Here is a 57,671-nt window from a genome sequence, read left to right on the forward strand (position 1 = left end):
GCTCCCTTTGGCCACTCGGGAACCCCTCCAAATTTTTAATCCATTCTTACTACAAATAGCTTCAAGTAACATGAAACAGGAAAGAATGGTGCCGACTACCGGAATCGAACTGGTGACCTACTGATTACAAGTCAGTTGCTCTACCTACTGAGCTAAGTCGGCATAAGTGGTGCGCATTCTATTGAATGATATTCGTGCTTGCAATAGTAAATTTAAAAAAAGTCATTTTTTTTGCCTGATTGGAATCATTTGATGTTTTTTCATGCAAAGTCCGTCTTTCTACTGCGTTCTTTCTTATTATTATTTGCATTGTTTGGTGCTTGTTGTATGTTCGCCATTCTATTTCGTTATTTCATGGTGAGTGAGCACTTATGAGTCCTTATCTATCTTTTGAGCGTGCCACATGGGCAGAGCTACGTAACTCTGTTCCAATGACACTCTCAGAATCTGATATCCAAGAGCTCCTCGGGGTAAATGAACGGTTATCAATGGAAGAAGCCGTTGATATTTACCTCCCTCTGAGTCGCCTGCTCAATTTGTACATTGAGGCTCGCCAAAGTAGAAACTCGGTATTGCATCAGTTCCTCGACAGTACCGAAAGTTCGCCGCCTTTTATCATAGGTATTGCGGGCAGTGTTGCCGTCGGAAAAAGCACCACAGCTCGTATCATTCGGACCTTGCTGTCTCGTTGGGAAAATCACCCCAAAGTTGAATTGGTCACGACCGATGGTTTTTTATTTTCGAAAAGCGAACTCGATAGACGAGGGATTATGCATCGAAAAGGGTTTCCCGAATCCTATGATACAAAGGCTTTAGTAGAGTTTTTGTCTGATGTAAAAGCAGGGGAAACCAACCTGCAAGTTCCTGTGTACTCTCACATAACCTACGACATAACAAACGAGGTGAAGAGAATAGAAAAGCCTGATGTGATCATTATTGAGGGCTTAAATGTTCTACAGAGTGGTCTTGACTACCCTAATAGTTCGATCAGTACCTTTATTTCCGATTTTCTCGACTTTTCAATCTACGTTGATGCCGACAGTGATGTCATCGAGAAGTGGTATATCGAAAGGTTTTTAGAATTTAGACAGGGCGCGTTTAAAAAGCCAGGATCTTACTTTAACCACTACACGCAGCTTAATGAATCACAGGCGATTGAAAAAGCCAAAGAGATATGGCAATCAATTAATGGGCTTAATCTCGCTGAAAACATCCTACCGACAAAACACCGAGCGCAACTAATTTTAAAAAAAGGCCCATCTCATGCAGTCGAGAAAGTGTTATTGCGGAAATGATTTAATTTAGGGTAGTTTGGAGGCCTGAGCTGACTACTTTGAAATCAGTGAAGGCTCGACCATAACCTCGAGCCTCTCTACCCATTCGTATGAGTTCTGTTATTTCAACTCAGGACCATATTGATTGGCCTTATCTTCACCCTTTAAAAAGCCGCACTCCACTAGAATCCAAGTTCCACAGATCAACGCTACCACAGAGCTTAGCATCTCTATATTTGTTGTTTGCGCGACGCCACTTGGATCACCGATAGGAACGGCCATCCGACCAAACACCAAAGGAACGTTGAGCATTAGCCACCAACTGGATTTACCTCTGTCATGCCAGCGTTTAGACGTAATCGCCAAATCTGGAATGAGAATGACCAATAAAAACACAGGCAATATGATATGGGCCATAGCCGGAAACAACGCATTCGATCCTATAGCAAAGCCCATAATGACCGCGTAGTAAAATACATTCCATATCCAATACGTTTTTCGACCCACTCTCCCTTCAAATGAGAACAGTAGCTGCTTTATCGACATCTTATTTACCCTTGAAATAATAAAAATTCAACGCCTAATCTATCATATTTCATCGGTTTATCGTCTTTTGAAAACACGCTTTATCCATATCACGGATATTCACCGTTAAGCTCCTTACTTGGCTTGCTTGCTGCTGAAGTACCGTCATCAACTGCCGGGAAAGCTCTCGTTTTTGCTCTTCAGTTCGCCCATCAAGCAGCTCAAAACCTACATGGATAAAATCAACGCTATCCCCTTCCTCACCAATCAGCCAATGATGGCAGCGCAATGCCCGAGATTTAACCGAATCAGGATCGAATAAGCTACTTTTTAGTGCGACATCATGAAGATCTTCTAGGAGCCCTTGAACATTGACACGTTGATCGATTGAATTTGAATATTCCATAACAAGATTTGGCATTGTCTTTCCTTTTCTGACAAAAGATCTTAAGTGATTATTTATCGCTGTGAATTCTCAACACTAATACCAATTAACTCTGCAAATTCCGAGGAAATCACTATCATTCTGTTTACTGGATCACTTAAGAAGAAGTCTTACCATTAAATAAACTCATGACCCGAATCATGATTTGATGGTATTAATCTGTTATATTCTTACGTAATCGCGTTTATTTTTTACATCAATTAGCTTTTTACATTCAAAATAATGGAGATATTCTTATGCGTCATCCTGTAGTGATGGGTAACTGGAAACTAAACGGCAGCAAAGAAATGGTTGTTGACCTACTAAACGGTCTTAATGCTGAACTTGAAGGCGTATCAGGCGTAGACGTAGCAGTCGCTCCACCTGCACTTTTCGTTGATCTTGCTGAGCGTACACTTACTGAAGCGGGCAGCGCAATCATCCTAGGTGCTCAAAACTCTGACCTAAACAACAGCGGTGCATTCACTGGCGACATGTCTCCAGCTATGCTGAAAGAATTTGGTGCATCTCACATCATCATCGGTCACTCTGAGCGTCGTGAATACCACAACGAATCAGACGAGTTCGTTGCTAAGAAATTCGCATTCCTAAAAGAGAACGGCCTAACTCCAGTTCTTTGTATCGGTGAATCTGAAGCACAAAACGAAGCAGGCGAAACTGTTGCAGTATGTGCTCGTCAACTTGACGCTGTTATCAACACTCAAGGTGTTGAAGCTCTTGAAGGCGCGATCATCGCTTACGAACCAATCTGGGCTATCGGTACTGGTAAAGCAGCAACCGCTGAAGATGCGCAACGCATTCACGCTCAAATCCGTGCTCACATTGCTGAGAAATCAGAAGAAGTGGCTAAGAACGTTGTTATCCAATACGGCGGTTCTGTTAAACCAGAAAACGCAGCGGCTTACTTCGCACAACCAGACATCGATGGTGCTCTAGTTGGCGGTGCAGCGCTAGACGCGAAAAGCTTTGCCGCTATCGCTAAAGCAGCAGCTGAAGCAAAAAAAGCTTAATACGTTAGCACAACAACTTGTTGCTTAAGGCCTGCATTCGCGGGCCTTTTTTATCACAGTTACCTCACCTCTACGGGTTGTTCCTACTCGTTTCCAATGTTGTCTTTATCTTGTATCCTATCGTTTTAATGAAATAGCGTATGGACAATGCACGATAAACACGGCCTATTAACAGCGCCCATTCCTAATGTGCTGCGTCAAATGACCATTCCAATGACCTTTGGAATGATTGCTATCTTGATGTTTAATGTCGTCGATACGTTTTTTATTTCCCTTCTGGGTACCGATGCGTTAGCAGCGATCAGCTTTACGTTCCCCATCACCTTTGCCATAAACTGCATCACTATGGGTATCGGAATCGGATTGTCCACGAATATAGCTCGCCTACTCGGTAAAGGCCGCTCGAAACAAGCCGGTCGCTTTTCTACCCACGGTTTGGTTTTAGCGCTGCTGCTTGTTTCTGTCACCTCGTTCATTGGCTTACTGAGCATCCGACCTACCTTTGCATTATTAGGCGCACAACCACACCTTATCGATCTGATCAGTGAATACATGTCCATTTGGTATTTAACGATTCCGCTTCTGGTTATTCCTATGGCAGGAAACAGTGCGATAAGAGCGACAGGGGACACGAAAACCCCTGCTAAGATCATGATGCTGGCAGGGCTGATTAACGGAGTGCTGGACCCACTGCTGATTTTTGGTATTGGCCCATTTCCAGAGCTTGGTATTCAAGGCGCGGCCATTTCAAGCGCGTTGAGTTGGTTGGGTGCCTTGATAGGGTCACTTTACGTTTTAATTCGTCGGGAAAAAATGCTCGCATCGCCTGATTTCTCTCAAATCATCAATGACTGGCGACAAATCCTTAAGATTGGTACTCCTGCGGCGCTTTCCAATGCGATGGTGCCATTATCAGGCGCAATATTGATGATACTGCTGGCCTCGCATGGAACGGTGGCTGTGGCTGCTTTTGGAGCGGCTCAAAGAATTGAGTCACTGCTGATTTTAGTTCTTATGGCATTGACCTCCGCTTTGACCCCGTTTATGGCTCAAAATTTAGGAGCCAATAATACCGAGCGAAGCTTTTCTGCACTTTTTCTTAGTATGCGTTTTGCGATTGTATTTCAGTTGATTATTTTCATTATGATGGTGCCATTAAGCATTCCTTTAGCGCGTCTTTTCTCTCAAGAGCCGTCGGTTCGAGATCTACTTTGGCATTATTTATTGGTTGTTCCGTTCAGTTATGGCTTTCAAGGCGTCACCATGATGCTCGTCGCTGGACTCAATGCTCTGCATAAGCCGGTCCCTGCTTTCCAATGGAGCATTATTCGACTCTTTATTTTTACGTTACCTGCCGCTTGGATTGGTAATCAAATATACGGTGTTGAAGGGCTATTTATCGGTATCGCGGTAGGCAATGTTTTGTCTGGTGTTTCCAGTTATCTGTACGCGCTCAAATTACGTCAATCGTATCAATCATAGTTAATCTCTTTATTCATATCACTCACCTTTCGACATAACCAAGACAACCAATATACACCGCTTAACCCAGCGAAAATTGAGCACAAAAAAGCCGACACTATAACGTATCGGCTCCTTTATCTGTACTTAGGTCTAGGCTTGTTGATTATTCAACAATTTCTTCGTCTTCATCAATCTCAAGTTCAATATCCAATGGCTCTTGAGAGATAATGATTCCAGTATTATCTGCGTACAAATAATCTTCCGGCACAAATGTAACGCTACCAAAGTTGACCGCGACATCAGTCTCACCAACACCATTACCAACGGCACCCACAGGGATAGAAGCCAACGCTTGGATACCAACACTCATCTCTTCGAGTTCATCGACTTCACGAACGCAGCCGTAAACAACAATGCCTTCCCATTCATTATCTTCCGCCAACGCTGCCAATTCCGCATCGATAAGAGCACGACGCAAAGATCCACCGCCATCAATCAGTAATACTCGGCCTACCCCATCTTGCTCTAATATATCGCGAATAAGGCTATTATCTTCAAAGCATTTGATTGTCGTAACTTGACCTGCAAATGATGTACGCCCACCAAAATTGCTAAAAAGAGGTTCAACGACATCGACTTGATCTAAGTAAATATCGCACAGAGCTGAAGTATTGTATTCCATAGTATTTATCCATACTGATAGTCATCTCTATCGAGTATATCGAGTCACTAAGTCAATGCAATGATAAGACGCAATTAACTGACGAGAGTTTGAGCTATAACGATGCCGGTAAAAAGCACGTTTGAGAATAAGGCACACTTCACAACAATCGGCATCATAGGAGCGATTTGAGCCGGTTGAGTCGCCAGCCAAACCGCCCTGCCATGCTTATACACCACCACAAGGCTAAGAACGAAAGGCAAGCTGATCCAAAGTGGTGCAGGTTGAAGCAATAAATAACAGACAAATGTAGCTAATGCACTCGCCAGTAAAACAAGGTGGTATTGTTTGGATTTAGCCTGGCCAAGCCGAACGGCAACGGTTTTCTTACCACATGCCTTATCATTTTCAATATCACGCATATTATTGACATTCAACACAGCCACCGCGAATAGCCCACAGCCTATTGCTGGCAAAATGAGGGTTGCTTCCACAAAGCCAGTGTGAAGGAAGAAGGTTCCCGCGACACCTAATAACCCAAAAAAGATGAACACAGAAATATCTCCCAAGCCAACATAGCCATAGGGCTTATTACCGACGGTATATGCAATGGCCGCAACCATCGCCAACACACCTAAACCGATAAACGTCATGATACTTTGTAAGCTATTCAGTGCGTAAAAAATAAGAAACAGTCCAGACAACATCGTAAGCACAATGTTAATCACCATCGCTTGTTGCATGGTTTTTAAAGAAACCGCACCAGACTGAATTGCGCGTATTGGCCCAAGGCGCGCATCGTTGTCCGTTCCCTTGACTGCGTCGCCATAGTCATTAGCCAGATTGGATAAGATTTGCAGTAAAGTGGCAGTAATAAAGGCAAGCAACGCAATCGTGAAAGAGAATTGTCCAATAGAATACGCCAACACACTACCCGTGAGTATCGAGACAAGGGCAAGTGGCAGTGTTTTTGGTCGTGCGGCATCTAACCAGATTTGAATTGATTGCTTCATCGTTCTCTTTGTCTACATTCTATTTGTCTACGCACAATATGCGCTGATTGTGTCATAACCGATTCATTCACGCAAAAAACTAAAAAGGCCACCGAAGCGACCTTTTTGTATCATCCATACCGCAGCGGGTTGATGTGATTATTTCACTCGGCCTACATACTCGCCGTTACGAGTATCAACCTTGATCACTTCGCCAATCGAAATGAACAGCGGAACGCGCACAACAGCGCCGGTTGCTAGAGTTGCAGGCTTACCGCCAGTTCCTTGAGTATCACCCTTTAGACCAGGGTCAGTTTCAGTAACTTCAATCTCAACGAAGTTAGGTGGCGTAACGACGATCGGGTTACCGTTCCACAGCGTGATCATGCAAGTGTCGTTTTCTACTAGCCATTTCGCATTGTCGCCAACCGCTTTCACTTCAGCTGCAATTTGCTCGAAAGACTCACTGTTCATAAAGTGGTAGAATTCGCCATCGTTGTACAGGTAATCAAGATCGATATCCATAACGTCAGCAGTTTCAACCGACTCACCTGACTTAAAGGTTTTCTCTAACACTTTACCTGAAAGCAATTTACGGATTTTGACACGGTTGAATGCTTGACCTTTGCCCGGTTTCACTAACTCATTTTCGAGAATGACACACGGCTCTTTATCAAGCATAAGTTTGAGACCGCCTTTAAATTCATTGGTGCTAACAGTAGCCATTTTTTCCTCTTACCATATTTCGAGTTCAAATTAATGTCGCATATCATAACCCGAATTTCCCCAACTGTTGAGCAAAACTGGCTCAAACAACTAGCGAATGCGATCTCAGACCCTGCAAAACTGCTCGCACAACTAGAGATTGATGCTTCAGAGTGGGAGGTTGGCTTTGAGGCGAAAGCGTTATTTGCGCAGCGAGTTCCACTGAGTTTTGTCAATAGAATGGAAAAAGGCAACCCTCACGACCCGTTACTTCGTCAAGTATTACCACTTAATGAAGAGTTTAGTATCCATGACGGGTATTCCACGGATCCGTTGGAGGAACAGAACAACGCGATTCCCGGATTACTGCACAAGTATAGAAATCGTGCGTTATTCATCTTAAAAGGCGGATGTGCGATTAACTGTCGTTACTGTTTTAGACGCCACTTTCCCTATGAGGATAACAAAGGAAGCAAATCGGTTTGGCAACAAGGGCTCGATTACTTACACGCCCATTCAGAGATCAATGAAGTCATTTTATCTGGTGGCGATCCGCTGATGGCAAAAGATCATGAGCTTGAATGGTTGATTAAACACATTGAAGCCATTCCTCACATTACACGCCTGCGCATTCATACACGCCTGCCTGTCGTGATCCCGGCTCGTATCACTCAAGAACTGCTTAAATTGCTAGGGCATTCGCGATTGCAGGTCATCTTAGTGACTCACATTAATCACGCCAATGAAATCGACGCTGCACTGACAGAAGCGATGACACAACTCAAACGCCATCATGTCACGCTGCTCAACCAGAGCGTATTGCTAAAAGGGGTGAATGATTCCGTCGAAGCACAAGTTTCTCTAAGCAATCACCTCTTTGATGCCGGTATTTTGCCTTATTACCTGCATGTCTTGGATAAAGTCCAAGGTGCGGCGCACTTCTATGTCTCAGACGAACGGGCCAAAAAAATCATGGCCGCATTGATTGAACAAGTTTCTGGGTATCTGGTTCCGACTCTCACCCGAGAAATAGGTGGTCGACAAAGCAAAACACCATTGGATTTACATCTTGAGTAGTCCTTATCGTTAAGATAAAAAAATCGATTAGTTACAATAAAAGACTCTGGGCATAATACGATTTTTGCGAGGTATTTATGCTCAATCAATTACACCCCTTCTTCGATATCGCCCCTTTTTCATGGGTGGCATTAGGCTGTTGTGCGATCAATGGTCTCATGATTGGCATTGAAAGGCAGACTCGTGGCAAACCAGTGGGAATAAGAACCTCGATCTTAATCATTTCTGGTACCTACCTTTTTATCTCGATGGCTATCTCACTGTCACCAAATTCACTCGATCAAGCGAGGGTATTAGGGCAAATCATTACGGGTGTCGGCTTTTTAGGTGCAGGGGTCATGATGACGTTAGAAGGAAAAATTCATGGCGTCACTTCGGCGGCGATTATTTGGGTGCTTGCGGCCCTCGGGGTAATGATAGGGCTGGGTTACTACAGCCAATCACTTATTATCACCACGCTCACATTGAGTGTTCTATTGGGGGTTGATAAAGCCGAGCATCATTTCAAAGCTCTGCGGCGTGGTGTCCATGACCAATTGAAGAAACGAACCAAGAAAAAGCTGCCTAATGTATGACTCACTGGTCGCTCGAACGAGTTAAATTCACCAATGAGCTGAATATTCAAATAAGCTGAGTATTCCGATGAACTAGACCGCAGATGAGCGAGCTTATAAGTTAAGCGGTAGAAAAACAAAAAAGCCAGAAGAGCGAACTTCTGGCTTTTTAACACCGACAAACCATGCCAATGTAACGTCAATTTTTCATTGACTGAAAATTAAAACAACTCTTCTGCAACTTTGAATAGATCGTTGCGAACCGGACGTTTCATATTTTCAATCGCATCGATAATGTCGTGGTGTATCAGCTCTTCTTTCTGGATACCAACACAACGACCACCATGACCTTCCATCAGAAGGTGAACAGCGTAGTTGCCCATACGAGATGCAAGAACACGGTCAAATGCAGTAGGACGACCACCACGTTGAATATGGCCAAGTACCGTTGCACGAGTTTCTCGGCCGGTTGCTTCTTCAATTTGCTGAGCAAGATCGTTGGCATCCATCATAAGCTCAGTCAGTGCAATGATCGCGTGCTTCTTACCTTTCGCAATACCGTCTTTAATATTCGCGATCAACTGCTCTTTATTAAGGCCGGTTTCTGGTGTGATTATGTACTCACAGCCACCTGCAATTGCCGACATAAGAGTCAAGTCACCACAGTGACGACCCATGATTTCAACGATCGAAATACGTTGGTGAGAAGACGAGGTATCGCGAAGACGGTCAATCGCATCAATGACGGTATTCAATGCAGTTAGGTAACCAATTGTGTAGTCTGTACCTGCGATATCGTTATCAATCGTGCCTGGTAAACCGATGCATGGGTAGCCCATTTCAGTGAGCTTCTTAGCCCCCATATAAGAACCATCACCACCAACAACGACTAATGCTTCAATGCCGTGTTTCTTGAGGTTCTCAATGCCTTTTTGACGAACTTCTACATTCTTAAACTCAGGAAAGCGAGCAGAGCCTAGGAAAGTACCACCACGGTTGATAACATCTGAAACACTAGAGCGATCAAGTTTTTCAATACGATCTTCAACAAGACCTTGATAGCCATCGTAAATCCCGTACACCTCAATACCAGCCGACAATGCTGTACGCACTACGCCTCGCACGGCTGCGTTCATACCAGGTGCGTCTCCGCCACTTGTTAAAACACCGATCTTCTTAATCATGCTCACCCTCGAATATTTTGGGAATTAAACTTCAATTTAATACCGATGACGCAATACCGCCACCCGTGAAATCCTTTTAAACTGCGCTGTATGGTACCTTTACCAAAAAGTAATACTACTTTTATTTGTACCGATTTACGTAAGTTTACTACTTATGTAATAGTATTACAGTTTTCGCCAATCACTTTGTTGATTCATATCAGAATCAGACTTTTCTTTTATTGCTCAAAAGATAGCGAATAATTCTGAGCTTGTCTTGCTCATTTGATGAAAGTGATTTGCCTATTGCCTGGCTACCAATCGCTCTCTAATTGCGCTTTTTCACTATTGATGACGGCCGATAAAGGATCTTGGTGAATCAAGACATCCGCACCAGGGAATGCTTCGATCAATCGATCTTCCACTTTGTCTGCGATTCTATGAGCTTCAATTAGGATCATATTGTCATCAAGCTCTAGGTGCAGTTGAATAAAGCGCGTTGGACCGGCCATGCGCGTTCTTAACTGGTGCACACCCAGGACACCTTCAATCTCAAGACAATGGGCTCGTATCTGCTCGAGTTCTTCATCGGGTAATTTACGATCCAATAATGTTTGAATCGCCTCTGTTACCATCTTAAAGGCGCTATACAAAATGAAAATGCCAATTCCAATAGCGAATACCGCATCAGCTTGGGTCACTCCAAACCAACTGAGCCCAAGAGCGATCATAATCGCACCATTCATATACAGATCGGTTTGATAATGCAAAGAATCAGCGGCAATGGCTTGGCTACCCGTTTTTCTAACTACATGCTTTTGAAAAGCAACCAGAGCAAAAGTGACCACCATGGCAAAGAAACTGACGTAAACCCCCAGCTCGGGTGAATTTAACTCGTGTGGGCGGAAGAAACGATCGATGCCATTAAGAATGAGAAAACAGGCGGATCCCGAAATGAACATTGCCTGAGCCAAGGCCGCTAAAGATTCCGCCTTGCCATGCCCAAATGTATGCTCTTTATCTGCAGGTTGCAGTGCATAGCGAATCACCATCAAGTTAACGACAGACGCTGAAATATCCAATAATGAATCGATCAGCGACGCAAGCAAGCTCACCGATCCAGTTAACCACCAAGCAACGATTTTGACGATCATCAATAGTGTTGCCACAGCAGTTGCTGTCCATGCGGCCATGGTCACTAAACGAGCATATTCTTGTTTCATACAACATCAATGTTTTGAAAATTCTGTGTTCAGTATAACGTGTCATGCTGAAAAATATCAAAAAAAGGCAGCGATATCCGCTGCCTTTTGAGAATCAATAGATTGGATTGATTACGAGTTTTTCATTTTCTTTTGCATCTTGTCGCTGCATTTTTGCATACGCTCTTGCTGAAGTTCGACAAATTGCGATTTCTGTTCATCGGTTAACAGACTCAACATTTTGTGTTGATCTTTAAGCTTATTCACTCGGCGTTCCGTTTGTTTTTCAACCATCTCACTCGCTAATGCGTTAGCAGCATCTTCATCAAACGTGTCCGCTAAAACCAATGCCTGAACTTGCTTTTGATGCGCTTGCATTAATGCACGTTTTTCTTCTGAACCTGCTTGACGCTGTGCTTTTTTATCACCTTTCGTGGTTTCGCGTAGCGCTTGCATTTGCGACTTTTGCTCTTCAGTCAAATCCAACTGACGCATGATACCTCGGTCAAAACCACCAGAACATTTACCTTCTCCACCTTGATTGTGGGATTTACCGCCAAACGCATACGCACTCGCCGTAGCAAACATCAATGGGAAGACTGCCGCTGCCAATACTAATTTCTTTGTTGTGTTCATAATCGTACCCTCTGTCGTTATTAATGGACGCTGCGGTTATTCATGAATGCCATCAACACAGCGCATGAGTTTAGAATACGACACTGGATGTAAATCAACGTTTAGCCAGCGTAAAGGTTCGTAAAGAAGCAAAATTAAACTCTTCGTCGGTTCTATTTCGCAGTAGTATAAAGAAGAAGAATTATTTAAAGAGGAAACGCATTCATGGCACACATCCTACTGATTGACGATGACACTGAACTTACTGGCTTACTCAAGGAAGTATTAAGCTATGAGGGTTTTACGGTGACAGAAACCAACGACGGAGAATCAGGGCTTGCCGCCATTAATGATCAAATCGACCTCATTTTACTGGACGTGATGATGCCTAAGCTCAATGGCATGGACACATTGAAAAAGCTACGGGAACACTGGACGACGCCAGTGTTAATGCTGACGGCAAAAGGAGAAGAGATTGATCGCGTCATTGGCTTAGAACTTGGCGCGGATGACTATCTCCCTAAACCTTTTAGTGATCGCGAATTGCTCGCAAGAATGAAAGCTATTTTGCGTCGAACACAAACACAGGCACTAACCGCGCCCAAAGTCAGCGACTGCATCGAATATTGCGATATTAAAGTTTACCCTGGCAAGCAAGAAGCTTACTGCCAAGAACAACTTATCGACCTCACCACAACGGAATTTTCATTGCTCAGCCATTTTATTCAACATCCCGGTGTCACACTGACGAAGGAAATATTGAGCCTGGATGTCCTTGGCAAACGGCTTTCGCCATTCGATAGAGCCATTGATATGCACGTTTCCAATTTACGCAAAAAATTGCCAGAGACTCATTCTGGTAGACCTCGCATCAAAACCCTTAGAGGGCGGGGCTACTTAATGGTCGAGGAGGATTAATGCGTTTACCCAAAATCACCAGTTTATACGGTCGTATATTTGCCATTTTTTGGTTCACCATGTTGCTCGTGTTACTCGCAGTGCTCTCTTTGCCGCATCTTGATCCGCGCAAAGCCCGTGACATACCGCAAGATCATTTTAATAAACTGGAGCAAATAAAGCAGAACATCGAAACTCGGTATAAAAATGAGACCAATTTAAGCAAGATCCTTTTTAATCTTGACGATCAACGACGATCACCTCGTTTTTCGCAGCCGCGTATATTTATCTCTGATCTTGAAGGTAATGTGTTAACCACTAAAAATCATCATGACTCCAAAATCAGAGCATTAAGAAACTTTGTCACCAGTATTGATTCCGTCGAGACACCAAAACAAAAACTGTATGGCCAACATATGATCGCTGGACCTCTGCCTATCCGCTTAGCAAATCGTGACCTATTTCTTTATGTCGGTATTAAGTGGAATCAACCACCACCGTTCGTATTGCGTTTATTTGATAAACCCTTTCAACTGCTGTTTGCCGTCATGCTTGTCAGTACTCCCCTTTTGCTTTGGTTGGCATGGGCACTGAGTCAGCCCGCTCGAAAATTAGAAAGAGCAGCCAGACGTGTCGCCAATGGGGAGTTTGTTGTCGACCCTGATCTTGAAAAAGGCACCTCAGAGTTTCGCCAAGCGGGAGCAAGCTTTAATCAGATGGTCGAAGCGGTAAATAGCATGCTCTCAGGCCAGCAACGATTACTGTCTGACATATCGCACGAACTTCGTTCCCCTCTCACTCGATTGCGCATGGCCAATGCACTGGCGACAAGGAAACAAGGTGAGAGCTCAGAACTGAGTAGGATTGATACTGAAGCACAACGACTCGAGCAAATGATCGCCGAGCTTTTAGAACTGTCTCGCATGCAAGCGGATAGCCATTTAATACGAGAAGAGCAGCCCCTCAGTAGCCTGTGGGAAGAGCTTCTCAACGATGCACAGTTCGAAGCTGAACAAATGGGTAAATCCTTATCATTAGGGCCCATACCCAATCGAACCATTAGTGGAAACCCGAAACTACTAATGAGTGCGGTGGAAAATATCACCCGTAACGCCATTTATTACGGTAAAGACCATGCTCAAGTGTCCATGACGGCAAGCCGCGATTCGTTGAGCATTGTGGTGGAGGATAATGGGAATGGTGTCCCTGAAAATGAAATGAGTGAGATCTTTCGGCCATTTTACCGAGTATCTACAGCTCGAGACAGAAATTCTGGAGGAGCGGGCCTAGGCCTAGCTATTACTGAAAGTGCGATACGACAACACAGTGGAACCATCACCGCTAACCAAAGTGAACTAGGCGGTTTAAAAATTTGTATTCAATTGCCCCTCACTCAATAAGCACAGATACCATGGATAAAACGAAAAAGCGCTCAAACAAATGTGACTGGTCACGCTATCTGACTTGGCGTAGGCCAATCACCACCTTATACTCGATGGCTAAACTTCCAATACAGATACATTCAGCATGTTTGATATAGCGCTTTTTGAGCCAGAAATTGCCCCTAATACAGGGAACATCATCCGTTTAAGTGCAAACTGTGGTGCGAACTTACACCTCATTGAACCTCTCGGATTTGACCTCGATGAGAAAAAAGTTCGCCGAGCAGGGCTGGACTATCATGATCTTGCACGCGTCAAACGCCACAAAGACTACGATGCTTTTCTAGCCTATTTAGAAAGCGAACGTCACGGTCAGTACCGTATTTTTGCGTGTACGACAAAAACGACAGGCCACCATGTTGATGCTGCGTTTACTCAAGGTGATGTTTTACTCTTTGGACCTGAAACCCGCGGCCTTCCCGCCGAAGTCATCGAAAGCTTGCCGATGGAGCAGCGTCTTCGAATTCCAATGATGCCCGATGCGAGAAGTTTGAATCTATCAAATGCTGTGGCAATTATCGCGTTTGAAGCGTGGCGACAAATGGGCTTTGATGGCGCTGTATAATTTCTAACAGCACAAAGTAAAATTACTTACAAAAATCACAAAGGCAGCTCTTTAGCTGCCTTTGGTTATTGTTGAATATTAAAAACTACTAATTCAGTCTGTTTTTATCTTGATCATCTTTTTTTCATACTCACCCTCAAACGTACTGCCGTTCGAATCAGAGTTAAATGGATCGCGATGAAAAGGGTCTTGTTCGAATGGATTTTGCCCAAATGAGTGAGCACCAAAACCCGCCCCGCCAACGGATTTCACCACCATTTTACTCATCAGATACTTAGCAATGATACCTCTAGGTGCCGGTAGCAACACGAGCATACCAAAAGCGTCCGTCATGAATCCTGGCGTTAATAACAGTACGCCAGCAACCGCCAGCATAACACCTTCAAAAATTTCCTGAGCAGGTAACTCGCCTTGATTTAATCGGCCCTGTACCGTTCTTAATGTTTGTAAGCCCTGGCTACGTACCAGTGAGGCACCAACGAAAGCAGTAATGAGCACCAAACCGATAGTCGTCCATAAACCAAGCAAATCTCCGACTTGGATAAACAATGCAATCTCAATGATCGGCACAAAAATAAATAATAATAGTAAGATCGGAAACACACGCACTCCTTGGTTGAATTCAGTGTACGCGCAAAAGCCTCATTAGCTCAAATTAATCCTGTAAAAATCTGTTTTAATCCCTATTTACACTCCGACCGCACGTCATTCTATGTCCCGTTTATTTGCCCTAGATCATCAATCATTTGAATCATGATTATCACCATTCAAATATTCATAAAAAGGTGATCCAGTTACTATTTTTATGTATCTAGTTCAGTATGATGTGCTACAGATGTTAGGGAAGATTTCCTAACCCACAATTCTGAAGAAGGGATTCTTAATACGCAGAGTTGGGGAATATTTTATTACTCTCAATAATAATTCTCTAAGGATCCCGTTATGGCTACTCTACCTAGTACGTCAAAAGCCGTTAATCAAGCCACTCGAATCGAAGAAGATCTTTTAGGTCAGCGTCACGTCCCTGCTGATGCGTACTATGGCATTCACACTCTGCGCGCAATTGAAAATTTCAACATCTCAAATTCTACAATCTCCGATGTGCCTGAATTTATTCGCGGCATGGTCATGACGAAAAAAGCGGCGGCATTGGCCAACAACGAACTGGGCGTATTACCAAAAGATGTCGCTCGTCATATTATTCAAGCGTGTGACGTCATCCTAGACACTGGCAAGTGCATGGATCAGTTCCCATCGGATGTTTTTCAAGGCGGTGCAGGTACTTCGGTGAACATGAACACCAACGAAGTCATCGCGAATGTCGCATTAGAATTGATGGGCAAAGAAAAAGGCCAATACGAGTTCATTAACCCAAATGACCATGTGAATAAAAGCCAATCCACCAACTGCGCCTACCCAACGGGTTTCCGTATTTCGGTATTTAATAGCGTTCACAAACTGATTGATGCCATTGAATACTTAAAAGGTGCCTTTGATTTAAAAAGCAAAGAATTTGAAAGCATCTTGAAAATGGGTCGAACTCAACTTCAAGACGCGGTTCCAATGACCGTAGGGCAAGAATTCCACGCCTGGTCTGTGACCTTGAATGAAGAGATTCGTGCACTCGAATACACATCAAAACTATTACTTGAAGTGAACCTTGGCGCGACCGCTATAGGTACAGGCCTTAATGCTGTTGAAGGCTACCAAGAGCTTGCGGTTAAACATTTAGCCGCAGTAACAGGCCACGAATGCGTACAAGCGGAAGACTTGATTGAAGCCACGTCTGACTGTGGCGCTTATGTAATGACACACGGTGCGCTTAAGCGTCTTGCGGTAAAACTGTCTAAGATTTGTAATGACCTTCGCTTACTTTCCTCGGGCCCACGTACTGGCCTGAATGAATTAAACCTTCCAGAACTTCAGGCTGGCTCCTCCATCATGCCAGCCAAAGTGAACCCAGTGGTACCGGAAGTCGTCAACCAAGTCTGTTTTAAAGTGCTAGGTAACGACAACACCATCTCGTTTGCGGCAGAAGGCGGGCAACTACAATTGAATGTCATGGAACCGGTTATCGCCCAAAGCATGTTTGAGTCACTTGATATCCTAACCAATGCGTGTGTGAACCTTCGTGATAAGTGTATCGACGGCATCACAGTGAACAAAGAAGTGTGTGAAGGATACGTGTTTAACTCCATTGGTATCGTGACCTACTTAAACCCATACATTGGTCACCACGAAGGTGATATCGTCGGTAAAATTTGTGCCGAAACCGGTAAAAGTGTACGCGAAGTGGTTCTAGAGCGCGGGTTATTAACCGAAGAAGAGCTCGATGATATCTTCTCAACAGAAAACCTCATGCGACCTCAATATAAAGGTAAGCGATACGAGTAAACCAATGATGGCCCCAAACGGGGCCTTTTTGTCTTTTTATATAATGAGCTTTAACTCTTATACATTTGCTTTTACTTGATACAAAAAATATCCATTTGAGTGGCCTAGGCTTCAATACTGAACTATCGGCCACTGAACATAAAAATATAAAGAGGTCACATTATGATCGCGGTTGAACTATTCGTTGTTTTATTCTTTATCTTTATCGGGGCCCGAATCGGCGGGATCGGTATTGGTTTTGCGGGGGGGGCGGGTGTTATTGCACTCTCCTTGATATTAGGCGTACCAACCAGTCAGAGTTTTATACCCGTTGATGTTATTTTGATCATCATGTCGGTGATCACGGCCATTGCCGCGATGCAAGTAGCAGGGGGAATGGACTGGTTGGTTCAAATCGCTGAGAACTTTCTTAGAAAGCACCCAGAACGCATTACGTTTTACGCACCGATTGTGACGTTTTTTATGACACTACTAGCAGGAACAGGACACACGGCGTTCTCCACCTTACCTGTCATCGCTGAAGTGGCCAAAGGACAAGGCGTTCGTCCTTCACGACCACTGTCTATCGCTGTTGTTGCATCACAAATTGCGATTACCGCATCGCCAATTTCAGCAGCCGTTGTCGCCTTTGCCGCTATGTTGGCTCCATTTGGTGTCGATTATCTGACCCTGCTTGCTGTCTGTATCCCAACCACGTTCATTGCTTGTATGGTCGGCGCATTTGTTTCGAACTTCATGGGCTGTGAACTCAAAGATGATCCTATCTACCAAGAGCGTCTTGCAAAAGGACTAATTAAGCTATCAAACAACGAGAAACGAGAAATTTTACCCACAGCAAAACGTGCTACCTACATTTTCCTTGGAGCGATACTCTTTGTGGTTTGCTACGCGGCGGCCATTTCAAGCTCAATTGGCTTGATTGAAAACCCGGCTCTAGGCCGAAACGAAGCGATCATGAGTGTGATGCTTGCTGCTGCCGCTGCCATCGTGATGTTCACTAAAATTGACGCATCTAAGATCCCTGCTGCTGCCACGTTTCGTTCAGGTATGACTGCGTGTGTGTGCGTATTAGGTGTTGCATGGCTTGGATCAACGTTTGTTAATGCCCATGTTGACGGTATTAAAGATGTCGCAGGTGCGTTACTGGCCGATTACCCGTGGATGCTCGCACTGGTTTTATTCTTTGCTTCAATGCTGCTTTATTCTCAAGGTGCGACCACCGTGGCTCTTATGCCAGCAGCTCTTGCGATTGGTGTTGCACCACTGACCGCTGTCGCCTCTTTTGCCGCGGTGAGCGCTTTGTTTGTCCTGCCAACCTACCCAACCCTACTGGCTGCGGTTGAGATGGATGACACGGGATCGACACGAATTGGTAAGTACGTATTTAACCATCCGTTCTTTATCCCTGGTGTCGCGACCATTACAACGGCTGTGGCTCTCGGGTTTACACTGGGTGGTCTTCTTATCTAACTGAGGCTTATTGCTCAGCGTTTATTTAAACCAACAATAATGAAAGGGGGCATCGGCTCCCTTTTCTATTTTCCAAAGATGATAAATTGACCACAGTCAATTTATCTTTCAATAATTAATTCACTCCCTATTTTAAAACTCTGAATAAATTTCCGTCACGGATAACCTTAATTAATGACGCCCTTACCTTGCCAACCCTGTAAGGAAAATCATCGAATATTAATCCGAAATTAATAAAGAAATACCCTCATTTAGTCCCCACTTATATCTTGACTATTTACCAGCCCTTTGTTTTTGTGAACAAACACAAAGTTAATGAATAAATCCAAGCATAGAATAATGAAAGATATCGATATAAATAATCCAGAACAATAGGGTCAACTCCAAAAAGTTGAATATAGATAAATATATAATCATTCATTTTATCTGTGTGATTGTACTCTGTACTGGTCACCATTACTTATTAGTCGCTGATTCACATCTATTTTATTCCAATAGATGTAAGGAGATTGCTATGACAACTCAAACTTTGCCAACAGAAAGAAAAAAGGGTAACTTCTTTGCTAATTTTAAGTTCCCCTCTGCTTACACCATTCTATTCATTCTAATTGCCCTCGTCGCCCTATTAACTTGGATTGTTCCTGCCGGTCAATATGATCGAGTAATGAACGATGATTTAGGGCGGGAAGTCCCCGTAACAGGGACCTATCAACCCGTTGAAGGAAATCCACAAGGCGTGATTGATGTACTGCTCGCACCAATCGATGGCTTTTACGATCATGAAAGCTATGAAGCAGCGGCTATCGACGTCTCCCTGTTCATTCTCATTATTGGTGGATTTCTAGGGCTCGTAACCAAAACCGGTGCAATCGATGCGGGTATTGAACGTGTTACGGCACGTTTAGAGGGCCGAGAAGAGCTGATGATCCCCATATTGATGGCGCTATTTGCAGCAGGGGGCACAGTCTATGGAATGGCTGAGGAATCCCTACCATTTTATACCTTGCTGGTCCCTGTCATGATGGCTGCCCGTTTTGATCCTTTAGTCGCAGCGGCAACAGTGCTGCTTGGCGCAGGTATTGGCGTGCTGGGTTCCACCATCAATCCATTTGCCACCGTTATCGCTGCCAATGCCTCTTCGATTCCCTTTACCGAAGGCATCGTGTTACGCATAGCCATGTTGGTCATTGGTTGGGTTATCTGTGTCGCGTACGTCATGCGTTACGCAAAGATGGTTCAGGCCGATCAAACCAAGTCGCTTGTTTATGACAAATATGAAGAAAACAAGGCTCACTTCCTCGGTAACGCTAACGGTGAAAAACTGGAATTCACCTTAACTCGTAAGCTAATCCTCACCATCTTTGGTGCTTCTTTCGGGGTCATGATTTACGGAGTTTCTGTTGCTGGCTGGTGGATGGCAGAGATTTCGGCCATGTTCCTCGCTTCAACCATCATCATTGGTATTGTTGCTCGAATGAGTGAAGAGGAATTTACTTCTAGCTTCATCGATGGTGCACGCGATTTATTAGGCGTAGCGCTCATCATCGGTATTGCTCGGGGTATTGTGGTGGTGATGGATCGAGGGATGATTACTGACACGATTCTGTATTCAGCCGAACAAATGGTGACAGGGCTCTCGTCAGTCGTCTTTATTAATGTCATGTTTTTCTTAGAAATACTGCTCTCTTTCTTAGTTCCTTCCACTTCAGGGCTTGCCGTATTAACCATGCCCATTATGGCCCCATTAGCCGACTTTGCCGGGGTGGGTCGTGATCTTGTGATCACAGCATATCAGTCAGCCTCTGGATTAGTTAACTTGATTACTCCAACCTCTGCGGTAGTAATGGGAGGGCTAGCCATCGCACGGGTACCGTATGTGCGCTGGGTGAAATGGGTGATGCCATTAATTGGTATCTTGACTGTATTTTGTATGGTGGTATTGAGCATAGGTGCGCTTCTATAATCGCTCGAACCATACTTTCCCGTCTGTCTCATTTAAGCCACTGTCCAGTGGCTTTTTTGTCTCTCTTTTTTATGAAATAAACGTTCACTTACCAATAGCTTTCCATTTTAAAATAATCATCCACTTTAAAATAACCTTTCACTTAAAAATAAAAAATCACTTTCTTCCGTTATTTATATTAGTTAACACGCTATGCTTAATTAATATAAGTAATGCGGGCATTAGATAGACTCATAAAACCATATCGTCATATAAAATACCCCCTATAAATAAATGTGATCTATATTAATTAATCACAATAAAAACCGTTAACAAACTCCGTATAAAAACAAAAATAATAACTATAACCATAAAAAAAACGAATATTTACACATTGATGATTTCTCTATCAAATAAAAATAGGAGAATAATATTCCAAGCCAACAAGCAATCTATAACAAAACTATATTATTAGTGCATAAAATTCCAGAAATAGTGCGCTATCACACAGAGTAATTATAGATAAACAAATGAATATAAATTGTTAAATACAATCAAAAGCAAGGAAGAGTGAATACCAATTAATTTGTGATTAACCTCTAAGAAAGCCCACCGAACCTGAGTAATATAAATAATATAGAAAGAGAGAAAATTGAAATATCCAACCCTTACCTTCTGACAATAAATATTGCATAAATAGCAATAGTTAATTAATAGAGAGATACGATCATGAGTAAGTTCTATGTAGGTTCTGAAATAGGTCAATTACGTCGCGTGCTCATTCATCGCCCTAGACGGGCACTCACTCACCTTACCCCTTCAAATTGTCACGACTTACTGTTTGATGACGTGCTTGCCGTTGAACGTGCAGGAGAAGAGCATGATGCATTTGCTCAAACTCTAAAAAGTCAGGGCGTTGAAGTGCTTTTGCTGACTCAGCTTCTCGCGGAAACACTGAATGTCGCAGAAGCGAAAGATTGGCTTCTTAATACGCAGATATCCAATTATCGCTATGGTCCCACATTTGCTAACGATGTGCGCTGCTACTTAGGAGATTTACCTCATCTGGAACTGGCCAAAATCTTAACGGGTGGCCTGTCCTTCTCTGAGTTACCAATGACATCGTCTTCTATGCTGCAATCGATGCACAAGCCAACCGATTTCATTATTGATCCACTGCCAAATCACCTATTTACGCGAGACACCTCTTGCTGGGTTTACGGAGGCGTTTCCATTAATCCGATGGCCAAACTTGCTCGCCAACGTGAAACCAATCACCTTCGTGCAATCTACCGCTGGAACCCAACCTTTGCAGGCGAAGACTTTATCAAATATTACGGAGATGAAGAAAAAGCCTATGACCGCTCAACCATTGAGGGGGGCGATGTACTCGTCATCGGTAAAGGCGCCGTATTGATTGGCATGTCTGAACGTACTACGGCTCAAGGCGTTGAACAGCTTGCATCGAGCCTGTTTAGGCACGGCCAAGCAAAACAAGTGATTGCATTAGAACTCCCACAGGATCGCTCTTGTATGCACCTTGATACGGTCATGACCCACATGCGCGAAGACACGTTCTCTATCTACCCGAATGTCATTCCAGATAACGTCAACTGCTGGAGTCTAACGGGCAATGAATTAGGAGCAGTAAAAGCAACCCAGCAAGATTCTTACATGCACACCATTGCTCAAGCTCTAGAGGTCGACAAGCTCAATCTCATCACCACCGGTGGCAACAGCTTTGAAGCCGAACGTGAACAATGGAATGACGCCAATAATGTACTGACGGTGAAGCCCGGCGTGGTCATTGGTTACGAACGCAATACTTACACGAACGAGAAATACGATAAGGCTGGAATTACCGTATTGCCCATTCCAGGGGATGAGCTTGGCCGTGGCCGTGGGGGCGCTCGTTGCATGAGTTGTCCGATTGAACGCGACGGCATCTAATCTTCGATGATAACGGCCGATAGTGATCTATCGGCCAAGCAGATAAAGAGAAAAATTATGACTAAAAAAACCGTTGTCGTCGCACTGGGTGGTAATGCTCTTCTTCGCCGTGGTGAGCCATTGGAAGCCGAAGTTCAGCGCCACAATATTGAAACAGCCGTCAAAACGATTTCTGAAATTGCCAAAGATTATCAAGTCGTGCTTGTGCATGGCAATGGCCCACAAGTCGGGCTTTTGGCACTGCAAGGTTTGGAATACAAAGCGGTTAGCCCTTATCCGCTGGATGTGTTGGGCAGTGAAACTCAAGGCATGATCGGATACATGTTGATGCAGGAATTTAAGAATCACCTGCCTGATCGAAATATCTCCTGCATGCTGACCCAAATGACGGTCGATGCCAACGACCCAGCATTTTCTGATCCAACCAAGCCGATTGGACCGATTTATGAGGAAGCAGAAGCCCGCGAGTTGGCGGAAAAGTATCATTGGACAGTCAAACCTGATGGACAACACTTTCGCCGTGTGGTCCCTAGCCCTCAACCAACAGGCATCGTTGAACACCAAGCGATCACCAAGTTAATTGATGAGGGACATTTAGTCATCTGCACGGGTGGTGGCGGTATTCCGGTTAAAAAAGTGGATGGGAAGCTAGTGGGAGTGGAAGCCGTCATTGATAAAGACATGTCAGCGGCTTATCTCGCCAAACAGTTGGAAGCCGATGCCTTACTGATTCTCACCGATACTGATGCGGTTTACCTGGATTGGGGCAAGCCTACCCAACATGCTCTGCGCAGCACGACCCCGAGTGAGCTTTCAAAATACCAGTTTGATGCCGGTTCGATGGGGCCAAAAATTGAAGCATCTTGTGAGTTTATTAAACAGGGAGGCAAAGTCGTCGGTATCGGTGCGTTAGAAGACGGCTTACAGATCCTACAAGGCACTGCGGGCACTAATATTGTTCGCGAATAACCGTTAAAAAACCAGACATAATAATCAGTATCAGTCATCACAATAATCGCTGCGCGGCTTAATTCGTCATCTGACATTCAGCCACGCATCAAACAGAAGGAATACATCATGGCTTTTAATCTACGTAACCGTAACTTTCTAAAACTTCTCGATTTTACTCCGCGTGAAATACAGCACTTGCTTGACCTTTCTGCTGAACTCAAAAAAGCAAAATACAACGGCTACGAACAACCGCGACTCACCGGTAAAAACATTGCTCTGATCTTTGAAAAAAGCTCGACACGCACTCGATGCGCTTTTGAAGTGGCTGCCTTTGACCAAGGTGCTCAAGTCTCTTACTTGGGGCCTTCAGGTTCGCAAATAGGCCATAAAGAGTCGATGAAAGATACCGCGCGCGTTCTTGGGCGTATGTACGATGGAATAGAATACCGCGGCTTTGGTCAAGAGATCGTCGAAGAACTTGGGACTCATGCGGGTGTTCCTGTTTGGAATGGTTTAACAGACGAGTTTCACCCAACACAGATCTTGGCGGATTTCTTAACCATGATGGAACACGGGCGCGGCAAACAGTTGCACGAGATTAAGTTTGCCTACCTCGGAGATGCTCGCAATAACATGGGAAACTCACTGTTGGTTGGCGCAGCCAAAATGGGCATGGATATCCGTCTCGTTGCTCCTAAACAGTTCTGGCCAGAAGAACAGCTCCTGGAAAAATGCCAAGATATCGCCAAAGAAACGAATGCAAAGATCACCTTAACCGAGGACGTTCAAGAAGGCATACAAGGTTGCGATTACCTTTACACCGATGTTTGGGTTTCTATGGGCGAAGCAAAAGAAGCTTGGGTTGAGCGTATTAACCTTATGCTCCCTTACCAGGTCAACATGAATATGCTCAAAGCGACAGGCAACCCTCATGTGAAATTCATGCATTGCCTTCCTGCGTTTCATGGTGAAGATACGACGGTTGGAAAACAGCTTGCGGCCGACTACCCGATTCTAAAAGACGGGGTGGAAGTGACCAATGAAGTGATTGAATCAGACCATTCCATTGTCTTCGATGAAGCAGAAAATAGAATGCATACGATAAAAGCCGTGATGGTAGCGACATTAGGCCGTTAATTGTAAAGAATTCAGGATTATCCAGATACTCGCTTTATTGGATAATCCTGCATGTATTAACGCTGTCAGCATCACTGAATCACGATAAAACAAAGGCATCCCGCCACCTCTCTGGATATTTATTCACCAAGATGGATATTCAATGAATTTTGGATAAAAAAACAAACATAAAGCCATTACTAGACTTTGGTGATCCCCTTCAAATAGCTAGTTTTAATTCAATGATACACTCGTATCGATAATAACAATGATTGATGCAATGCCATTTAGGCCATCAATACAACGAGTACTCTGAGGGTTTAAGAGTATACGAAGCGCTAAGGACTGGCGATATTTTGAACCTCCATAAAAAGGAGTTGATTGTGAACGACACCTTAGAGCATGAATTCTTGTGTTCCGCAGAAGACCAAACGTTAACTGCTGCTTGTAAACGCTTACTGCAACAGCAAAGTTTCGCCACGCAAAATGATCTGCGGTTGAAACTCATCGACATTGGTTTTGAGGGCATCAGCCAATCCACCGTCTCACGCTTGCTCTCCAATTTAGGGGTAGTGAAAGTCCAAAATGCCTGTGGGAAAAAGGTTTACTGCATCACGGTAGAAAGCGCCCCTGTCCGCGTAGAGTCATCCATTGCCTCCCAAATTGAAGTCATCACCCATAACCAGTCCATGGTTGTGGTTAAAACCCACCCAGGCAGCGCGCAATTGGTCGCTAGACTGGTGGACATTGATCCACATACCGAAATATTGGGGACAGTCGGCGGCAATGATACGGTACTCATCATTCCTAAAAATGTGAACAATATTGATGCTTGTGAAGCCATCGTCAGAGCCCGTCTAGGAGTGAAGTAGCCACCAAATCTGTCGCGCTGGTTCTCTACCCACTGAGCGCAATCGTCTTCACACAATCGTTTTGACAAGCCTTTCACTAGCCTGATTATCTCGGCTAGTGAAAGGCTTGTTTCATTGTTGATGAAACTTAATGCCCCTCAAACCTGTCTGATTGAGGTAAGATTACTCATCCTTAATTTAGAAGACGGTTTGTATGCGTTTATTTGCTTTGGTTTCTGCTCTCTTTTTATCGCTATCAGCGCTTCCCGCCCACGCGTTATTTTCAGATAACTCAGATTCGTTATTCACGCCATCGAATAACAATACGTTTGTTCCGGTAGATGAAGCCTTTCCATTTAATCACTATCAACAAGATGCAAACCTCTTGCTTGATTGGCAGGTAAAATCCGATTACTACCTATACCAAAATCGCATTTCTATTAGTGGCGAAAATGTCACGCTTGGCGACATCAACATGCGTCAGGGTGAACCCTATGAAGATGAGTTTTTCGGTAAGGTCGACATCTATACCGATCCTCTTCTAGTCACGATTCCTTTGTTCGATTATCAAGACAATGCTCGTGTGATTGTTCAATATCAAGGATGTGCAAAAGCAGGGTTCTGTTATCCTCCAGAAACACGCATTATTAACCTTGATGCCTTTGATGCGCCTGCGTCTACAGCTGACAGTTCTGGCTCGATAAGCCACATATCACCATCAAAGAATGCATCACCATCCGATTCAGCCGAAACCTCAAACAAACAAACCTCATCGACAGGCGCTAATACAGAGACAAAAACCACTGAGATCCCCGTTTCCAGTGATAATACCCTAGCCAATCATCTTGCCGAGAACTGGTGGACCCCTCTTTTGTTTCTCGCGTTTGGTGTCGGCCTCGCTTTCACGCCTTGCGTACTGCCGATGTACCCAATACTCACGAGTATCGTTTTGGGCAGTGGAAAACTCAGCCATTCCCGCGCCCTTGGTTTGTCGTTCCTTTATGTTCAAGGCATGGCTCTTACCTACACTTTACTCGGTTTAGTGGTTGCGTCTGCTGGCTTACAGTTCCAAGCGGCAATGCAACATCCTTATGTATTGATTGGATTAAGTGCACTATTCATTGCCCTCGCTGCGTCTATGTTTGGGCTGTATAGCTTGCAACTTCCAAGTAGTATGCAAACGTGGCTCAGCAATTTAAATAACAAGCAAAAAGGGGGCAGTAGCCTGGGCGTTTTTGCAATGGGCGCAATATCTGGGCTTGTCTGCTCTCCGTGCACAACGGCACCACTCTCTGGCGCATTGCTGTATGTTGCGCAAAGTGGCGATCTATTAACGGGGGGCGTTGCTCTTTATGCCCTTGCGATGGGAATGGGCATCCCGCTGATGCTGGCCGCTGTCTTTGGCAATAAATTACTGCCTAAAGCGGGTGGATGGATGGATGTGGTCAAAACACTCTTTGGGTTTATTTTGCTCGCCGCGCCAATTTTCTTACTTGAACGTATCTTGCCACCAATTTGGGCAACGTCACTCTGGTCATTGCTAGGATTGGTTGCTTTTGGCTGGCTATATCACATCAAAAATAAACTGCCCTTTGGTGGTTGGCAGCAAAGTGCCGTTGGCATTGTGGCGGTTCTGGGATTGTTTGCTTCCGCTCAGCCCGCGCTCAATTATTGGTTTAACCCTCAAGCGAGTATTGGCCAATCGAAAATTGAGTTCATTCAGGTCAGTAGTGTGAGTGAGCTAGAAGCACAGCTCGCCATCGCAAAAAGCAACAACCAACCTGTGATGCTCGATTTCTACGCTGACTGGTGTGTGGCTTGTAAAGAGTTTGAAAAGTACACCTTCCACCAGCCCGATGTCGAAGCTCAGCTACAGCGCTTTGTTTTGCTTCAAGCTGATGTCACCAGAAATCAACCAGAAGACATTAGGCTACTCCAGCACCTTAATGTTCTGGGATTGCCAACCATTGAGTTTTGGGATGCATCCGGAGAGCGGATTCCAAGTGCAAGATTGACCGGATTTATGGAAGCAGGACCATTTTTATCGCATATTTCGACCTTGCTCGATGATCAGTAGCCTCTATCAGATTACAAGCATAAGGTTTTGATAATATTTAATTTTAATAGAGTCAGGCATTTGTAAATCATAAATATCGTTAAAAACACGCCCTAATAATTTAAGGAATTATCATGTCTAAAAAAGTGTATGTACTGGCTCAATTCAAGCCAAAATCAGGCAAAGAAGCCGAACTGTTTGAAGTATTAAAAGCACTAGAACCCGATGCATATCGTGAAGACGGCTGCATTCAATACACGCTAACGCGTCAGATTGATCACCCAAGCGCAACACGCACAGATTTCCCGATTGTGTTTAACGAAATCTGGGCAGATAAAGAAAGTTGGTCTGCTCACGGACGCCGCAAACAGATTCAGCATTTCTTTGAAACTCAGGTTCAAGCTGAAACGGGGTTAGTTGCGGATGCGGTTGTAACTGCTTACAGCGATGAAGCTGAAGATTACGACGCGCCTATCTTTGAATAACAATTGGCTTTGAGTAACAATGGGCTTTGAATAGCGATGAGTCGCTAACAAAAGATTGATAGCACTCAATAAATGAAAGAGTTAGGTAGAGATAACCTAACTCTTTCACATTTTAAGAAGAAAAATTAGGCAATCACTTGTTATCGGTTGTCACGCCCCTCTCAAGTAGTGATACTAAATTAACTTTTCCTAATAAGTGCAACCCGTATGGAACCAACCTATTCCATTGTCATTGCCGATGACCACCCATTGTTTCGCAATGCCCTATTTCAATCTGTCCACATGGCAGTCAGTGGCGCAAATTTACTTGAAGCCGATTCGCTGGATGCATTACTGAACTTATTAAAGAAAGAAGAGGAACCAGACTTACTGCTACTTGACCTCAAAATGCCAGGCGCTAATGGTATGTCAGGACTGATTCATCTTAGAGCTGAATACCCAGATCTTCCGATTGTAGTGGTTTCAGCGAGTGAAGAAGCTTCGGTAGTAAGCCAAGTAAAAAGTCACGGAGCTTTTGGCTTTATTCCTAAATCAAGTGATATGCGCGAGCTAATCAGCGCGATTAACCAAGTTCTGAATGGCGACCCTTTCTTCCCTGAAGGCTTGATCACCAATAATACAGCTTGCTTAGATTTGGCAGAAAAACTGGCGACATTGACACCTCAGCAATACAAGGTTTTAGGTATGCTTTCTGATGGATTGCTAAACAAACAAATAGCCTATGAGCTTAATGTTTCTGAAGCGACCATTAAAGCGCATATGACGGCTATCTTTCGTAAGCTGAATGTGAAAAACCGCACTCAAGCGGTCATTCTACTTCAAGAGTCTCACGCCTAATATTCACAGTTGTATGCTCATTTTTACGCATGCATATCATTAGGCGAAGTGACTACTCTTCCTCTTCAGTCTCTGGCAGGCATAAGCCGAGTTTCACGATTTCATGGTCCTGAATTTCAGCGATAACCCAATGCAGTCCAGCCCAGTCAAAGCTATCGCCTAATACCGGGTATTGGCCGAGCTCTTGCTGTGCTAATTGCTTTAAGGTACTGGTATCAGTATATTCAGAAGCTTCAATGCCATAGTGTTCTATCACATGAGACAACAAAGTATCGGCACCTAAGAAGAAATCACCAAAGAAACGTTTTGTCTCGTCTTCAGCTGGAGCGACACTAAACAGTTCACTTAACGCATCCAAATTCTTATCTTGACCCAACACACATAAGGTATCTTCCGCTTTTAACTGAGTACTTCCGCTAGGGTGAAGCAGCTGATTATCACGAAACACTGCGGTAACTCGAGTGCCTTCAGGCATAGCCAAGCGTTTTAGAGGTTCTCCCACACACCATTTTTCTGGTTTAAGTTTATAAATGAACATCTCCCACTCGCTCGTTGGGAATATTTCAATACCGGTTCTGGATATCGGTGTTGGCTTCGGTGGTAAGGTAACTCGAGCTAATACCGCAGCCTTCATTAAGCTGCCTCCTTGGACCGTTAAAGACACCATAACTACGAAAAAAGCGATATTAAAATAGAGCTGAGCATTAGGTAAACCTGCCATCATAGGGAATACGGCAAGGATGATAGGAACGGCGCCACGCAAACCGACCCAAGAGACAAACCAACGCTCGCGCGTATTAAAGCTTTTAAATGGTAACAGTCCGACCCAAACAGAAATTGGACGAGCGAAAATAATCATACCAAACGCTAGGGCTAAGGCTGGGAGCATAATATCAAGTAAAGTGGAAGGCGTGACGAGTAAGCCTAGAACTAAGAACATCACTATCTGGCTAAGCCATGTCATGCCATCTAATACACTCAAAATAGAATGACGCGAGCATGTGGGTTTATTGCCGATAAGCAAACCCACCAAATAGATAGATAAAATGCCGCTGCCGCCAAGGCTGGTTGAAAATGCAAACAAGGCCACACCACCACTCAACACCAAAATAGAGTATAAGCCTTCCGGTAACTGTATTCGATTTACGAGTGACCAGAGTAACCAGCCACCTACGCCACCAACAAGCGCACCAACGCCAAACTGCAAAGCAAAACTGGATAAAAGAAAACTGATGCCTAAATCGGTGGCTGGATTGGCCAACACGGCAATAAGAGTGACAGTGAGGAAAACGGCCATCGGGTCATTGGTTCCAGACTCTATCTCTAAAGTTGCACCAACACGGTCATTCAAGCTTTGTCCTTTCAACAAAGAAAATACCGCCGCTGCATCGGTAGACCCAACAATAGCGCCAACAAGAATCCCTTGAATTAAAGTGAGGTCAAACAACCAAGCCGCCATCAATCCCGTTAACGTTGCCGTCATTGCTACGCCGATGGTCGCCAAAGAAAGTGAGGGCCAAAACGCGACTTTGAAACTAGAGACTTTGGTTCGCATTCCCCCATCAAGTAAAATCACGGCAAGAGCTAGATTACTCACAAGGTAAGTAAGTGAATAGTCATCAAAATTAATCCCACCAGGCCCATCTTCTCCAGCAAGCATGCCAACGAAAAGAAAAATGACCAGAATAGGAATGCCAAGCTTGGAAGAGGCTCGGGTAAGCACAACACTCAGTGCTATCAACGCTGCCCCCGTAAGAAACAAACTATTTATTGTTTGGACGTCCAATCAACTCCCCTTACTACTAAAAACATCGACTATGGAATGGTTAAAATACAGATTTATAGATTACCAACATACGCAATCGCATGATTATCAATGTGGTATTTTACACATTATCTTGTTCCATAATGGCAAATTAATGACTCTATTTGTCTAATATCTTAATAAAAAATGAACAAACCTTAGACCTTTGGCTAAATTAACATCACCTTAACATCACACTTTCCCTCCAAACACCAATGAGATCCTTATTTTTAAAGGTTTATTCGTTTTTTACCCACGACTAAAGTTGAAAAGATCCATTACTCACTCCTTGCTATTGTAGAAAATGAAACATTTCATTAACAATACAACATAGCAAGGAGACGGCAATGGCGATTGAAAATCAAGAGCGTGCCAAGGCCTACTGGGACAAAAATGTAAGACTCATGATCGGTCTAATGGTTGTTTGGTTCTTAGTTTCTTTTGGTTGCGGCATCTTATTTGTTGATGTTCTTAACCAGTTCCAACTAGGTGGATACAAACTGGGTTTCTGGTTTGCACAGCAAGGGTCTATTTACGCATTTTTAGCAATCATCTTTTATTATGCGTGGAGAATGAGACAAATCGACCGCGAATTTAATGTAGACGAATAAGGAATACGTCAGATGGACTTGAAAACTATCACCTATCTCGTAGTAGGTGCCACATTTCTTCTCTATATCGGTATCGCCATTTGGGCGCGTGCTGGTTCAACCAAAGAATTTTACGTCGCTGGCGGTGGTGTCAACCCAATAGCAAATGGTATGGCAACGGCCGCTGACTGGATGTCTGCCGCATCGTTTATTTCGATGGCCGGTTTAATCGCTTTTATGGGTTATGGTGGTTCAGTCTTCCTAATGGGCTGGACTGGTGGTTATGTACTACTTGCCCTACTTCTAGCACCTTACCTACGTAAGTTTGGTAAGTTTACGGTGCCTGAGTTTGTAGGTGAGCGTTTTTACTCCAAAACCGCTCGTGTTGTTGCCGTTGCTTGTTTGATTATCGCTTCGGTTACTTATGTTATTGGTCAAATGAAAGGGGTTGGCGTTGCATTTGGACGTTTCCTAGAAGTTGACTACTCAACCGGTCTTATCATTGGTATGTGTATCGTATTCATTTACGCTGTAATGGGCGGAATGAAAGGGATCACTTACACGCAGATTGCTCAGTATTGCGTACTCATTTTAGCTTACACTATTCCAGCAGTCTTTATCTCTCTGCAACTTACTGGTCACGCTCTACCCCAAATCGGTTTAGGGAGTACCATGATAGGAACCGATGTCTACTTGCTCGACCGGCTAGACCAAGTCGTCACCGAGCTCGGATTCAGTGAATACACCACCCAGGTCCGGGGCGATACATTAAATATGTTCGTCTACACGATGTCACTGATGATTGGTACAGCGGGTCTGCCTCACGTAATCATTCGTTTCTTCACTGTACCAAAGGTTCGTGATGCGCGTACATCAGCAGGTTGGGCACTATTCTTTATTGCTATTCTTTATACGACAGCACCTGCTGTATCAGCAATGGCACGCCTAAACCTAATGGATACGGTAAATCCAGCTCCTGGTCAGTACCTTGCTTATGATGAACGTCCTGACTGGTTTAAGAACTGGGAAAAAACAGGGCTACTTGGTTTTGATGACATAAATAATGATGGCAACATCAACTATACTTCTAGCTCAGAGACCAATGAGCTGAAAGTTGACCGCGACATCATGGTATTGGCTAACCCTGAGATTGCAAAACTGCCTAACTGGGTTATCGCTTTGGTTGCAGCAGGTGGTCTAGCAGCTGCACTATCAACCGCTGCCGGTCTATTGTTGGCTATCTCATCCTCCATATCGCATGATTTAATCAAAGGGGTAATAAACCCCAATATATCAGAGAAAAAAGAATTGCTCGCCAGCCGAATATCCATGGCGGTTGCCATTGCGGTTGCGGGGTATTTGGGCCTCAATCCACCAGGGTTTGCGGCGGGTACGGTTGCCCTCGCGTTTGGTCTAGCGGCTTCCTCTATCTTCCCGGCATTGATGATGGGTATCTTCAGCAAGACCATCAATAAAGAAGGTGCTATTGCGGGTATGATTACAGGTATCACTATTACACTGTTCTACGTATTCCAACACAAAGGCATTCTGTTTGTTGCTGACTGGACATACCTTGAAAGCTGGGGAAGCAACTGGTTCTTAGGTATTGAACCAAACGCCTTTGGTGCAATTGGTGCGGTATTTAACTTTGTTGTTGCCTTCGGTGTCTCTCGCGTAACCGCAGAAACTCCACAAGAAGTAAAAGACTTGGTTGAGCACGTGCGAATTCCTGCCGGTGCTGGTGATGCTGTTGATCACTAAAATATAACCTATCCCACAAAAGCCTCTTCGGGGGCTTTTTTTATCTGTCCAATACTGTACTTTATCTATTATTACAATTAGTTAACTTTTTATAGCGCCTATTGCTGCAAGGAAGCCAATATGTTTAAAAGTAAGCACCTCATCGTTGCTATGCTCGTTACTCCTGTTCTCTCGATTCTCGCTTACGTTGGTACGGATTTGGCCCTCAGTGAGAAGCCCCACGCAGCAAAAAAAGGAGAAGCATACAAGCTCTTAAGTAAATCGAACTGTCGTTATACGAGTGGCTTATGTGATATGGAAAATGGCGAATTTAAAATTAAGTTTCGTTCAGAAAACCTGACTGACGATCAACTGTTTCTCAGCCTCAGCTCAAAGCTTCCTTTAGAAGGTATTAAAGTATCGCTAGCGGAAAACCTAGAAGAGACAAGTGCACCTGTGAGCATGGTGCGTATCGACGAAACCAACCTTAACTGGAAAGTAACACTACCCGCCCCTTCATCAGAGGAAAATTGGTTAAGAGTCGCCGCTCAAGTGAACGACACACTATACTACGGCGACACCCAAACCATCTTCGTGACCTACGAGACGCTGCTGAATAAGTCCGAATAAAATCAGCCCAAACAATGAGAAGCGAGCTATTTTATCTGATTTAAAATAGCTCTCAGTTTCAGCGGTTTGACCGGCTTAGGAATAAAAGCAAACCCGTTAGACTTTATCCCATCCAGCATATCTTGTGTTCTATCCGCGCTAATAATGACACCTTTGAACTTATCTCCTAAGCGCAGACGACACTGCTGCAAAACTTCTAATCCAGTCCGGCCATTATCCAATCGATAGTCTGAGAAAATGACATCGGGAACCCAATTATCTTCCAGAGCCTTCAAGCTTTGCATTAAATCCTCCGCCGTTTTGATTTCACAGCCCCAGCGCGCCAATAAGCTTTCCATTCCAACTAAGATTTCACGTTCGTTATCCACACAAAGAATTTTTAAATGTGATAGGTCAGATACAGGTAACAATGTGGGTTTGATCTCAACAATCTGTTCACTGCTCGCGCGATTCAAGGTGATCGAAAAGACGCTGCCTTCTTTTGGCCAAGAACGTAACGATATTTGATGGCCTAATACATGAGCTATACCTTTTGAAATGGCCAGGCCAAGACCTAGGCCTTGATCTGAACGAATTTGACTGCCTCGAGTAAATTCTTCAAAGATCTCTTGCTGTTTGTTTTCATCAATGCCAATACCATTATCCCAAACCTCAATGCGAACATCATCACCGACTCGTCTCACACCGAGACGCACTTTGCCTTTCGGACAATAGCGAAAAGCATTGGTGAGAAAGTTTTGGACCACTCGCCTTAATAACTTGGGATCAGACTTCACGACTAATGACGAAGGGATCATCTTAAAAGACAGTTGCTGCTGCTTAGCAAGAGCGCTAAATTCCGCATCCAAATTTGCCAGAACATCTTTTATGGCAAAGCTGTGAATATTGACATCTAATTTGCCCGATTCAAGCCGCGAGATGTCGAGCAAATCGCCAATGAGATCCTCAGCGGCTTCCAAAGCGCTTTCAATATGGCGAGATAAACCTTTCACTTCTTGTTCTTTCGCTACTTCCGTTAGGGATGATGCAAACAAGCGCGCCGCGTTAAGTGGTTGCATCAAATCGTGGCTAACTGCCGCCAAAAAACGGGATTTTGACTGAGACTCGTGCTCAGAACGTTGCGTGGCACTGACTAACTGCTTGTTAAGGCGCTCTAACTCTTGTGTACGCTTTAAAACCCGAGACTCTAACGTTTCATTGGCTTCTTTTAACGCTTGCTCTGCGTCTCTAAAGACGGTGATGTCGGTAAAGCTCATCACAAAACCACCGCTTGGCATTGGATTACCTTGTACCTCAATCACTCGACCATCTGGGCGAATTCGAGAAGAGGTGTGCCTTGTGCCTTGCTCTAAGTGTTGCACTCGTCGTCGGACATGGCCTTCAGGATCACCCGGACCGCAAAGCCCGTTCTGAGCATTATGTCGAATCACATCAGCAATCGGTCTTCCCACTTGAATGAGCCCAGCGGGAAATTCAAACAGTTCTAGATAACGCTGATTCCAGGCCACCAGCCTCAGTTGCCTATCAACCACGGCGATGCCTTGCCCAATATGTTCAATAGCGCCTTGAAGAAGCCCTCGACTAAAGTCATACAATTCCGATGCTTCATCAACAATTGTTGCCACTTCCTCTAACTGCATATTTTTACCTTGCAGTGCAGAAGTCAGTACCAACTTAGCGGAAGAAGCGCCAAACACACCAGCCAGCACACGTTCGGTATGGCGAATCAAGGTTGATGGTGCCTGTTGATTAGGCAACAATGTTTCATGTTGCTGATTCCAAAACTGCTTAAACGCATTGCGGACGCGTGTTCGCCCAACAAAACGAGAAGCCAGCATCTCCAGTTCAGCCACCGTGACTCGACTTTGATACAAGCTTTGGTTTTCACTTTCAGGTAATGGCGTACCCACAAATGAAGCCGATTGTAAGCGCTCACTTAGGCTAGCTCGCGTCACCATAGAAATGAAAACATAGCAAAACGTATTGATCAAAACGCTGAGTAGCATTCCCCAATCAGAGCTTTGAACTCCCCAGCCAGTGAATAGCTCTGGTGGGGTGATCACCCAAAGAAGGGCATTATTACTTGCATCTCCTGCCAAAATACCGGTTTGACTCATCAAGGTGATGAGCCAGATGCCAAACCCAAAAGCAAGACCGACATACACCCCTTTTCGGTTACCTGTACGCCAATACATCCCTCCAATCAGGGCAGGAGCAAATTGAGTAATCGCAGCAAATGAAAGGAACCCAATGGCAGATAAAGAGTGAATCGTGTCTAGGGCTTGATAAAACCCCCATGCGCCAATCAGTAACAATAGAATCAAGGCGCGTCGAATGATCAGCAATAACCCAGAAAAGTGTCGATGATTTTTCCCAGTAATCCGCATCCGCCGTAGCAACAGTGGCATAACCAAGTCATTTGACACCATGATAGCGAGTGCAATGGTAGAGACGATCACCATACCACTTGCCGCAGAGGTGCCGCCTAAAAACGCCAACAGAGCAATATTGTCAGCTCCCACAGACATTGGGACACTGATGACATAAGCATCGGCAGGGCTTCCCGCCAGTAAGCTTTGCCCTACCCAAGCGATAGGAAGAACAAAGATACCCATTAAGATCAGATAGAGAGGAAACAACCAGCGCGCAGTGTGGAGATCTTGAGCTCGTTCATTTTCAACAACCATGGTATGAAATTGTCTTGGTAAACAGACAATAGCCACCATCGTCAATAATGTGTGAATGAATAAGGTCGGGAGATTGGGAGATTGATAGGTTTGCTTTGCTACCGAGACTAAATCAATGTTTTCTTGATTCCACGCCAAGTAAATAATGAAGAACCCAACGGTCAAAAATGCCACCAACTTAATCACCGATTCAAACGCAATGGCCATCATCATGCCGCGGTGATGCTCGGTATTATCGATATGGCGCGTACCAAACAACATGGTAAACATCGCTAATGCCCCCACGACAAACCAAGACACATAGCGATCTTGATAACCAAGATCACTTGCTAGGTTTGGTGCGACAATCTCTAACCCCATGGTGATACCGCGTAATTGCAGTGCGATATATGGCAAGATACCAGCCACCGCTATCAGCGTAACCACCACCGCAAGGCCTTGCGACTTTCCGTATCGGGCCGCGATGAAATCGGCAATTGAGGTGATATGCTCTCGCTTCGCGGTCAAGACTAAGCGCGCTAATACCCGCCACCCTAAGGTAAAGACAATAATGGGCGCGATGTATATGGGCAAAAAGGACCAGGGGTTGCTGCTTGCCTGCCCCACCGTTCCGTAGAATGTCCAGGAGGTACAGTACACCGCGATGGATAGGCTGTAGATCCAAGGCCGCCATTTAGCAAGCCAATGAGACTGGCGGTCACCATACCAAGCGACCAAAAACAAAATGCCAAGGTACGCGAGTGACACGGGTATGACGATCCATCCTTGCATTAGACATCCTTTTCTAAGCAGCAGTTACAAAATAAAAAACCTCTCGCCCTATCATTAATAAAAAGGAGGAGAGGTCTCATTTAACTAAGGAACTGCCGTAATCTCAATCAACTGAGTCTAATTCTGTGCTTTGGGCTCCGCTTTCTGCGCATCGGTTATTATTGACGCTCTAGGTTCTACTTTCACAAACAGCGCCAGTCCTCCCATTAAAGCCATCGCCCAAAAAACATCCGCTCCCCAATTCTCATAACCCCAACCACTGAGCGTTGTAAGAAGAGCGATAACGGCCCCTAGAGGAATCGCATTATACAAGGCTTGCAGTGCCACCATTTTATGCTCTTCTTCTTGCTGAATGTATTGGATCGCTGCAATGTGCGCGACCGCAAAGGTAATCCCATGCAGAAGCTGCACAAGAACCAACGCATAAATCTCGGTAGTTGACGCTGTGATTCCCCAACGCACCATGACACCAATGGCCGCCATCACAAATAGAGATCGCAGTGTCCAACCAGAGAAAAAGCGCTTACTGAAAGCGAACACCATCACCTCAGCAACAACGCCCAAACTCCATAAATAACCAATGATATCCGCCGAGTAGCCCGCATCACGCCAGTAAATGGCACTGAAACTGTAATAAGCAGCGTGGCTTCCCTGAATCAGCGCAATCAATGTTAAGAACTTAATCACTGGCCACTCTCGTAAAAGTTGAGAGACTTTTGGTCGCTCGGTTATTTGCTTATTTTGGGTTTCCGGCATGACCGAAATGTTCCTCATTGAAATGATCAATGAGAAAAGTACCCCTGCCAACGCGGTATAAAGAATCATATCCGTGCCATACAAGGACACCAGATACCCCACGACGGTAGAACCTGCAATGAAAGCAATCGAACCCCATAAACGGGTTCGTCCGTAATCCAACCTTTTTAACCGAGCATAATAATTAGCAAGGGCATCCGACAACGGCACTATGGGTCCACAACATAGATTAAACAGTACCGTCGCCAGTGCCATTAGCCAAAAATTGCCTCCCGTGAAGAAATGGAAACCGACAAACAAAAATGCCGCTAAGCTCAGCCAACGAAGTGCAGGAAGAAGATGTTCCGCTTTATGAATTCGAGGGGTTATCACCAAGTTTGAAACACAACGGGTCGCAAAACCGACACCAACAAGCACACCAATATCGGTTGCAGAGACACCTTGTTCTTCAAACCAAAGCGCCCAAAACGGGAGATAAACACCGTAAGCAAAAAAGAAACCAACAAAATACTGGGAGATCCAGGCAAAAGGAGATGGGGTTAACATCAAAGACTCCAAAAGGGAATTGAGCAAGCGAGGCCATTATGGACCTTGCTTAAGAGATAAAAAAGGGAAGAAAGCGCCTTGATGGATTTCCGGTTTAAGTATCGCCTAGAAAAATCATTCCGATGGCATTAGACCAAAGTCGTCTGGAGGTACTGGCGAAATTTGTCACACTGACAATGCGGGTAATCAATTGAGAGGAACGGTGATGCCAGACAAATTTAATATGCAATCCCCACCTTTTGATCGACTTACAGAAGAGCAGCAACACACATTACGCTCCTCTCTTGATGTCGCTTATTACCGCAATAAAGACATTATTTTACAACCAGACCAGCCCTGTGACTATTTAAACATCCTAATCAAAGGCGCAGTCGAAGAACGCTCAACGGACACTTCTGAAGTTTACGCCCATTACGCCAATGATGACATGTTTGATGTCAGGGCTCTATTTGAGGGCAACGCTCGCCACCAATACATCGCCTTAGAAGACACGCTCTCGTACTTACTGCCAAAAGATATTTTCACTGAACTGTATGAAGCGAACGGTCAATTTGCGGCTTACTTTGATAACAACTTAAAAAAACGCCAAGTACTTATCAAGGAAGCTCAGCAACAGCAAAATCTCGCAGAGTTTATTTTAACCAAAGTGGACAGCTCTATTTACCACCCTCCAATGATCTTAGAGCCCGAACAGCCACTTAATGAGGTCACCCTACAGTTAAAAGAAGCAGGGTTAGATTCGGCACTGGTTCGGCTTTCTGACCACGATATTCGCTTAATCGACAATGCCAGCGCTCACCCTTACGCCATTGTTACCCGCACCAATATGTTGCACGCTGTCATGCTCGACAATCACCCATTAGATACCGCCGTCAGTAAAATAGCGACCTTTCCTGTGGTTCATATTGACGATGGTGATTTCCTCTTCAACGCCATGATCTCAATGACACGTAATAAAATGAAGCGAGTCATGGTGTGTGATGGAAAAGAAGCGGTGGGCATGCTAGACATGACACAAATTCTGAGTGCATTTTCAACACACTCTCATGTACTCACGTTGAGTATCGCCCGTTCAACCAGTATCGAGGAGTTAGCGCTTGCTTCAAACCGTCAACGACAACTGGTTGAGAGCTTACTAAGCAATGGCATTCGCACCCGGTTTATCATGGAACTCATTTCGGCGGTCAACGAACAAATCATCGAAAAGGCATTCGAATTGGTGGTGCCACCCGCCTTACATGATCATTGCTGCTTGATTGTTCTTGGATCAGAAGGACGCGGGGAGCAAATACTGAAAACCGATCAAGATAACGCGCTGATCATCAAAGATGGTTTAGAGTGGCATCAATGCCAACCCATCATGAACGAGTTAACCCACACGCTGCAACAACTTGGCTACCCTCTTTGCCCTGGAGATGTCATGGTTAACAACCCTAAATGGGTCAAATCGCAACAACATTGGAAAGAGACGATTGAGCGATGGGTACAAGGTGCAAGGCCAGAACATGTGATGGATATCGCCATCATGGCAGATGCTCATGCCGTCGCTGGAAATCGACAACTGCTAACGAGCGTCAGTGACCATCTGCAGAACTTAATGAAAAATAAAATGTTGGTGCTGCAAGAATTCACTCGACCAGCGCTACAATTTTCTATTCCTTTAACATTGTTTGGTAACGTCAAAAAAGTCAAAGAAGGGCTGGATATAAAGCGGGGGGGCATTTTTCCTATCGTCCATGGCATACGAGCACTGGCCTTAGAGTATGGGCTCAATGAAAAGAATACCTTCGAGCGTATTAAAACTCTGCGGGTCAAACGTATTTTGGAACCAGAAACCGCAGATAACCTCAGTGAAGCGTTAAAACTATTTTTCAAATTACGCTTATCTCAGCAGCTCTCTTTCGATCACAGCTCAAACAACATTGAATTAAAACAACTCGATAGAACGGAACGAGACATATTGCGGCACAGCTTACATGTGGTGAAAAAATTCAAACAGTTCCTTAGCTATCATTATCAAATAAGGGACTAAACCGTGATCATAATGGTAAACACTCGATGAACTGGTTATTACGCAAGTTTTGGTCTTGTAAGCTGAAGGGATCGCCCTATCAGTCACTCTTTGGTGCTCCTCAGAAAGGAGAGTTTGTCTCCCTTGATTGTGAAACCACAAGCTTAGATCCTCATCGCGCTGAATTAGTCACGATTGCAGCAACAAAAATCATCGATAACAGAATCATCACAAGTAAACCGTTTGAAGTCCGTTTAAGAGCGCCTCAATCTCTCGATTCCGGTTCAGTTAAAATTCACAAAATACGACATCAAGACCTAGTGGATGGTATTGGGGAAAAAGACGCCATCATACAACTCCTTGACTTTATTGGGCGTCGCCCTCTGGTGGGTTACCACATACGCTACGACAAGACGATCCTTGATATTGCCTGTAAAAAACATCTTGGATTTCCCTTGCCAAACCCTCTGATTGAAGTAAGCCAAATTTATCACGACAAGCTTGAACGTCATCTACCCAATGCCTATTTTGATCTCAGCCTTGATGCCATTTGTAAACACCTCGATATCCCAATACAAGGCAAACATGATGCACTGCAAGACGCGATATCGGCTGCCCTGGTTTTTGTTCGACTGACAAAAGGCGATCTGCCCTCCTTCACTGTCCCGTATCGATAATCGCTAGCCGATAGCCGATAGCGAAACACGCCATACCCTCAATTAAACATTCGACTCGCTTCGCACTTTTTCAAACTAAACCCCGATTAAATAAGTGAACAATCCCCTCTCATCCTAAAGTCTAATTGTGGAAAACCATCAGTTAACAGAAAGTGGGCGTTATACAAACTTTCCAATAACGTTTAATAAAACGAAGTCATAGCAACAATAAAATGGAAATTTATCTAGCTCGCCACATCAAGGCCCAAGGAGAGAAGCAATGAGTGAATCACACGTTTATCCGGTAAAAGAACATATTAAAGCAAATACCCATGCGGATAATGACACTTACCTAGCCATGTACCAGCAGTCTGTCTCTAACCCTGAAGGATTCTGGGCTGAGCACGGAAAAATCGTTGATTGGATCAAGCCATTCACTCAAGTTAAAAGTACTTCGTTCGATACTGGCCATGTAGACATTCGCTGGTTTGAAGACGGTACACTTAACGTTTCAGCCAACTGTATCGACCGTCACCTTGCTGATCGTGGTGATGAAGTGGCGATTATTTGGGAGGGTGATGACCCTGCCGACGACAAGACACTAACGTTTAACGAACTGCATAAAGAAGTGTGTCTATTTTCAAACGCTCTAAAAGAGCAAGGCGTTCGTAAAGGGGATGTTGTCTGCCTTTACATGCCAATGGTTCCAGAAGCTGCGGTTGCTATGCTTGCCTGTACACGTATTGGCGCGGTTCATACTGTTGTATTCGGTGGTTTCTCTCCAGAAGCGCTCTCTGGCCGTATCATTGATTCAGATGCAAAAGTGGTTGTGACTGCTGATGAAGGTGTTCGTGGTGGCCGCGCTGTGCCATTGAAGAAAAACGTTGATGAAGCACTGACTAACCCTGAAGTGAAGAACATTGAAAAAGTCTTTGTTTTCAAACGTACTGGTGGCGATATTGATTGGCATGAGCATCGTGATGTTTGGTGGCATGAAGCAACAGCATCAGTATCTGCTGACTGTCCACCAGAAGAGATGAAGGCTGAAGACCCACTGTTTATTCTTTATACCTCCGGCTCAACGGGTAAACCAAAAGGTGTGCTGCATACCACTGGCGGCTATCTCGTTTACGCCACCATGACATTCAAATATGTCTTTGATTATCAAGAAGGTGAAACATTCTGGTGTACCGCTGATGTCGGTTGGATCACAGGTCACACATACCTTATCTATGGGCCACTGGCGAATGGTGCTAAAACCATTCTATTTGAAGGCGTGCCAAACTATCCAAATACTAGCCGCATGAGTGAAGTAGTCGATAAGCATCAAGTTAATATTCTTTATACGGCACCAACCGCCATTCGTGCACTAATGGCAAAAGGCACTGAAGCGGTTGATGGCACATCAAGATCCAGCCTGCGAATCATGGGTTCCGTCGGTGAACCTATTAACCCTGAAGCGTGGGAGTGGTATTACAAGACGATCGGTAATGAGAAGTCACCAATCGTTGATACATGGTGGCAAACAGAAACCGGTGGCATCTTAATCGCACCACTACCAGGCGCTACCGATCTAAAACCAGGATCAGCAACCCGACCATTCTTTGGTGTACAGCCAGCCCTAGTTGATAATATGGGCAACATTATCGAAGAAACGGCAGCGGAAGGTAACCTGGTTATTCTCGACTCTTGGCCTGGGCAAATGCGAACGGTTTATGGCGATCATGAACGTTTTGAGCAAACTTACTTCTCCACCTTCAAAGGCATGTACTTCACCAGTGATGGTGCAAGACGTGATGAAGATGGTTATTACTGGATTACCGGCCGTGTCGATGACGTACTGAACGTATCGGGTCACCGTATGGGTACCGCGGAAGTCGAGTCAGCACTGGTGGCTCACAGTAAAATTGCTGAGGCTGCGATTGTGGGTATTCCACACGATATCAAAGGCCAAGCAATCTACGCGTACATTACGTTAAATGATGGTGAATTCCCAAGCGCTGAACTTCATAAAGAAGTGAAAGATTGGGTACGTAAAGAAATTGGCCCTATTGCGACACCCGATGTCCTCCACTGGACCGATTCCCTGCCAAAAACTCGCTCAGGTAAAATCATGCGACGTATTTTGCGCAAAATTGCTACCGGTGACACCAGCAACTTAGGTGATACATCAACACTCGCGGATCCGAGTGTGGTAGAAAAGCTCATCGCAGAAAAAGCAGAACTTGTTTAATCACTCACCAATAAAAAGGTGATTGCCTAAGCGAAACTCAGCAAGTGAGATAAACGAGACGTTTAAAACACTTTGTAGATGAAACCGTCACTTCTGTGGCGGTTTTTTTATGGGAACAACCTCAAATTTTAACCATCCAAACATGAGGGTTAATGTATTTTTTGTTAACTCGGTAACAGAACTAGCCGTTACAAACAGGTGATTAGACCAGTAAATTGCTGCGATTTGCGCTGAATTAGCTATAATCGTGTTCTATTTTCAAAAAATCGCGATATTTTGACAAAAATTTCATGCCGATTCTTTGAATATGTGGGAATATTATGATTCATCACACGATATAGGAAGATGGCAACACAATGACTGCAAAATCTCGCATTCTAGTCCTAAATGGTCCAAATATTAACCTTTTAGGGTTAAGAGAGCCCGCTCATTACGGTTCTCAAACGCTAGCTCAGATCATTGACACCTTAACCGAGCAGGCATCAGATGCTCAGGTTGAGTTGCAACATCTCCAATCGAATAGAGAATATGAGCTGCTCGAAACCATTCATGATGCCTTTGGAAAAGTGGATTTTATCATTATAAATCCCGCAGCTTTTACGCACACAAGTGTCGCACTTCGAGATGCACTACTTGGCGTTGCAATCCCATTTATTGAAGTGCATTTATCAAACGTTCATGCACGAGAACCTTTCCGTCACCACTCTTACCTTTCAGATAAAGCTGAAGGCGTTATTTGTGGCTTGGGCGCACAAGGGTACGAATTCGCTTTGGCGGCAGCAATTAAACACCTGCAATCTAAATAGTGAAACCGCTGTCAAAGCAACCAAATTACGACAAAGTAAACAAACACTCTACAGCTCACTATAGAGCTGTCTTATTCACAAGATGAAGAGAAAAGAAAAATGGATATCCGCAAAATTAAAAAGCTTATTGAATTAGTCGAAGAGTCTGGCATTGCTGAGCTAGAGATCTCTGAAGGTGAAGAGTCAGTAAGAATCAGTCGTCATGGTGCTGCACCGCAAATGGCACCAATGCACTATGCTGCTCCAGCACCTGTTGCAGCTCCAGCAGCGGCACCGATCGCTAGTGCGGCTCCAGCGGTAGAAGCGGCTCCAGCTGCACCTTCTGGACACCAAGTTCTTTCCCCAATGGTTGGCACTTTCTATGGCGCTCCAAGCCCTGATGCGAAACCATTTGTGAAAGTTGGCCAACAAGTTAACGCTGGCGATACGATCTGTATCGTTGAAGCAATGAAAATGATGAACCAAATCGAAGCTGACACATCTGGTGTAGTTACTGCGATCCTAGTTGAAGATGGCCAACCGGTTGAATTCGACCAAGCACTTGTTGTTATCGAATAATAGAGGCAGTCTCTCATGTTAGATAAATTAGTCATCGCGAACCGAGGTGAAATTGCACTTCGAATCCTTCGCGCATGTAAAGAATTAGGCATTAAGACCGTAGCGGTTCACTCAACCGCTGATCGCGACCTAAAGCACGTTCTTCTTGCTGATGAAACGCTATGTATAGGTCCTGCTCGTGGTATTGACAGCTACTTAAACATTCCTCGTATTATTTCAGCCGCAGAAGTAACAGGAGCAGTAGCGATTCACCCTGGCTACGGTTTCTTATCTGAGAACGCTGATTTTGCTGAGCAAGTTGAGCGAAGCGGATTCATCTTTGTTGGTCCTAAAGCGGAAACGATTCGCATCATGGGTGACAAAGTTTCTGCTATCACCGCAATGAAAAAAGCAGGCGTTCCTTGTGTTCCAGGCTCGGATGGTCCATTGGATGATGATGATGCAAAGAACAAAGCACACGCAAAACGCATTGGTTTCCCAGTCATCATCAAAGCCTCTGGCGGCGGTGGTGGTCGCGGTATGCGAGTGGTACGAAGTGACGCTGAACTTGTAGAAGCGATTGCAATGACTCGTGCAGAAGCGAAAGCGTGTTTCAATAACGATGTGGTTTATATGGAGAAATTCCTAGAAAACCCTCGTCACGTTGAAGTTCAGATTATTGCTGATGGTCAAGGTGGCGCTATTCACCTCGGCGAGCGTGACTGTTCAATGCAACGTCGTCACCAGAAAGTCGTTGAAGAAGCCCCTGCTCCAGGTATTACAGAAGAAATGCGTAAGTACATTGGTGAACGTTGTACACGAGCATGTCTTGAAATCGGTTACCGCGGCGCTGGTACGTTCGAATTTCTATACGAAAACGGGGAGTTCTATTTCATCGAAATGAACACGCGTATTCAAGTTGAGCACCCAGTAACAGAGATGGTGACTGGTGTTGATCTGATCAAAGAGCAACTTCGCGTTGCAGCTGGGCAGCCTCTGTCATTTACTCAAGATGATATTAAGCTTCGTGGTCACGCTATCGAGTGCCGTATCAATGCTGAAGATCCTGAGCGTTTCCTACCTTCACCAGGTAAGATCACACGCTTCCATGCTCCAGGTGGTATGGGTGTTCGTTGGGAATCGCATATTTACACAGGTTACACGGTGCCGCCTCATTACGATTCAATGATTGGTAAACTGATCACCTTTGGTGAGAACCGTGATGTTGCCATTGCTCGCATGAAAAATGCGCTGAGCGAGATGATCATCGAAGGTATTAAGGTGAACGTAACGCTGCAAGAGTCGATCATGAACGACGAGAACTTCCAACATGGTGGCGCAAACATCCACTATCTTGAGAAAAAGCTCGGCCTTCAATAAGCTTCTGCTCTTGGCTCAAGATAAATAACCTTGGTTATTTACCCCAAGCACAGCTAAATCGCTGGCACAGTTAAAATGCTCACTTCGGTGAGCATTTTTGTTTATGGCTATAAAACCGACAAATTTCTGCTAAACTCTGCGCCATTCCACTATCTCCATCTTTCTAAGAGCACATACACATGCCATGGATTCAAATCAAACTTAACGCAACCAAAGACAATGCCGAAGCCATTAGCGATATGCTAATGGAGGAAGCCGGTGCTTTATCAGTGACTTTTTTAGATGCTCGCGACACCCCCATTTTTGAGCCATTACCGGGGGAAACCCGCCTTTGGGGTGATATCGATGTTCTCGCACTCTTCGATGCTGAAGACGATACAACGTTCATTCTAAAGCAAATCAAATTGAGTCAGCTGCTAGACGAAGGATTCGCATACAAAATTGAGCAGCTAGAAGATAAAGACTGGGAGCGAGAGTGGATGGATAACTTCCACCCAATGAAGTTTGGTGAGCGATTATGGATTTGCCCAAGCTGGAAAGAGGTACCCGATCCTAAAGCAGTCAACGTTATGCTTGATCCCGGCCTTGCCTTTGGGACAGGAACACACCCAACGACAGCCTTATGCCTAGAATGGCTTGAAGGCCTAGATTTAACCGGGAAGACGGTCATTGATTTTGGTTGTGGATCAGGGATTTTGGCCATTGCCGCCATCAAACTAGGCGCGAAGAAAGTAGTCGGTATCGACATCGATCCACAAGCGCTGGTTGCTTCTAAAGACAATGCCCAACGTAATGGTGTTGAAGATCAGCTTGAGGTCTACCTGCCTCAAGATCAACCTGAAGGCTTTGTCGCAGATGTTGTCGTCGCCAATATTCTTGCTGCGCCTCTTCGTGAGCTTTCACCGATCATTAAGGGCCTAGTTAAGCCTAATGGTGCTTTAGCTATGTCTGGCGTGCTGGACACGCAAGCTGAAGATGTCGCGACTTACTACCAAGACGAATTTCACATCGATCCAATCAAAGAAATCAGTGAATGGTGCCGTATTTCCGGTTCAAAACGCGCCTGACAAAGACTTTTTACGCTTAATTGATTGAAATTCATACAGTTTACACAAACAATTTGTAAATGCTCAAATATTAGTCTTTTCACGCAGCAAAAAAATGCGTAAAATGCGCGCCCTTGCTGCCGTATAACTGTGAAGACGTTTTGAAACTAGGAAATCATCAACTCAAGAATAATCTAATTGTTGCGCCTATGGCTGGAGTAACCGATAGACCTTTTCGAGAGTTATGCCTACGTTATGGTGCGGGAATGGCCGTCAGTGAAATGATGTCGTCAAACCCAAAACTGTGGAAAACGTCTAAGTCTATGCAACGCATGGTGCACGAAGGTGAATCTGGTATTCGCTCAGTGCAAATTGCAGGTGCAGATCCACAGCTTATGGCAGAAGCTGCTCAGTTTAATGTTGAAAACGGTGCGCAAATCATCGATATCAATATGGGTTGTCCAGCAAAAAAAGTAAACAAGAAGCTTGCCGGATCAGCATTACTACAGCATCCAGAACTCATTAAAGAGATTCTAACCGCCGTTGTTAATGCTGTAGATGTTCCTGTGACACTAAAAACCCGGACAGGCTGGGATACAGAGAATCGTAACTGTGTCCATATAGCGAAATTAGCCGAAGACTGCGGGATACAAGCACTAGCGCTCCATGGGAGAACTCGGGCATGTATGTACAAAGGCGAGGCAGAATATGAACACATTAAAGCGGCAAAACAAGCGATCTCGATACCGGTCATTGCCAATGGTGATATCGATAGCCCAGAGAAAGCAAAGTTTGTTCTAGAGTACACTGGAGCGGACGCTTTAATGATTGGTCGCCCTGCACAAGGTCGTCCATGGATTTTTCAGGAAATCCAACACTATTTGGAAAACGGCACCACAATGCCTGCCCTTCCTTTAGAGGAAGTAAAAGACATACTGCTTGGACATGTGAACGCTCTCCATGATTTTTATGGTGAGTTTTTAGGCCCTCGAATTGCTCGTAAGCATGTCGGGTGGTACTTAAAATCACATGAACGAGCAAGTGAGTTTCGCCGTACCTTCAATGCTATCGATGCAGCTCCGCTGCAACTTGATGCATTAGAGGGTTATTTTGATAACGTTGCATCATAATTAATGAGAAGAGCTAGACCGAATATGTTCGAACAAAATATAACTTCAGAAGCTTTAACAGTTACTACCGTTACTTCACAAGATCAAATTGCGCAAAAACCACTGCGTGATTCAGTTAAAGCATCTCTTAAAAACTATCTTGCGCAATTAAATGGCCAAGAAGTCACTGAACTATATGAGTTAGTACTAGCTGAAGTTGAACAGCCATTACTCGATACTATCATGCAGTACACACGTGGTAACCAAACTCGTGCAGCAACTATGATGGGTATCAACCGCGGAACTCTTCGCAAAAAACTTAAAAAATACGGCATGAACTAATTGCTGATTATTTTTTATAACTATATGGGTTAGCAATGATTGCTAGCCCTTTTTTGTTTTTGACTTTTAGGGTTCGTGATAGGGACTGACAACACAGCTCCAAGTCCTTTAACTCGACCCACCAACCTTACCGCAGTAACCCAGTTCGACGTCATATTCTGATCGTTCACGTACAGCATCCCTTATAGCAATCCAGTCAAACTAAATAAGTACAATAACTTACAAAGATTAATCAATGTGTGAGCGTTTACGATTGCCATGGATAAATTAGGCGATATAATGATCAATCAACTTCACAGTCAGGCTGCCTATATGATTGATATGCAACGAGAAGAATGGCTTTTTCTGATCCTCAGAGAGCTGCCTGATCGTCACAGTATCGTCACTCAAGCCGGTGAGGTCATTGAGGATTTTCACTCCAAACACGCACACTCCAAAGGGCTATCCGATCTCGTTCCACCTCAGGTTGCCGATCAACTTCAACAAGCGATAGCGCTCGCAATCTCAACCAGAACAACGCAAAGCCTGCAGTACGCCATCAGCCCATGTCAGCAGTTGCAGCTATCAATAGAAGAGCTTGATACACTCGAGGAAAGTGGAGAACGTTGGATCAAAGCACACCTCACACCAATAGAATCACCAAATGGTGAATGGGTTGTTATCTGGAAACAAAACGATATCACCCAAGAGTATCTATACCAAACTGAGCTTAAACGCCTTTCTGAAACAGATGAGCTAACTAACACGTTAAATCGACGAGCGTTCTTCATTGAGTTAGAGCAAGCCATGCAGTCTTCGGAGGTGGCACTATCATGCCTTATGGTCGACATCGATCACTTCAAAGAGATAAACGATAAGGTAGGGCATCTCTCTGGCGATAATGCGATCGTTCAAGTAGCAAAAATATGCCAAAGTAACCTTCCACCCAACAGTAAAATTGGCCGACTTGGAGGTGAAGAGTTTTGTGTATTAATAAAAGGGAAAAGTGCCATTGAAGCGTATGAGATCGCCGAAAATATTCGTGAAGCTATCTCGCAAACCCCTTGCCATGTCGATGAACATATTATTTATATGACAGTAAGTATCGGTATTACAGAAAAACAGCACGTTCAATCAACAGTAAGAGACTTGTTAATTGAAGCCGATAAAGCCATGTACTACTCCAAGCAAACCGGACGTGATCAAGTCACCATTTATCACTCAAGTTTGCCGAAAATAACAACGAAGAATAGTCTAAACGTTAAGATTCTCAGAGCCTCCTAGTTATCCACTAACGGCACTTGGTATTTTCACTGGCTAATGCGCCCAATATCGAACAGTGGCTCGCATTATCATCAATATGCCCACAACACGCATCATTCATTTTTTTAAGCGCAGCTCGGATATGGGTAAGTTCGTGAATCTTATCATCGATAAGCGCTAACTTTGCCGAGGTAATCGATTTTACTTCAGCACAACTGTGCACGGTTGGCTCTAATTTAATGTCTAGGAGTTCTTTAATTTCATCCAAACTGAGCCCTAACTCCTTTGCCTTTAGAATAAAGTTCACCTGTTGCTGGTTATTTTCGTTATATAGACGATAACCAGCCTCGCTTCTCCCCGCGGGTTTTATGAGCCTATTTTTCTCATAGAAACGCAAGGTATCTGTACTTACTTGGCATTTTTTAGCTAATTCACCGATCTTAAACATGTTTCCCCCTACTCCTTTGTCCGTTCCACAATTAACCTTATCGTTACTTTTCAGGCTGAAATAGCACTTTTCATAATTAATTTTGAGATGCCAAACGATTGCGCGAGCTTTTTTGTAATAAATTAGTTAGAATCTGCGCCATCAAATTTGGAGTTGGTTATCTTATTGCTTAATCATAAGACGACCCCAAAAGGTCTTTACCAAAACTGGCCAATATTTTATCTCTTACTGGTATCTAAGATAATCCACGCTAAGAAGATAGAAACAAGTTCTTTTTTGGCAAATATCTTTATTTTAACCCCATGAATTTGAGGAAGATGGAAGCATGACTAACGCTCGTCCAATTCGCCGCGCTCTCATCAGCGTATCAGACAAAACTGGTATCGTTGAATTTGCACAAGCTCTTGCTAACCGTGGTGTAGATATCTTATCTACCGGTGGCACTGCTCGCCTGCTTGCTGAAAAAGGCATCTCTGTTACAGAAGTATCTGACTACACTGGTTTCCCAGAAATGATGGATGGCCGTGTTAAGACTCTGCACCCAAAAGTTCATGGTGGTGTTCTAGGTCGTCGTGGCCAAGATGATGACGTGATGGAAACTCACGGTATCAACCCTATCGATATGGTTGTTGTAAACCTCTACCCATTCGCAGAAACCGTTGCTAAAGAAGGTTGTACCCTTGCTGACGCTGTTGAGAACATCGACATCGGCGGTCCAACAATGGTTCGCTCTGCTGCTAAAAACCACAAAGACGTCACTATTGTTGTTAACGCACACGACTACAAGCGCGTTGTCACTGAAATGGACGCGAACGATAAATCTCTAACACTAGAGACTCGCTTCGACCTCGCTATCGCAGCATTCGAACACACCGCTTCTTATGACGGCATGATCGCAAACTACTTCGGCACTATGGTTCCATCTTACGGTGCCTCTTTACTTGATGAAGAAGGTAAGAAGGCTGACGAAGAGAGCAAATTCCCTCGCACGTTCAACCAACAGTTCGAGAAAAAGCAAGACATGCGCTACGGTGAGAACAGCCACCAGGCAGCCGCATTCTACGTTGAAGCAAACCCTGAAGAAGCATCTGTTTCTACTGCTCGCCAAATTCAAGGGAAAGCCCTTTCTTACAACAACATCGCTGACACTGACGCAGCACTTGAGTGTGTGAAAGAGTTCGACCAGCCAGCCTGTGTGATCGTTAAGCACGCTAACCCATGTGGTGTTGCACTAGGTGAAGACATTCTAGAAGCTTACGACCGTGCATTCAAAACAGACCCAACGTCTGCATTTGGCGGCATCATTGCTTTCAACCGTGAGCTAGACGCTGCAACAGCAACGGCTATCACTGAGCGTCAATTCGTTGAAGTTATCATTGCACCATCAGTTTCTGCTGAAGCAGTAGAAATCGTAGCGGCTAAGAAAAACCTTCGTCTACTTGAGTGTGGCGAGTGGACAACTAAGACAACTGGCTTTGACGTTAAACGCGTTAACGGTGGTTTGCTAGTTCAAGACCGCGACCAAGGCATGGTGTCTGAAGATGACCTGAAAGTGGTTTCTAAGCGCCAACCTACTGCTGAAGAGATGAAAGATGCATTGTTCTGCTGGAAAGTAGCGAAGTACGTTAAATCTAACGCGATTGTTTACTCGAAAGGCGACATGACGATTGGTGTGGGCGCAGGCCAAATGAGCCGCGTTTACTCTGCGAAAATCGCAGGCATCAAAGCGGCAGACGAAGGTCTACAGGTTGAAGGTTGTGTAATGGCATCAGATGCATTCTTCCCATTCCGTGACGGTATCGACGCAGCAGCAGAAGCTGGCATCAAGTGTGTTATCCAACCGGGCGGCTCTATGCGTGATGACGAAGTTATCGCAGCAGCAGACGAACACGGCATGGCGATGATCTTTACGGGCATGCGTCACTTCCGCCACTAATTTCCTCTTCGTATTTGGCACTGTGGCGTCGTTAGCTGCTTTCGCCCACCCCGGTCACATAGCGGACTATGCTCCTGGGGATGGGCTCAATTGCTGCCTAGCCACATCACCAACTACTTTGAGCAAGACTTATTTAATTTAGCTAATTTGAAATACTCTTAGTTTTAGAAATTTTTCATTTTAGAGCAAAGCCATATTGATAAGGTCAAGGAGAGCTCGCGGAGTTTATAACTATAAATGAGCAAGCTCGACGCAGAGATTAACAATATGGCGCAGCTATCAAAGGATAAATAAAATGAATGTACTTATTATCGGTGCTGGCGGTAGAGAACATGCTTTGGGTTGGAAAGCGGCACAAAACCCAAATGTTGAAACGGTATTCATCGCTCCAGGTAACGCAGGTACTGCACTTGAGCCTAAACTTGAGAACGTAAACATCGGCGTTGAAGACATCGCTGGCTTAGTCGCGTTTGCTCAAGAGAAAAAAATCGAACTGACTATCGTTGGCCCTGAAGCGCCATTGGTTATCGGTGTGGTTGATGCATTCCGCGAAGTTGGCCTACCAATCTTTGGCCCAACTCAAGCGGCAGCGCAGCTTGAAGGTTCTAAAGCATTCACCAAAGACTTCCTAGCTCGTCACGATATCCCAACAGGTTCTTACGCGAACTTCACTGAGATTGAGCCAGCTCTCGCTTACGTTCGTGAGCAAGGTGCTCCAATCGTAGTCAAAGCGGATGGCTTAGCTGCAGGCAAAGGCGTTATCGTTGCAATGACCCTTGAAGAAGCTGAAGACGCAATCAAAGACATGCTAGCAGGCAACGCATTTGGCGAAGCAGGCAGCCGTGTGGTTATCGAAGAGTTCCTTGAAGGCGAAGAAGCAAGCTTCATCGTAATGGTCGATGGCTCTAGCGTGCTCCCTATGGCTACCAGTCAAGACCATAAACGTGTTGGCGACAAAGACACAGGCCCTAACACAGGTGGTATGGGTGCTTACTCTCCAGCCCCAGTGGTAACGCCTGAAATCCACAACCGTATCCTTGAGGAAGTTATCTACCCAACAGTACGTGGTATGGACGCGGAAGGCGCACCTTACACGGGTTTCCTTTACGCTGGCCTAATGATCGATGCTGACGGCACACCTAAGGTTATCGAATACAACTGCCGCTTCGGCGACCCAGAGACGCAACCTATCATGATGCGTATGGAATCGGATCTTGTTGAGCTTTGCCTAATGGCTATCGACGAGAAACTCGACGAAGCAGAATCGAAGTGGGATCCACGCGCGTCTATTGGTGTTGTTCTTGCGGCTGGCGGTTACCCTGCTGACTACGCAAAAGGTGACGTTATTTCACTACCAACAAGCGAAGTTGAAGGCCAAAAGATTTTCCATGCAGGTACGACAAATAACGAAGCTGGCGACGTTGTGACAAACGGCGGTCGCGTACTTTGTGCAACGGCACTTGGTAATACGGTTTCTGAGGCTCAGGAGCACGCATACGCGTTAACTAAACAGGTTAGCTGGAATGGTATGTTCCACCGCAATGACATAGGTTACCGCGCGATTGCTCGTGAAAATGAAGCAAAATAAATGACCGATATCCGGGAAACAAAAAGAGGCGCTACCAAGCGCCTCTTTTTACATCTGGGCCTAATTGACTACTCTTTATCGATAAGGCTTGGGCGCTCAATACAATCATGGCTATTATCATCGAGCATCAATAACTCTTCTATTACAATTTTATTAGCGCTGGTCTTACCCAGGACTGCAATATAACTATTAAACGCGGATAAACGGTTAACTACAAACGTAGGCAACGTATGGTTAAACTCTATTTCATCATACGATTGACCGGAGCAGGTTTCAAAATTTGAACCATCCCAGTAGCCTTGAATTAGCGTATTACCCTCTCGAACGAGCCCCTTCGTCACGTCCGCGATAGAGTTGGCTTCAAGCTGATAACGTTGCAATTGCTCTGCATTTAACGGCAGCACCTTATCATCAATGCGATACTGCTGATAAACTGCTTCACCATTAACATTAAAACGAACATGAACTCGGTATGGGACCAGATCTGAGCCTTGGACTTGTTCACCTTCACGAATAAACTCTCGCACCGCTCCTTCACTCCATCGATAATCCGATTTGTACCATCCATAATCACCGGAAAACACGTAATTCCCAGCATTATAGGGCTGACTTAAACGCTCGGTATACCAATAGAATGTGGCGGCATCCCCCATTGTCTTACCACCCGTGTAGTCAGAAAACTGATCAAGATTCGAAGTGGATACTGATGAAGAGCAACCTAATAGAGAAAAGCTGATTAATGAAGATAAAAGGATTTTTTTCATAGATAGGAAATAACGCCAAGATAGATTACCTTGGCGTATTGTAAATTACTTTACTGAATCTTTCAGTGCTTTACCTGCCACAAACGCCGGAACGTTAGCTGCAGCAATTTGGATTTCTGCACCAGTCTTTGGATTACGGCCAGTACGCGCTGCACGGTGATTTACTTTGAATGTACCAAAACCAATTAGTTGAACCTGGTCACCGTCTTTAAGTGCTTCAGTCACGCTACCAAGAGTGGCTTCTAGAGCCGCTTTCGCTTGAGCTTTTGATAGATCTGCTTTTTCAGCAATAAAGTCGATTAATTGGGTCTTGTTCATTGGGTTTCCCTTCTTTATAGGTTATCGAATTCAACTCACTCTAATGCATAAAGCCCCCGTCTGGCAAAGGTTTGTCGGCGTTCTTTCGCTTTAATGACGTACTTTTAACCGTATTATGAGCATTAACTCACAATTTGAGCGCCATAACCCAAGCATTCGTATCTTCCTTACCACTGTAAGCATGCACACTATCTAAACATACGCTTCAAATTCAAGCGACTTCCGCTGCGGAAAATACTGTAGAAACCAGCGTATTATTTAATTTGAGGTTTTGAATTTTTAGATGATAATGCGTGTCTTATGGCAGTATCTTTTATTAAAAACCCAAATAGGAACTCTATGCTGTTACTTTTCATTTATGTCTTTGTTGCTATAGGCGTCTCTTTCATTTGTTCAATACTGGAAGCTGTATTACTCAGCATTACCCCAAGCTATATCGCCCAACTAAAACAGAGTAATCACCCATCGGCGCCGAGGCTTGCTGCATTAAAACAGAATATTGATCGACCACTCGCGTCCATTTTAACGTTGAATACTATTGCCCACACCATAGGAGCAGCAAGTGCCGGTGCTCAGGCAGCCGCTGTTTTTGGTAGCCAGTGGCTAGGCGTTTTTTCAGCCATACTGACATTGGGGATACTCGTATTGTCCGAAATTGTACCTAAAACAATCGGAGCAACATATTGGCGTCAATTATCACCCGTATCTGCTGTTATTCTATATTGGATGGTTTGGGCTCTTACGCCGTTCGTTTGGTGTTCAGAACAAATCACTAAACGACTAGCTAAAGGAGTTCAGGCACCAAAAGTAAGAGATGAGTTATCAGCGATGGCGACACTCGCAAAAGAAAGTGGAGAGTTTGCGGAAGGTGAGTCTAAGATATTACATAACCTACTTAACCTGAGTAATGTGCCAATCACCCAGGTCATGACACCACGTCCAGTGGTATTTAGAGCAAGTGCTGAGCTGACCATCGAAGAGTTTCTCGCAGAACACGCAGGAACTCCTTTCTCTCGTCCTTTGATATACAGTGGTTCTAAGGACAATATCCTCGGGTTTGTCCACCGGTTAGACCTATTCAAACACAAGCAAATTGGTGAAGAAAATCGACAACTAGGGTCAGTTATGAGACCAATTCATGTCGTCTTGAACACAAAATCGGTACCTGCAGCCTTCGAACAAATCATGGCACTACGCCTTCAGATCGCTATGATTGTCGATGAATATGGTACGGTTCAAGGCATTGTCACACTAGAAGACATTTTTGAGCACTTAATTGGCGAAGAGATCATTGATGAGGCTGATCACTCTGTAGATATGCAGCAACTCGCTTTTGAACGATGGGAAACTTGGAAGAAACAGCATGGATTAATTGAAAGCCAAGCGGATGGCGAGCGATAGTAACCTTGAAGTCTTACTATCGCCTGCTCACTAAAGAGATATTCCAATGTTGCTTAGAGCTTCGTCTTTTAATTCTTGGCGCAAATCCTTAATCAGCTCTATGTCTCGCTCTTGGGATTCTCTTAGTGGTCTAAATATAGCCCATTGAACGTCCCATTCGGCGCAAACCGCTTCATTTTCTTTTTGATTATCGTTTGTGATCTCAATCTGAGTTTGAGCTTCTTCTAATTGAGCAACAGTCACAACAGAAATCTGACTGAGCTTTTGCATATTGTCATAAAGATCATCACGGTCGAGGAGGCCGTGTAACAAAGTCGACAAGCCTATACACGCGTCGATAGCTGGGTATACACCATAAAAATCGAAATCTTCTGAACTTGGGATAATCTCTTCCAGTTTCTCTAACTGGCGTTCAAAATTTATTTTTGCACTCTTAACTGTCAACAACTCCCATACACTATCAAGAATGTCACGATACACTCGACTCTCAGAAAATTTTGTATTCTGACAAAATATGGCATAGTTGGGATACATACGCTCGCAAAGACAAGCCATAAATGTAATTTGTTGCCAAGGTTCAAATTTTTCAAGACGGACCTGGATAGGATTCTGTAGCATAGTCACTCATTATTGCAGAAGAAAAATACATCAGAAGTGTACTTGATTACTCTCTGGGAAAACAGCAAAGCCTATGAACAATTTTAATAACGCGCTCTATATCGATACCGACAATAATACGAAATATATCGAGCTTATCGCTCAGCTAAAGTTGCCCGACTTATCAATAGTCGATGATCCCTTACTTGCGAACATTGCTTTGGTTTCTCCTCCTTTGTTATCAACTAAGATAAGTCAGTTTGCCAAGCTGGAGTGGGCACAATCCGTTTATGCAGGTGTTGATGCATTGTCAAACCACTCCACTGAGATCGACTTTACGGTTACGAATGTAAAAGGAATATTTGGGCAACAGATATCTGAGTATGTGATCGGTTACTCTCTGGAATATCATCGACATTTTTTACAGTATAAAGAGCAGCAGAACTCAAATGAATGGTCACCTATCCCCTATACAACGTTAGACAATAAGTGCATGTTGGTTTTAGGCACAGGGTCTATCGGTAACCATGTAGCAAAAACAGCGAAAGTATTGGGTTTAAACGTTATTGGTGTCAATCGAAGTGGTATCCCCCCTAAAGATTCTAATTTCGATGAAACCTATCATATACAAGAGCTTACTGTTTCATTATCCAAAGCCGATATAATAGTTTCTACACTACCGAACACACTGGGCACTCAATATTTGTTGAACGAAAGCTCCTTGAGCTATTGTAAAAATGCGTTGTTGTTTAACGTTGGTAGAGGAACCATTATTGATGAGAAGGGACTTTTGAACTCGTTGTCTAAAGGCTTCTTAAGCCATGCTTATCTTGATGTGTTTATTCAAGAACCACTGGATGTTAAACATCCTTACTGGAATCACCCACAAATAACAGTAACGCCTCATATTGCAGCGGTGAGTTTTCCTGAGCAGGTTATTGAACAGTTTAAAAATAACTATATGCGATGGATTTCTGGGTTTAACCTCGAAAATGTCGTCGACTTGAATAAGGGCTACTAGTCTTTTTCATAAAAATACATAGCCCTTTATAGGGGAAAGGATTAGGTCGTTTTCTCTAAACGTAAAAAA

The 57,671-nt window shown here is 44.3% G+C and carries 50 protein-coding genes, 1 tRNA gene and 1 pseudogene; 35 read left to right on the forward strand and 17 right to left on the reverse strand.

What is annotated here, in order from left to right; translation table 11 throughout:
* Nucleotides 1–86 precede the first annotated feature (86 nt).
* A tRNA-Thr gene (locus tag A1QO_RS17955) sits at nucleotides 87–162 on the reverse strand.
* 209 nt (nucleotides 163–371) lie between these two features.
* Here A1QO_RS17955 and coaA point away from each other — a divergent pair.
* Complete coding sequence (coaA, locus tag A1QO_RS17960) at nucleotides 372–1,295, forward strand: type I pantothenate kinase (protein WP_017035738.1); 924 nt, start codon at nucleotides 372–374, stop codon at nucleotides 1,293–1,295.
* Between the two features lie 99 nt (nucleotides 1,296–1,394).
* Here coaA and A1QO_RS17965 read toward each other — a convergent pair whose 3' ends face one another.
* Nucleotides 1,395–1,820: a DUF805 domain-containing protein gene (locus A1QO_RS17965; RefSeq protein ID WP_017038543.1), complete on the reverse strand. Its 426-nt coding sequence runs from the start codon at nucleotides 1,818–1,820 to the stop codon at nucleotides 1,395–1,397.
* Between the two features lie 49 nt (nucleotides 1,821–1,869).
* On the reverse strand, nucleotides 1,870–2,220 hold the full coding sequence (locus A1QO_RS17970) for a 5-carboxymethyl-2-hydroxymuconate Delta-isomerase (RefSeq protein WP_017035736.1): 351 nt from the start codon (nucleotides 2,218–2,220) through the stop codon (nucleotides 1,870–1,872).
* Nucleotides 2,221–2,480: 260 nt separating this feature from the next.
* Between A1QO_RS17970 and tpiA the strand changes: the two genes are divergently transcribed.
* On the forward strand, nucleotides 2,481–3,254 hold the full coding sequence (tpiA, locus tag A1QO_RS17975; RefSeq protein WP_017035735.1) for a triose-phosphate isomerase: 774 nt from the start codon (nucleotides 2,481–2,483) through the stop codon (nucleotides 3,252–3,254).
* A 147-nt stretch (nucleotides 3,255–3,401) separates the two neighbouring features.
* Complete coding sequence (locus A1QO_RS17980) at nucleotides 3,402–4,736, forward strand: MATE family efflux transporter (protein ID WP_017040133.1); 1,335 nt, start codon at nucleotides 3,402–3,404, stop codon at nucleotides 4,734–4,736.
* A gap of 145 nt (nucleotides 4,737–4,881) precedes the next feature.
* On the opposite strand, the gene rraA is transcribed toward A1QO_RS17980, so the two are convergent.
* From rraA to efp, 3 genes are all read right to left on the reverse strand, one after another.
* Nucleotides 4,882–5,400: a ribonuclease E activity regulator RraA gene (gene rraA, locus A1QO_RS17985; protein ID WP_017035733.1), complete on the reverse strand. Its 519-nt coding sequence runs from the start codon at nucleotides 5,398–5,400 to the stop codon at nucleotides 4,882–4,884.
* Nucleotides 5,401–5,474: 74 nt separating this feature from the next.
* Nucleotides 5,475–6,392: a 1,4-dihydroxy-2-naphthoate polyprenyltransferase gene (locus A1QO_RS17990; RefSeq protein WP_017035732.1), complete on the reverse strand. Its 918-nt coding sequence runs from the start codon at nucleotides 6,390–6,392 to the stop codon at nucleotides 5,475–5,477.
* A 138-nt stretch (nucleotides 6,393–6,530) separates the two neighbouring features.
* Nucleotides 6,531–7,097: an elongation factor P gene (efp, locus tag A1QO_RS17995; protein ID WP_017038540.1), complete on the reverse strand. Its 567-nt coding sequence runs from the start codon at nucleotides 7,095–7,097 to the stop codon at nucleotides 6,531–6,533.
* A gap of 33 nt (nucleotides 7,098–7,130) precedes the next feature.
* On the opposite strand from efp, the gene epmB reads away from it, so the two are divergent.
* Together epmB and A1QO_RS18005 are read left to right on the forward strand one after the other, a co-directional pair.
* Nucleotides 7,131–8,153: an EF-P beta-lysylation protein EpmB gene (gene epmB, locus A1QO_RS18000; RefSeq protein ID WP_017041520.1), complete on the forward strand. Its 1,023-nt coding sequence runs from the start codon at nucleotides 7,131–7,133 to the stop codon at nucleotides 8,151–8,153.
* A 77-nt stretch (nucleotides 8,154–8,230) separates the two neighbouring features.
* Nucleotides 8,231–8,728: an MgtC/SapB family protein gene (locus A1QO_RS18005; RefSeq protein ID WP_017035729.1), complete on the forward strand. Its 498-nt coding sequence runs from the start codon at nucleotides 8,231–8,233 to the stop codon at nucleotides 8,726–8,728.
* Nucleotides 8,729–8,928: 200 nt separating this feature from the next.
* On the opposite strand, the gene pfkA is transcribed toward A1QO_RS18005, so the two are convergent.
* The 3 genes from pfkA to A1QO_RS18020 form a co-directional block, all read right to left on the reverse strand.
* Nucleotides 8,929–9,891, reverse strand: a complete 963-nt coding sequence (gene pfkA, locus A1QO_RS18010; RefSeq protein ID WP_017035728.1) for a 6-phosphofructokinase — start codon at nucleotides 9,889–9,891, stop codon at nucleotides 8,929–8,931.
* 293 nt (nucleotides 9,892–10,184) lie between these two features.
* The gene (gene fieF, locus A1QO_RS18015) at nucleotides 10,185–11,093 is read right to left on the reverse strand and encodes a CDF family cation-efflux transporter FieF (protein WP_017035727.1); all 909 of its coding nucleotides are present in this window, start codon (nucleotides 11,091–11,093) and stop codon (nucleotides 10,185–10,187) included.
* 111 nt (nucleotides 11,094–11,204) lie between these two features.
* Nucleotides 11,205–11,708, reverse strand: a complete 504-nt coding sequence (locus tag A1QO_RS18020; RefSeq protein ID WP_017038538.1) for a CpxP family protein — start codon at nucleotides 11,706–11,708, stop codon at nucleotides 11,205–11,207.
* 204 nt (nucleotides 11,709–11,912) lie between these two features.
* Between A1QO_RS18020 and A1QO_RS18025 the strand changes: the two genes are divergently transcribed.
* From A1QO_RS18025 to A1QO_RS18035, 3 genes are all read left to right on the forward strand, one after another.
* Nucleotides 11,913–12,605 carry a response regulator gene (locus A1QO_RS18025; protein WP_017038537.1) on the forward strand — a complete coding sequence of 231 codons (693 nt, stop codon included), beginning with the start codon at nucleotides 11,913–11,915 and terminating at the stop codon, nucleotides 12,603–12,605.
* Nucleotides 12,605–13,984 carry an envelope stress sensor histidine kinase CpxA gene (gene cpxA, locus A1QO_RS18030; protein ID WP_017035724.1) on the forward strand — a complete coding sequence of 460 codons (1,380 nt, stop codon included), beginning with the start codon at nucleotides 12,605–12,607 and terminating at the stop codon, nucleotides 13,982–13,984. Before A1QO_RS18025 ends, cpxA begins: the two co-directional genes overlap by 1 nt.
* Nucleotides 13,985–14,111: 127 nt before the next feature.
* Nucleotides 14,112–14,591 (forward strand): tRNA (cytidine(34)-2'-O)-methyltransferase, encoded by a 480-nt coding sequence (locus A1QO_RS18035; protein ID WP_017035723.1) that lies wholly within the window; start codon nucleotides 14,112–14,114, stop codon nucleotides 14,589–14,591.
* A gap of 88 nt (nucleotides 14,592–14,679) precedes the next feature.
* On the opposite strand, the pseudogene A1QO_RS18040 reads toward A1QO_RS18035, so the two are convergent.
* Nucleotides 14,680–15,194, reverse strand: a pseudogene (locus A1QO_RS18040) (FxsA family protein).
* Nucleotides 15,195–15,533: 339 nt separating this feature from the next.
* Here A1QO_RS18040 and aspA point away from each other — a divergent pair.
* The 10 genes from aspA (at nucleotide 15,534) to A1QO_RS18090 (ending at nucleotide 28,643) form a co-directional block, all read left to right on the forward strand.
* Nucleotides 15,534–16,985, forward strand: a complete 1,452-nt coding sequence (gene aspA / locus A1QO_RS18045; RefSeq protein WP_017035721.1) for an aspartate ammonia-lyase — start codon at nucleotides 15,534–15,536, stop codon at nucleotides 16,983–16,985.
* A 162-nt stretch (nucleotides 16,986–17,147) separates the two neighbouring features.
* Nucleotides 17,148–18,455 carry an anaerobic C4-dicarboxylate transporter gene (locus A1QO_RS18050; RefSeq protein ID WP_017035720.1) on the forward strand — a complete coding sequence of 436 codons (1,308 nt, stop codon included), beginning with the start codon at nucleotides 17,148–17,150 and terminating at the stop codon, nucleotides 18,453–18,455.
* Between the two features lie 514 nt (nucleotides 18,456–18,969).
* Nucleotides 18,970–20,418 (forward strand): YfcC family protein, encoded by a 1,449-nt coding sequence (locus A1QO_RS18055; RefSeq protein WP_017035719.1) that lies wholly within the window; start codon nucleotides 18,970–18,972, stop codon nucleotides 20,416–20,418.
* Between the two features lie 708 nt (nucleotides 20,419–21,126).
* Complete coding sequence (arcA, locus tag A1QO_RS18060) at nucleotides 21,127–22,347, forward strand: arginine deiminase (protein WP_017040128.1); 1,221 nt, start codon at nucleotides 21,127–21,129, stop codon at nucleotides 22,345–22,347.
* A 57-nt stretch (nucleotides 22,348–22,404) separates the two neighbouring features.
* The gene (arcC, locus tag A1QO_RS18065) at nucleotides 22,405–23,316 is read left to right on the forward strand and encodes a carbamate kinase (RefSeq protein WP_017040127.1); all 912 of its coding nucleotides are present in this window, start codon (nucleotides 22,405–22,407) and stop codon (nucleotides 23,314–23,316) included.
* A gap of 108 nt (nucleotides 23,317–23,424) precedes the next feature.
* Nucleotides 23,425–24,435: an ornithine carbamoyltransferase gene (locus A1QO_RS18070; RefSeq protein ID WP_017040126.1), complete on the forward strand. Its 1,011-nt coding sequence runs from the start codon at nucleotides 23,425–23,427 to the stop codon at nucleotides 24,433–24,435.
* A gap of 362 nt (nucleotides 24,436–24,797) precedes the next feature.
* Nucleotides 24,798–25,286, forward strand: a complete 489-nt coding sequence (locus A1QO_RS18075; RefSeq protein ID WP_017040125.1) for an arginine repressor — start codon at nucleotides 24,798–24,800, stop codon at nucleotides 25,284–25,286.
* Between the two features lie 193 nt (nucleotides 25,287–25,479).
* Nucleotides 25,480–27,342, forward strand: coding sequence for a protein-disulfide reductase DsbD (locus A1QO_RS18080; RefSeq protein WP_017040124.1), 1,863 nt, complete (start codon nucleotides 25,480–25,482; stop codon nucleotides 27,340–27,342).
* Nucleotides 27,343–27,455: 113 nt separating this feature from the next.
* Nucleotides 27,456–27,806 (forward strand): putative quinol monooxygenase, encoded by a 351-nt coding sequence (locus A1QO_RS18085; RefSeq protein ID WP_017037227.1) that lies wholly within the window; start codon nucleotides 27,456–27,458, stop codon nucleotides 27,804–27,806.
* 207 nt (nucleotides 27,807–28,013) lie between these two features.
* A complete protein-coding gene (locus A1QO_RS18090; RefSeq protein ID WP_017040123.1) occupies nucleotides 28,014–28,643 on the forward strand; it encodes a response regulator transcription factor in 630 nt (209 codons plus the stop codon).
* Between the two features lie 52 nt (nucleotides 28,644–28,695).
* On the opposite strand, the gene A1QO_RS18095 is transcribed toward A1QO_RS18090, so the two are convergent.
* A complete protein-coding gene (locus A1QO_RS18095; protein WP_017040122.1) occupies nucleotides 28,696–30,429 on the reverse strand; it encodes a potassium/proton antiporter in 1,734 nt (577 codons plus the stop codon).
* A 365-nt stretch (nucleotides 30,430–30,794) separates the two neighbouring features.
* On the opposite strand from A1QO_RS18095, the gene A1QO_RS18100 reads away from it, so the two are divergent.
* The 3 genes from A1QO_RS18100 to A1QO_RS18110 all read left to right on the forward strand — a co-directional run bounded on the left by A1QO_RS18100 (nucleotide 30,795) and on the right by A1QO_RS18110 (nucleotide 33,407).
* Nucleotides 30,795–31,058: a DUF4212 domain-containing protein gene (locus A1QO_RS18100; protein ID WP_017035710.1), complete on the forward strand. Its 264-nt coding sequence runs from the start codon at nucleotides 30,795–30,797 to the stop codon at nucleotides 31,056–31,058.
* 12 nt (nucleotides 31,059–31,070) lie between these two features.
* Nucleotides 31,071–32,798: a sodium:solute symporter family protein gene (locus A1QO_RS18105; protein ID WP_017041521.1), complete on the forward strand. Its 1,728-nt coding sequence runs from the start codon at nucleotides 31,071–31,073 to the stop codon at nucleotides 32,796–32,798.
* Between the two features lie 120 nt (nucleotides 32,799–32,918).
* Nucleotides 32,919–33,407, forward strand: coding sequence for a hypothetical protein (locus A1QO_RS18110; protein ID WP_017035708.1), 489 nt, complete (start codon nucleotides 32,919–32,921; stop codon nucleotides 33,405–33,407).
* A gap of 26 nt (nucleotides 33,408–33,433) precedes the next feature.
* Here A1QO_RS18110 and A1QO_RS18115 read toward each other — a convergent pair whose 3' ends face one another.
* Both A1QO_RS18115 and A1QO_RS18120 read right to left on the reverse strand, forming a co-directional pair.
* On the reverse strand, nucleotides 33,434–36,865 hold the full coding sequence (locus tag A1QO_RS18115; protein ID WP_017041522.1) for a PAS domain-containing hybrid sensor histidine kinase/response regulator: 3,432 nt from the start codon (nucleotides 36,863–36,865) through the stop codon (nucleotides 33,434–33,436).
* Nucleotides 36,866–36,982: 117 nt separating this feature from the next.
* On the reverse strand, nucleotides 36,983–38,167 hold the full coding sequence (locus A1QO_RS18120) for a 3-phenylpropionate MFS transporter (RefSeq protein ID WP_017039394.1): 1,185 nt from the start codon (nucleotides 38,165–38,167) through the stop codon (nucleotides 36,983–36,985).
* 205 nt (nucleotides 38,168–38,372) lie between these two features.
* Here A1QO_RS18120 and A1QO_RS18125 point away from each other — a divergent pair, with 205 nt between their 5' ends.
* The 10 genes from A1QO_RS18125 to A1QO_RS18170 all read left to right on the forward strand — a co-directional run bounded on the left by A1QO_RS18125 (nucleotide 38,373) and on the right by A1QO_RS18170 (nucleotide 49,550).
* Nucleotides 38,373–40,199 (forward strand): DUF294 nucleotidyltransferase-like domain-containing protein, encoded by a 1,827-nt coding sequence (locus A1QO_RS18125; protein ID WP_017035705.1) that lies wholly within the window; start codon nucleotides 38,373–38,375, stop codon nucleotides 40,197–40,199.
* Nucleotides 40,200–40,225: 26 nt separating this feature from the next.
* Entirely contained in the window at nucleotides 40,226–40,855 is a 630-nt protein-coding gene (locus A1QO_RS18130; protein ID WP_017035704.1) for a 3'-5' exonuclease, read from the forward strand.
* Between the two features lie 259 nt (nucleotides 40,856–41,114).
* Nucleotides 41,115–43,067 (forward strand): acetate--CoA ligase, encoded by a 1,953-nt coding sequence (acs, locus tag A1QO_RS18135; RefSeq protein ID WP_017035703.1) that lies wholly within the window; start codon nucleotides 41,115–41,117, stop codon nucleotides 43,065–43,067.
* Nucleotides 43,068–43,423: 356 nt separating this feature from the next.
* Nucleotides 43,424–43,873, forward strand: a complete 450-nt coding sequence (gene aroQ / locus A1QO_RS18140) for a type II 3-dehydroquinate dehydratase (RefSeq protein WP_017035702.1) — start codon at nucleotides 43,424–43,426, stop codon at nucleotides 43,871–43,873.
* Nucleotides 43,874–43,972: 99 nt separating this feature from the next.
* Nucleotides 43,973–44,431 (forward strand): acetyl-CoA carboxylase biotin carboxyl carrier protein, encoded by a 459-nt coding sequence (gene accB, locus A1QO_RS18145; RefSeq protein ID WP_017035701.1) that lies wholly within the window; start codon nucleotides 43,973–43,975, stop codon nucleotides 44,429–44,431.
* 15 nt (nucleotides 44,432–44,446) lie between these two features.
* Complete coding sequence (gene accC / locus A1QO_RS18150; protein ID WP_017039393.1) at nucleotides 44,447–45,790, forward strand: acetyl-CoA carboxylase biotin carboxylase subunit; 1,344 nt, start codon at nucleotides 44,447–44,449, stop codon at nucleotides 45,788–45,790.
* A 179-nt stretch (nucleotides 45,791–45,969) separates the two neighbouring features.
* Entirely contained in the window at nucleotides 45,970–46,857 is an 888-nt protein-coding gene (prmA, locus tag A1QO_RS18155) for a 50S ribosomal protein L11 methyltransferase (protein WP_017037165.1), read from the forward strand.
* Between the two features lie 140 nt (nucleotides 46,858–46,997).
* The gene (gene dusB / locus A1QO_RS18160; protein WP_026026829.1) at nucleotides 46,998–47,966 is read left to right on the forward strand and encodes a tRNA dihydrouridine synthase DusB; all 969 of its coding nucleotides are present in this window, start codon (nucleotides 46,998–47,000) and stop codon (nucleotides 47,964–47,966) included.
* 24 nt (nucleotides 47,967–47,990) lie between these two features.
* Nucleotides 47,991–48,287, forward strand: coding sequence for a DNA-binding transcriptional regulator Fis (fis, locus tag A1QO_RS18165; RefSeq protein ID WP_017035697.1), 297 nt, complete (start codon nucleotides 47,991–47,993; stop codon nucleotides 48,285–48,287).
* A 279-nt stretch (nucleotides 48,288–48,566) separates the two neighbouring features.
* A complete protein-coding gene (locus tag A1QO_RS18170; RefSeq protein ID WP_017041523.1) occupies nucleotides 48,567–49,550 on the forward strand; it encodes a GGDEF domain-containing protein in 984 nt (327 codons plus the stop codon).
* 7 nt (nucleotides 49,551–49,557) lie between these two features.
* Here the strand turns inward: A1QO_RS18170 and zntR are convergent, their stop codons facing one another.
* Nucleotides 49,558–49,977, reverse strand: a complete 420-nt coding sequence (gene zntR / locus A1QO_RS18175; protein WP_017035695.1) for a Zn(2+)-responsive transcriptional regulator — start codon at nucleotides 49,975–49,977, stop codon at nucleotides 49,558–49,560.
* Nucleotides 49,978–50,302: 325 nt separating this feature from the next.
* Between zntR and purH the strand changes: the two genes are divergently transcribed.
* Nucleotides 50,303–51,913 (forward strand): bifunctional phosphoribosylaminoimidazolecarboxamide formyltransferase/IMP cyclohydrolase, encoded by a 1,611-nt coding sequence (gene purH / locus A1QO_RS18180; protein ID WP_017035694.1) that lies wholly within the window; start codon nucleotides 50,303–50,305, stop codon nucleotides 51,911–51,913.
* Nucleotides 51,914–52,208: 295 nt separating this feature from the next.
* On the forward strand, nucleotides 52,209–53,501 hold the full coding sequence (purD, locus tag A1QO_RS18185; RefSeq protein ID WP_017035693.1) for a phosphoribosylamine--glycine ligase: 1,293 nt from the start codon (nucleotides 52,209–52,211) through the stop codon (nucleotides 53,499–53,501).
* Nucleotides 53,502–53,569: 68 nt separating this feature from the next.
* Here the strand turns inward: purD and A1QO_RS18190 are convergent, their stop codons facing one another.
* Entirely contained in the window at nucleotides 53,570–54,265 is a 696-nt protein-coding gene (locus A1QO_RS18190; protein WP_017041524.1) for a DUF1481 domain-containing protein, read from the reverse strand.
* Between the two features lie 45 nt (nucleotides 54,266–54,310).
* Nucleotides 54,311–54,583 (reverse strand): nucleoid-associated protein HU-alpha, encoded by a 273-nt coding sequence (gene hupA / locus A1QO_RS18195; protein WP_017035691.1) that lies wholly within the window; start codon nucleotides 54,581–54,583, stop codon nucleotides 54,311–54,313.
* Between the two features lie 339 nt (nucleotides 54,584–54,922).
* On the opposite strand from hupA, the gene A1QO_RS18200 reads away from it, so the two are divergent.
* Entirely contained in the window at nucleotides 54,923–55,984 is a 1,062-nt protein-coding gene (locus A1QO_RS18200; protein ID WP_017035690.1) for a CNNM domain-containing protein, read from the forward strand.
* Between the two features lie 30 nt (nucleotides 55,985–56,014).
* On the opposite strand, the gene A1QO_RS18205 is transcribed toward A1QO_RS18200, so the two are convergent.
* A complete protein-coding gene (locus tag A1QO_RS18205; RefSeq protein WP_017035689.1) occupies nucleotides 56,015–56,602 on the reverse strand; it encodes a YjaG family protein in 588 nt (195 codons plus the stop codon).
* Between the two features lie 73 nt (nucleotides 56,603–56,675).
* Between A1QO_RS18205 and A1QO_RS18210 the strand changes: the two genes are divergently transcribed.
* Nucleotides 56,676–57,602, forward strand: coding sequence for a D-2-hydroxyacid dehydrogenase (locus A1QO_RS18210; protein ID WP_017041525.1), 927 nt, complete (start codon nucleotides 56,676–56,678; stop codon nucleotides 57,600–57,602).
* Nucleotides 57,603–57,671: the final 69 nt, after the last annotated feature.

Origin of the sequence: Vibrio genomosp. F10 str. ZF-129, assembly GCF_000287055.2 — a bacterium.
Classification (GTDB): Bacteria; Pseudomonadota; Gammaproteobacteria; order Enterobacterales; family Vibrionaceae; genus Vibrio.

Bases quoted from the DNA above. Each gene is read 5' to 3' on its own strand.
- A1QO_RS18120 (WP_017039394.1), bottom strand. From the start codon at position 38,167: ATGTTAACCCCATCTCCTTTTGCCTGGATCTCCCAGTATTTTGTTGGT.
- A1QO_RS18205 (WP_017035689.1), bottom strand. From the start codon at position 56,602: ATGCTACAGAATCCTATCCAGGTCCGTCTTGAAAAATTTGAACCTTGG.
- A1QO_RS18130 (WP_017035704.1), top strand. From the start codon at position 40,226: ATGAACTGGTTATTACGCAAGTTTTGGTCTTGTAAGCTGAAGGGATCG.
- A1QO_RS18105 (WP_017041521.1), top strand. From the start codon at position 31,071: ATGGACTTGAAAACTATCACCTATCTCGTAGTAGGTGCCACATTTCTT.
- A1QO_RS18025 (WP_017038537.1), top strand. From the start codon at position 11,913: ATGGCACACATCCTACTGATTGACGATGACACTGAACTTACTGGCTTA.
- fieF (WP_017035727.1), bottom strand. From the start codon at position 11,093: ATGAAACAAGAATATGCTCGTTTAGTGACCATGGCCGCATGGACAGCA.
- cpxA (WP_017035724.1), top strand. From the start codon at position 12,605: ATGCGTTTACCCAAAATCACCAGTTTATACGGTCGTATATTTGCCATT.
- purD (WP_017035693.1), top strand. From the start codon at position 52,209: ATGAATGTACTTATTATCGGTGCTGGCGGTAGAGAACATGCTTTGGGT.
- A1QO_RS17970 (WP_017035736.1), bottom strand. From the start codon at position 2,220: ATGCCAAATCTTGTTATGGAATATTCAAATTCAATCGATCAACGTGTC.
- A1QO_RS18170 (WP_017041523.1), top strand. From the start codon at position 48,567: ATGATCAATCAACTTCACAGTCAGGCTGCCTATATGATTGATATGCAA.
- A1QO_RS18050 (WP_017035720.1), top strand. From the start codon at position 17,148: ATGATCGCGGTTGAACTATTCGTTGTTTTATTCTTTATCTTTATCGGG.
- A1QO_RS17980 (WP_017040133.1), top strand. From the start codon at position 3,402: ATGCACGATAAACACGGCCTATTAACAGCGCCCATTCCTAATGTGCTG.
- acs (WP_017035703.1), top strand. From the start codon at position 41,115: ATGAGTGAATCACACGTTTATCCGGTAAAAGAACATATTAAAGCAAAT.
- accC (WP_017039393.1), top strand. From the start codon at position 44,447: ATGTTAGATAAATTAGTCATCGCGAACCGAGGTGAAATTGCACTTCGA.
- hupA (WP_017035691.1), bottom strand. From the start codon at position 54,583: ATGAACAAGACCCAATTAATCGACTTTATTGCTGAAAAAGCAGATCTA.
- A1QO_RS18080 (WP_017040124.1), top strand. From the start codon at position 25,480: ATGCGTTTATTTGCTTTGGTTTCTGCTCTCTTTTTATCGCTATCAGCG.
- A1QO_RS17990 (WP_017035732.1), bottom strand. From the start codon at position 6,392: ATGAAGCAATCAATTCAAATCTGGTTAGATGCCGCACGACCAAAAACA.
- rraA (WP_017035733.1), bottom strand. From the start codon at position 5,400: ATGGAATACAATACTTCAGCTCTGTGCGATATTTACTTAGATCAAGTC.
- tpiA (WP_017035735.1), top strand. From the start codon at position 2,481: ATGCGTCATCCTGTAGTGATGGGTAACTGGAAACTAAACGGCAGCAAA.
- epmB (WP_017041520.1), top strand. From the start codon at position 7,131: ATGTCGCATATCATAACCCGAATTTCCCCAACTGTTGAGCAAAACTGG.
- aspA (WP_017035721.1), top strand. From the start codon at position 15,534: ATGGCTACTCTACCTAGTACGTCAAAAGCCGTTAATCAAGCCACTCGA.
- zntR (WP_017035695.1), bottom strand. From the start codon at position 49,977: ATGTTTAAGATCGGTGAATTAGCTAAAAAATGCCAAGTAAGTACAGAT.
- pfkA (WP_017035728.1), bottom strand. From the start codon at position 9,891: ATGATTAAGAAGATCGGTGTTTTAACAAGTGGCGGAGACGCACCTGGT.
- A1QO_RS18020 (WP_017038538.1), bottom strand. From the start codon at position 11,708: ATGAACACAACAAAGAAATTAGTATTGGCAGCGGCAGTCTTCCCATTG.
- A1QO_RS17965 (WP_017038543.1), bottom strand. From the start codon at position 1,820: ATGTCGATAAAGCAGCTACTGTTCTCATTTGAAGGGAGAGTGGGTCGA.
- A1QO_RS18055 (WP_017035719.1), top strand. From the start codon at position 18,970: ATGACAACTCAAACTTTGCCAACAGAAAGAAAAAAGGGTAACTTCTTT.
- efp (WP_017038540.1), bottom strand. From the start codon at position 7,097: ATGGCTACTGTTAGCACCAATGAATTTAAAGGCGGTCTCAAACTTATG.
- fis (WP_017035697.1), top strand. From the start codon at position 47,991: ATGTTCGAACAAAATATAACTTCAGAAGCTTTAACAGTTACTACCGTT.
- purH (WP_017035694.1), top strand. From the start codon at position 50,303: ATGACTAACGCTCGTCCAATTCGCCGCGCTCTCATCAGCGTATCAGAC.
- A1QO_RS18115 (WP_017041522.1), bottom strand. From the start codon at position 36,865: ATGCAAGGATGGATCGTCATACCCGTGTCACTCGCGTACCTTGGCATT.
- prmA (WP_017037165.1), top strand. From the start codon at position 45,970: ATGCCATGGATTCAAATCAAACTTAACGCAACCAAAGACAATGCCGAA.
- A1QO_RS18090 (WP_017040123.1), top strand. From the start codon at position 28,014: ATGGAACCAACCTATTCCATTGTCATTGCCGATGACCACCCATTGTTT.
- accB (WP_017035701.1), top strand. From the start codon at position 43,973: ATGGATATCCGCAAAATTAAAAAGCTTATTGAATTAGTCGAAGAGTCT.
- A1QO_RS18100 (WP_017035710.1), top strand. From the start codon at position 30,795: ATGGCGATTGAAAATCAAGAGCGTGCCAAGGCCTACTGGGACAAAAAT.
- A1QO_RS18005 (WP_017035729.1), top strand. From the start codon at position 8,231: ATGCTCAATCAATTACACCCCTTCTTCGATATCGCCCCTTTTTCATGG.
- A1QO_RS18125 (WP_017035705.1), top strand. From the start codon at position 38,373: ATGCCAGACAAATTTAATATGCAATCCCCACCTTTTGATCGACTTACA.
- coaA (WP_017035738.1), top strand. From the start codon at position 372: ATGAGTCCTTATCTATCTTTTGAGCGTGCCACATGGGCAGAGCTACGT.
- A1QO_RS18085 (WP_017037227.1), top strand. From the start codon at position 27,456: ATGTCTAAAAAAGTGTATGTACTGGCTCAATTCAAGCCAAAATCAGGC.
- A1QO_RS18200 (WP_017035690.1), top strand. From the start codon at position 54,923: ATGCTGTTACTTTTCATTTATGTCTTTGTTGCTATAGGCGTCTCTTTC.
- A1QO_RS18035 (WP_017035723.1), top strand. From the start codon at position 14,112: ATGTTTGATATAGCGCTTTTTGAGCCAGAAATTGCCCCTAATACAGGG.
- arcA (WP_017040128.1), top strand. From the start codon at position 21,127: ATGAGTAAGTTCTATGTAGGTTCTGAAATAGGTCAATTACGTCGCGTG.
- arcC (WP_017040127.1), top strand. From the start codon at position 22,405: ATGACTAAAAAAACCGTTGTCGTCGCACTGGGTGGTAATGCTCTTCTT.
- aroQ (WP_017035702.1), top strand. From the start codon at position 43,424: ATGACTGCAAAATCTCGCATTCTAGTCCTAAATGGTCCAAATATTAAC.
- A1QO_RS18190 (WP_017041524.1), bottom strand. From the start codon at position 54,265: ATGAAAAAAATCCTTTTATCTTCATTAATCAGCTTTTCTCTATTAGGT.
- A1QO_RS18070 (WP_017040126.1), top strand. From the start codon at position 23,425: ATGGCTTTTAATCTACGTAACCGTAACTTTCTAAAACTTCTCGATTTT.
- A1QO_RS18210 (WP_017041525.1), top strand. From the start codon at position 56,676: ATGAACAATTTTAATAACGCGCTCTATATCGATACCGACAATAATACG.
- A1QO_RS18110 (WP_017035708.1), top strand. From the start codon at position 32,919: ATGTTTAAAAGTAAGCACCTCATCGTTGCTATGCTCGTTACTCCTGTT.